51 protein-coding genes (2 of these 51 cut by a window edge) are annotated in these 57,671 nt (G+C 40.4%); 22 read left to right on the top strand and 29 right to left on the bottom strand.

Annotation, left to right across the window (positions count from 1 at the left end):
• The 5 genes from bioA to H5058_RS01665 form a co-directional block, all read left to right on the top strand.
• Positions 1 to 893 carry the 3' portion of an adenosylmethionine--8-amino-7-oxononanoate transaminase gene (gene bioA / locus H5058_RS01685; protein ID WP_182676654.1) on the top strand. 409 nt of this gene lie to the left of the window's left edge, so the window shows 893 of its 1,302 coding nt (coding positions 410–1,302); its start codon lies off the left edge, out of view; the stop codon is at positions 891 to 893.
• A 155-nt stretch (positions 894 to 1,048) separates the two neighbouring features.
• Entirely contained in the window at positions 1,049 to 1,861 is an 813-nt protein-coding gene (locus tag H5058_RS01680) for a hypothetical protein (RefSeq protein WP_182676653.1), read from the top strand.
• Positions 1,862 to 2,902 carry an extracellular solute-binding protein gene (locus tag H5058_RS01675; RefSeq protein ID WP_011328290.1) on the top strand — a complete coding sequence of 347 codons (1,041 nt, stop codon included), beginning with the start codon at positions 1,862 to 1,864 and terminating at the stop codon, positions 2,900 to 2,902.
• Positions 2,902 to 4,401, top strand: coding sequence for an iron ABC transporter permease (locus tag H5058_RS01670; RefSeq protein WP_179807024.1), 1,500 nt, complete (start codon positions 2,902 to 2,904; stop codon positions 4,399 to 4,401). The genes H5058_RS01675 and H5058_RS01670 overlap by 1 nt, the downstream gene beginning before the upstream one ends.
• A gap of 14 nt (positions 4,402 to 4,415) precedes the next feature.
• The gene (locus H5058_RS01665) at positions 4,416 to 5,435 is read left to right on the top strand and encodes an ABC transporter ATP-binding protein (protein ID WP_182676651.1); all 1,020 of its coding nucleotides are present in this window, start codon (positions 4,416 to 4,418) and stop codon (positions 5,433 to 5,435) included.
• A 55-nt stretch (positions 5,436 to 5,490) separates the two neighbouring features.
• Here H5058_RS01665 and H5058_RS01660 read toward each other — a convergent pair whose 3' ends face one another.
• On the bottom strand, positions 5,491 to 5,925 hold the full coding sequence (locus H5058_RS01660) for an ATP-binding protein (RefSeq protein ID WP_011328293.1): 435 nt from the start codon (positions 5,923 to 5,925) through the stop codon (positions 5,491 to 5,493).
• Between the two features lie 304 nt (positions 5,926 to 6,229).
• On the opposite strand from H5058_RS01660, the gene asnS reads away from it, so the two are divergent.
• Positions 6,230 to 7,627 (top strand): asparagine--tRNA ligase, encoded by a 1,398-nt coding sequence (gene asnS / locus H5058_RS01655; RefSeq protein ID WP_011328294.1) that lies wholly within the window; start codon positions 6,230 to 6,232, stop codon positions 7,625 to 7,627.
• A gap of 275 nt (positions 7,628 to 7,902) precedes the next feature.
• Here the strand turns inward: asnS and H5058_RS01650 are convergent, their stop codons facing one another.
• On the bottom strand, positions 7,903 to 8,829 hold the full coding sequence (locus tag H5058_RS01650) for an electron transfer flavoprotein subunit alpha/FixB family protein (RefSeq protein ID WP_182676649.1): 927 nt from the start codon (positions 8,827 to 8,829) through the stop codon (positions 7,903 to 7,905).
• Positions 8,830 to 9,579, bottom strand: coding sequence for an electron transfer flavoprotein subunit beta/FixA family protein (locus tag H5058_RS01645; protein WP_011328296.1), 750 nt, complete (start codon positions 9,577 to 9,579; stop codon positions 8,830 to 8,832).
• Positions 9,580 to 9,798: 219 nt separating this feature from the next.
• Between H5058_RS01645 and H5058_RS01640 the strand changes: the two genes are divergently transcribed.
• The 5 genes from H5058_RS01640 (at position 9,799) to H5058_RS01620 (ending at position 15,590) form a co-directional block, all read left to right on the top strand.
• Positions 9,799 to 11,445: an electron transfer flavoprotein-ubiquinone oxidoreductase gene (locus H5058_RS01640; RefSeq protein WP_182676647.1), complete on the top strand. Its 1,647-nt coding sequence runs from the start codon at positions 9,799 to 9,801 to the stop codon at positions 11,443 to 11,445.
• Between the two features lie 121 nt (positions 11,446 to 11,566).
• Positions 11,567 to 12,031, top strand: coding sequence for an acyl-CoA thioesterase (locus tag H5058_RS01635; RefSeq protein WP_011328298.1), 465 nt, complete (start codon positions 11,567 to 11,569; stop codon positions 12,029 to 12,031).
• A 261-nt stretch (positions 12,032 to 12,292) separates the two neighbouring features.
• The gene (locus tag H5058_RS01630) at positions 12,293 to 12,862 is read left to right on the top strand and encodes an outer membrane beta-barrel protein (RefSeq protein ID WP_011328299.1); all 570 of its coding nucleotides are present in this window, start codon (positions 12,293 to 12,295) and stop codon (positions 12,860 to 12,862) included.
• A gap of 204 nt (positions 12,863 to 13,066) precedes the next feature.
• Positions 13,067 to 13,771 (top strand): tRNA (N6-threonylcarbamoyladenosine(37)-N6)-methyltransferase TrmO, encoded by a 705-nt coding sequence (gene tsaA / locus H5058_RS01625; RefSeq protein WP_182676645.1) that lies wholly within the window; start codon positions 13,067 to 13,069, stop codon positions 13,769 to 13,771.
• A 94-nt stretch (positions 13,772 to 13,865) separates the two neighbouring features.
• Positions 13,866 to 15,590 (top strand): proline--tRNA ligase, encoded by a 1,725-nt coding sequence (locus tag H5058_RS01620; RefSeq protein WP_179807021.1) that lies wholly within the window; start codon positions 13,866 to 13,868, stop codon positions 15,588 to 15,590.
• A 120-nt stretch (positions 15,591 to 15,710) separates the two neighbouring features.
• Here H5058_RS01620 and H5058_RS01615 read toward each other — a convergent pair whose 3' ends face one another.
• The 4 genes from H5058_RS01615 to H5058_RS01600 form a co-directional block, all read right to left on the bottom strand.
• Positions 15,711 to 18,770: an ATP-binding protein gene (locus tag H5058_RS01615; protein ID WP_182676643.1), complete on the bottom strand. Its 3,060-nt coding sequence runs from the start codon at positions 18,768 to 18,770 to the stop codon at positions 15,711 to 15,713.
• A gap of 229 nt (positions 18,771 to 18,999) precedes the next feature.
• Positions 19,000 to 20,208, bottom strand: a complete 1,209-nt coding sequence (locus H5058_RS01610; protein ID WP_011328303.1) for an ABC transporter permease — start codon at positions 20,206 to 20,208, stop codon at positions 19,000 to 19,002.
• Positions 20,201 to 20,989, bottom strand: coding sequence for an ABC transporter ATP-binding protein (locus H5058_RS01605; protein ID WP_011328304.1), 789 nt, complete (start codon positions 20,987 to 20,989; stop codon positions 20,201 to 20,203). Before H5058_RS01605 ends, H5058_RS01610 begins: the two co-directional genes overlap by 8 nt.
• Complete coding sequence (locus tag H5058_RS01600; protein ID WP_011328305.1) at positions 20,986 to 21,798, bottom strand: DUF3025 domain-containing protein; 813 nt, start codon at positions 21,796 to 21,798, stop codon at positions 20,986 to 20,988. The genes H5058_RS01605 and H5058_RS01600 overlap by 4 nt, the downstream gene beginning before the upstream one ends.
• A 116-nt stretch (positions 21,799 to 21,914) precedes the next feature.
• Here H5058_RS01600 and H5058_RS01595 point away from each other — a divergent pair, with 116 nt between their 5' ends.
• Both H5058_RS01595 and H5058_RS01590 read left to right on the top strand, forming a co-directional pair.
• Positions 21,915 to 23,540: a M28 family metallopeptidase gene (locus H5058_RS01595; protein WP_089368342.1), complete on the top strand. Its 1,626-nt coding sequence runs from the start codon at positions 21,915 to 21,917 to the stop codon at positions 23,538 to 23,540.
• A 121-nt stretch (positions 23,541 to 23,661) separates the two neighbouring features.
• Complete coding sequence (locus H5058_RS01590; protein WP_182676641.1) at positions 23,662 to 24,834, top strand: putative manganese transporter; 1,173 nt, start codon at positions 23,662 to 23,664, stop codon at positions 24,832 to 24,834.
• 75 nt (positions 24,835 to 24,909) lie between these two features.
• Here H5058_RS01590 and H5058_RS01585 read toward each other — a convergent pair whose 3' ends face one another.
• The 6 genes from H5058_RS01585 to seqA form a co-directional block, all read right to left on the bottom strand.
• On the bottom strand, positions 24,910 to 26,484 hold the full coding sequence (locus H5058_RS01585; protein WP_011328308.1) for a dihydrolipoyllysine-residue acetyltransferase: 1,575 nt from the start codon (positions 26,482 to 26,484) through the stop codon (positions 24,910 to 24,912).
• Between the two features lie 8 nt (positions 26,485 to 26,492).
• The gene (locus H5058_RS01580; protein WP_011328309.1) at positions 26,493 to 27,470 is read right to left on the bottom strand and encodes an alpha-ketoacid dehydrogenase subunit beta; all 978 of its coding nucleotides are present in this window, start codon (positions 27,468 to 27,470) and stop codon (positions 26,493 to 26,495) included.
• Positions 27,470 to 28,684, bottom strand: a complete 1,215-nt coding sequence (locus H5058_RS01575; RefSeq protein WP_011328310.1) for a thiamine pyrophosphate-dependent dehydrogenase E1 component subunit alpha — start codon at positions 28,682 to 28,684, stop codon at positions 27,470 to 27,472. The genes H5058_RS01580 and H5058_RS01575 overlap by 1 nt, the downstream gene beginning before the upstream one ends.
• A 264-nt stretch (positions 28,685 to 28,948) precedes the next feature.
• Positions 28,949 to 30,004 (bottom strand): succinylglutamate desuccinylase, encoded by a 1,056-nt coding sequence (astE, locus tag H5058_RS01570; protein ID WP_179807017.1) that lies wholly within the window; start codon positions 30,002 to 30,004, stop codon positions 28,949 to 28,951.
• Positions 30,005 to 30,101: 97 nt separating this feature from the next.
• Positions 30,102 to 31,739 (bottom strand): phosphoglucomutase (alpha-D-glucose-1,6-bisphosphate-dependent), encoded by a 1,638-nt coding sequence (gene pgm / locus H5058_RS01565; protein ID WP_011328312.1) that lies wholly within the window; start codon positions 31,737 to 31,739, stop codon positions 30,102 to 30,104.
• A 9-nt stretch (positions 31,740 to 31,748) separates the two neighbouring features.
• Positions 31,749 to 32,342: a replication initiation negative regulator SeqA gene (seqA, locus tag H5058_RS01560; RefSeq protein WP_011328313.1), complete on the bottom strand. Its 594-nt coding sequence runs from the start codon at positions 32,340 to 32,342 to the stop codon at positions 31,749 to 31,751.
• Between the two features lie 263 nt (positions 32,343 to 32,605).
• Between seqA and H5058_RS01555 the strand changes: the two genes are divergently transcribed.
• From H5058_RS01555 to fur, 5 genes are all read left to right on the top strand, one after another.
• A complete protein-coding gene (locus tag H5058_RS01555) occupies positions 32,606 to 33,373 on the top strand; it encodes an alpha/beta fold hydrolase (RefSeq protein ID WP_011328314.1) in 768 nt (255 codons plus the stop codon).
• Between the two features lie 95 nt (positions 33,374 to 33,468).
• Positions 33,469 to 33,690: a DUF2788 domain-containing protein gene (locus H5058_RS01550; RefSeq protein WP_011328315.1), complete on the top strand. Its 222-nt coding sequence runs from the start codon at positions 33,469 to 33,471 to the stop codon at positions 33,688 to 33,690.
• Positions 33,691 to 33,692: 2 nt separating this feature from the next.
• Positions 33,693 to 33,971 carry a LexA regulated protein gene (gene ybfE / locus H5058_RS01545; RefSeq protein ID WP_011328316.1) on the top strand — a complete coding sequence of 93 codons (279 nt, stop codon included), beginning with the start codon at positions 33,693 to 33,695 and terminating at the stop codon, positions 33,969 to 33,971.
• Between the two features lie 12 nt (positions 33,972 to 33,983).
• Positions 33,984 to 34,511, top strand: coding sequence for a flavodoxin FldA (gene fldA, locus H5058_RS01540; protein WP_011328317.1), 528 nt, complete (start codon positions 33,984 to 33,986; stop codon positions 34,509 to 34,511).
• Between the two features lie 196 nt (positions 34,512 to 34,707).
• Positions 34,708 to 35,151 carry a ferric iron uptake transcriptional regulator gene (gene fur, locus H5058_RS01535; protein WP_011328319.1) on the top strand — a complete coding sequence of 148 codons (444 nt, stop codon included), beginning with the start codon at positions 34,708 to 34,710 and terminating at the stop codon, positions 35,149 to 35,151.
• A gap of 113 nt (positions 35,152 to 35,264) precedes the next feature.
• Here fur and glnS read toward each other — a convergent pair whose 3' ends face one another.
• Positions 35,265 to 36,923, bottom strand: coding sequence for a glutamine--tRNA ligase (glnS, locus tag H5058_RS01530; RefSeq protein WP_086994249.1), 1,659 nt, complete (start codon positions 36,921 to 36,923; stop codon positions 35,265 to 35,267).
• A gap of 216 nt (positions 36,924 to 37,139) precedes the next feature.
• Here glnS and H5058_RS01525 point away from each other — a divergent pair, with 216 nt between their 5' ends.
• Positions 37,140 to 38,210, top strand: a complete 1,071-nt coding sequence (locus tag H5058_RS01525) for a DUF3083 family protein (RefSeq protein ID WP_011328321.1) — start codon at positions 37,140 to 37,142, stop codon at positions 38,208 to 38,210.
• A 68-nt stretch (positions 38,211 to 38,278) separates the two neighbouring features.
• Here H5058_RS01525 and sucD read toward each other — a convergent pair whose 3' ends face one another.
• From sucD to sdhC, 8 genes are all read right to left on the bottom strand, one after another.
• Positions 38,279 to 39,151, bottom strand: coding sequence for a succinate--CoA ligase subunit alpha (gene sucD / locus H5058_RS01520; protein ID WP_011328322.1), 873 nt, complete (start codon positions 39,149 to 39,151; stop codon positions 38,279 to 38,281).
• The gene (sucC, locus tag H5058_RS01515) at positions 39,151 to 40,317 is read right to left on the bottom strand and encodes an ADP-forming succinate--CoA ligase subunit beta (protein ID WP_011328323.1); all 1,167 of its coding nucleotides are present in this window, start codon (positions 40,315 to 40,317) and stop codon (positions 39,151 to 39,153) included. Before sucC ends, sucD begins: the two co-directional genes overlap by 1 nt.
• A 177-nt stretch (positions 40,318 to 40,494) precedes the next feature.
• Positions 40,495 to 42,033: a 2-oxoglutarate dehydrogenase complex dihydrolipoyllysine-residue succinyltransferase gene (gene odhB / locus H5058_RS01510; RefSeq protein WP_011328324.1), complete on the bottom strand. Its 1,539-nt coding sequence runs from the start codon at positions 42,031 to 42,033 to the stop codon at positions 40,495 to 40,497.
• Between the two features lie 3 nt (positions 42,034 to 42,036).
• Positions 42,037 to 44,856, bottom strand: coding sequence for a 2-oxoglutarate dehydrogenase E1 component (gene sucA, locus H5058_RS01505; RefSeq protein ID WP_182676639.1), 2,820 nt, complete (start codon positions 44,854 to 44,856; stop codon positions 42,037 to 42,039).
• Positions 44,857 to 44,944: 88 nt separating this feature from the next.
• On the bottom strand, positions 44,945 to 45,661 hold the full coding sequence (locus tag H5058_RS01500; protein WP_011328326.1) for a succinate dehydrogenase iron-sulfur subunit: 717 nt from the start codon (positions 45,659 to 45,661) through the stop codon (positions 44,945 to 44,947).
• Between the two features lie 10 nt (positions 45,662 to 45,671).
• The gene (sdhA, locus tag H5058_RS01495; protein ID WP_011328327.1) at positions 45,672 to 47,444 is read right to left on the bottom strand and encodes a succinate dehydrogenase flavoprotein subunit; all 1,773 of its coding nucleotides are present in this window, start codon (positions 47,442 to 47,444) and stop codon (positions 45,672 to 45,674) included.
• Complete coding sequence (sdhD, locus tag H5058_RS01490) at positions 47,445 to 47,792, bottom strand: succinate dehydrogenase, hydrophobic membrane anchor protein (RefSeq protein WP_182676637.1); 348 nt, start codon at positions 47,790 to 47,792, stop codon at positions 47,445 to 47,447.
• Positions 47,783 to 48,160, bottom strand: coding sequence for a succinate dehydrogenase, cytochrome b556 subunit (sdhC, locus tag H5058_RS01485; protein WP_011328329.1), 378 nt, complete (start codon positions 48,158 to 48,160; stop codon positions 47,783 to 47,785). The genes sdhD and sdhC overlap by 10 nt, the downstream gene beginning before the upstream one ends.
• Before the next feature lie 406 nt (positions 48,161 to 48,566).
• On the opposite strand from sdhC, the gene H5058_RS01480 reads away from it, so the two are divergent.
• The 3 genes from H5058_RS01480 (at position 48,567) to H5058_RS01470 (ending at position 51,636) form a co-directional block, all read left to right on the top strand.
• A complete protein-coding gene (locus H5058_RS01480) occupies positions 48,567 to 49,853 on the top strand; it encodes a citrate synthase (protein ID WP_011328331.1) in 1,287 nt (428 codons plus the stop codon).
• Positions 49,854 to 49,978: 125 nt separating this feature from the next.
• On the top strand, positions 49,979 to 51,205 hold the full coding sequence (locus H5058_RS01475) for an aminotransferase class V-fold PLP-dependent enzyme (protein WP_182676635.1): 1,227 nt from the start codon (positions 49,979 to 49,981) through the stop codon (positions 51,203 to 51,205).
• A gap of 14 nt (positions 51,206 to 51,219) precedes the next feature.
• Positions 51,220 to 51,636: a SufE family protein gene (locus H5058_RS01470; protein ID WP_182676632.1), complete on the top strand. Its 417-nt coding sequence runs from the start codon at positions 51,220 to 51,222 to the stop codon at positions 51,634 to 51,636.
• A gap of 34 nt (positions 51,637 to 51,670) precedes the next feature.
• On the opposite strand, the gene tcdA is transcribed toward H5058_RS01470, so the two are convergent.
• The 7 genes in view from tcdA to H5058_RS01435 are tightly spaced (at most 60 nt apart) and all read right to left on the bottom strand, a layout consistent with a single transcriptional unit that may run on beyond the window.
• Positions 51,671 to 52,477, bottom strand: coding sequence for a tRNA cyclic N6-threonylcarbamoyladenosine(37) synthase TcdA (tcdA, locus tag H5058_RS01465; protein WP_089368348.1), 807 nt, complete (start codon positions 52,475 to 52,477; stop codon positions 51,671 to 51,673).
• Positions 52,478 to 53,158, bottom strand: a complete 681-nt coding sequence (locus H5058_RS01460) for a TIGR01621 family pseudouridine synthase (protein WP_011328335.1) — start codon at positions 53,156 to 53,158, stop codon at positions 52,478 to 52,480.
• Positions 53,155 to 53,916 carry a 3-deoxy-manno-octulosonate cytidylyltransferase gene (gene kdsB / locus H5058_RS01455; RefSeq protein WP_011328336.1) on the bottom strand — a complete coding sequence of 254 codons (762 nt, stop codon included), beginning with the start codon at positions 53,914 to 53,916 and terminating at the stop codon, positions 53,155 to 53,157. Before kdsB ends, H5058_RS01460 begins: the two co-directional genes overlap by 4 nt.
• Positions 53,904 to 54,101, bottom strand: coding sequence for a Trm112 family protein (locus H5058_RS01450; RefSeq protein ID WP_011328337.1), 198 nt, complete (start codon positions 54,099 to 54,101; stop codon positions 53,904 to 53,906). Before H5058_RS01450 ends, kdsB begins: the two co-directional genes overlap by 13 nt.
• On the bottom strand, positions 54,091 to 55,071 hold the full coding sequence (lpxK, locus tag H5058_RS01445; protein ID WP_011328338.1) for a tetraacyldisaccharide 4'-kinase: 981 nt from the start codon (positions 55,069 to 55,071) through the stop codon (positions 54,091 to 54,093). The genes H5058_RS01450 and lpxK overlap by 11 nt, the downstream gene beginning before the upstream one ends.
• Positions 55,068 to 56,813, bottom strand: a complete 1,746-nt coding sequence (gene msbA / locus H5058_RS01440; protein ID WP_182676630.1) for a lipid A export permease/ATP-binding protein MsbA — start codon at positions 56,811 to 56,813, stop codon at positions 55,068 to 55,070. Before msbA ends, lpxK begins: the two co-directional genes overlap by 4 nt.
• A 60-nt stretch (positions 56,814 to 56,873) precedes the next feature.
• A protein-coding gene (locus H5058_RS01435; protein ID WP_182676628.1) for a DNA internalization-related competence protein ComEC/Rec2 crosses the window boundary here: on the bottom strand, positions 56,874 to 57,671 show its final stretch. Its footprint extends 1,470 nt past the window's final position; the window shows 798 of its 2,268 coding nt (coding positions 1,471–2,268); its start codon lies beyond the right edge, outside the window — the gene reads right to left on this strand; the stop codon is at positions 56,874 to 56,876.

Raw genomic sequence — 57,671 nt, 5'->3', positions numbered from 1 at the left:
ACAAACAAAAATTAATGACTCCCTACAAGGGCTATCATGGCGATACCTTTGCGGCTATGAGTGTATGCGATCCAGTTAATTCAATGCACAGTTTGTACAGCGGCTTTTTACCCGAGCATATTTTTGTACCAGCCCCGGTAAGCCAATTTAATAGTGAATTTAACCAAGCTGAGGCAACCGAGCTTGAAGCGTATTTTAAAGCGCACCACCAGAGCGTTGCGGCATTTATTATTGAGCCAATTGTACAAAATGCTGGTGGCATGAACTTTTATCACCCTGAGTACTTAGCCTGCGTACGCAAGTTATGCACGCAATATAAGGTGTTACTTATATGCGACGAAATAGCCACAGGCTTTGGCCGTACCGGTAAATTATTTGCCGTAGAGCATGCTAATATTCAGCCCGATATAATGTGTATAGGCAAAGCACTCACTGGCGGCGCTATGACCCTATCGGCCACTCTTACCAGTGACAAAATAGCCACAGGTATAAGCGAAGGCGAAGCCGGTGTATTAATGCACGGCCCTACTTTTATGGGCAACCCGCTTGCCTGCGCTGTGGCCTGTGCCAGTATAGATTTACTGCTTGAGCAAAACTGGCAGCAGCGCATAACCAACCTAAACAGCCAACTACAACAACTCAATAAGTGCAAAGAGCTTGATGACGTAGCCGATGTACGCACTTTAGGCGCTATTGGGGTGGTAGAGCTAACAGCGGAAGCAGGCAATGTTGATGTGGCTAAAATTCAGGCTTATTTTGTAGCACAAGGTGTGTGGATACGCCCCTTTGGTAAACTTATTTATTTAATGCCGCCATATATTTCAGACCATAGCAGCATAAAAACCTTGTGTGATGCCATTTATAACGCCATTAAAGGCAAGCATTACGCTTAAACTTACCGCTAAATTAAAGTTTTAGGGTTAAAAGTTGTACACACTTTGCCCTAATAAACAAATAGCCCCTTAACTCACCTTTAGAGTATTGATCTCAGTGATCTTTACCTATATGATAATACCTATCATTTACAGTTACCTTTTCGGACTCTTTTATGAACTTATTATTTAAACCAGCTAAAGCGTTAGGCGTAAGCCTGTTATTAGCCTCTGCTTTTATAACGCAACCGGTACTTGCAAACGGCCCTATTGGCGAGCATGTTAATCATCTTCAGGCTAATCTTAAAAGTTACGGCGAAGAAGTAGAGTGGATGGTTGGCAAAGTCGATACCATGGTAAGCGACTACGATACTAAAGGTGCTAAAGCGGTAAAAACAGATGACCTTATTGAATATTGGGAGTCGGTTAAATTTCACAGCGCCATAGAAACCAATTTTGTACCTGTTTACGCTTCTATTTGGCAAGGTATTTACGGCGTAAAAATGGCTATCGAAAACAAACAGCCTGCAGCTGAAGTTCGTAAACAACAACAAGCCATGAACAATGCCCTATGGCAAGGCCTTGGCGCTGTTAAATTAGCGGCAAAATTTCAGCAACAGGGTTTATTAGCAAATGTAACAACAACAGCAACCAAAGAAATGACCCAAAGTGCCACTATCGACGAAATTAAGCACCGACTCGATCGTGTTGTTGCAAAGTTTGCTGAGCGTTTAAACGACGAAGCCACCGAAATTGTACACGACACTTACCTACACTTATTTGAAGGCGTAGAAGGCACACTGATAGCGCAAGACGCTAACTTAGTTGAAGTGTTAGAGAAAGACTTTAACGTAACACTGCCACTTGCTATTTCTAACAACAAAAGCGTAGACGAAGTACGTAATGTAATAAGCGACATGCAAACAAAATTAGATCGCGCTAAAACGCTGATCGAAAAAGCCGAAAAAACACGTAAGGATGTATTTTAAGTGAAGCGTAGGACCTTTATACAAGGCCTGGTTGCGCTTGGGGCTGTGGGTGCATTACCACTGCCTCTTGCTCGCGCACTAGCGGCCAATATAGCAAACCCTGTGTCTGTAGATAGCTTACCTAAACTAGAGGGTGAGCTTACGCTTTATTTAGGGCGTGGTGAAGGTGGCTTATACGAAAACGTATTACAAGCTATCGAGAAAAAAAATCCAAACCTTAAACTCGGTATACGCCGAGGCCCAACTGCTGCATTAGCAAATACCATAGTAGCTGAAGCAAAAGCAGGCGTTCGCCGTGCTGACTTATTTTGGGCGGTTGACTCAGGCGCGATTGGTTTAGTTACCGATGCTGGCCTTGCACAGCCAATACCAAGTGATTTATCGGCTCAGTTACAACCGCAATTTAGATATAAAGAATGGACGCCGGTAACCGGCCGTATTCGTACCTTGCCATACAACACGTCGCGTTTAACTAAAGAGCAAATTCCCACCAGCATTATGGAAATTGCCGACAGCGATTTAAGTATTGGTTGGGCCCCTGCTTATGCGTCGTTCCAGTCGTTTGTAACTGCAATGCGAATTTTAGAAGGTGATGACAAAACCGCTAAGTGGCTTAAAAAAATTAAAAAGCGCTCTAAAACCTATGCCGGTGAATTAGGTGTAGTTATGGGCGTTGAGCGCGGTGAAGTTGATATTGGCTTTGCCAATCACTATTACACACTTAGGTTAAAGTCGGGCAAGCCCGATGCTAAGCTAGATTTAGCTTTTACCCAAAACGATGCAGGCTGTTTGGTCAATGCCTCAGGGGTGTTAGCTTTAAGTGACGATCCGTTAGCAACTAATTTTATGCGTTATTTACTAAGCACCGAAGTGCAAAGCTATTTAGCCAGTGAAGCTTACGAAATCCCACTTGTTAATGGCATTAGTGTGCCACAGGGCATACCGTCTTTATCGAGTATTTCGCCGCCTAAAATTGATTTAACTCAGCTCGCCGATTTACGCCCCACTATCGATTTAATGCGCAGTAGCGGCGTACTGTAATGCGACTACCTGCATCCTATCCAATGGCGCTGCTTGCAGCGCTCATTACGCTTACCCCTATTTATGTGTTAATTACCCTTGCCAGCGACACAAGCTCAGTATTTGACAGCCATAACCTCGACATTTTAGCTAATACCTTATCGTTAATGGCGTTAACTGTATTGGGTTCTATTTTAATTGGCGTGCCACTGGCGTTTATTAGCGCTTATGTACATTTGCCATTTAAAAAATTATGGCTGGTTATATTTGCAGCTCCCTTAGCTATACCTAGTTATATAGGGGCGTTTACACTTTATGCAGCTTTTGGCCCTGGGGGGGAAATAAATAATCTACTTAGTATTCCTACCCCCTCAATGGACGGCCTTAGCGGCGCAGCCATAGTAATGACCTTGTACACATTTCCGTTTGTAATGATGACCACCCGCTCGTCCTTACTCAGCCTTGATGCCAGTATGGTAAACGCTGCACGTACACTGGGTATGTCGATGACACAAAGTGTATTTAAAGTAATATTACCCCGCGTAGTTAATGGTATTGCCGCGGGCTCTTTGCTTGTTGCACTTTATACTTTATCTGACTTTGGTACACCGGCAATGATGCGCTTAGATACCTTTACTCGAGTTATTTATGTGGAGTACAACGCCTTTGCTTTGGGCCGTGCGGCTATGCTCTCGTTGCAATTAATGGTTATTGTTGGCTTTTTATTAATGATTGAATCACAAATAAAAACCGCCACTGAACGCCAAGGCAGACCACTTATTTTATTCCCTAAAAAGTGGCAGTTAAGCGCTATGTTTATAACTTTTGCGCCTATTTTGCTATTAGCCATTGGCTTACCTTTAGCTATATTTTCGTTGTGGCTGGCACGGGATGGTTTTAGCGGCTTTGATTTTAGTATTGCTTGGAACTCAACATATGCCTCAGCAATTGCTGCTGTAGTAGCTGTAATTGTGGCCATTCCGGTTGCTCATGCGGCTCTTAGCGGTAAAGCAGGTAAAGTAATGGAGCGCGTAACTTACTTTGGCTTTGGTATTCCGGGCATAGTAATGGGCACAGCGCTTGTTTATGGCGGCTTGCAACTGCCCTTTTTGTATCAAACATTAGGGTTGCTTATTATTGCTTATACGCTGCGCTTTTTACCCCTTGCTGTAGGCTCAGTACGTACCAGCACCGAACACTTAGATCCAAGCTTGGTAAAATCGGCCCGGGTACTTGGTGCCAGCCCACGCGAAGCATTTATGCGTATAACACTGCCCTTAACTATGCGCGGTATTATTGCCGGTGCAGCATTAGTGTTTTTAGAGTCGATGCGTGAACTAGAGGCCACCTTATTACTTGGCCCTACGGGGTTTGAAACCCTCTCTACTTATTTGTGGCGTGTATACGAAGCCGGCTATTTTGGCCGCGCTGCTATTCCGGGGTTATTATTAGTTGTGATTTCTGCGTGCGCGTTAGCTATTATGCTCACTGGCGAAAAACGCAACCAGCTCGAACATTAAGGATTTAATAACAAATGCTATCTGTAAGTCAGTTGTCTATAGATTATGGCAGTAACCGTGTAGTAAGCGATTTAAACCTATCATTAGGCAATAACGAAATTCTTATGCTTGTAGGCCCTACTGGCTGCGGTAAAAGTACTATTTTGCAGGCATTAGCCGGCCTTATACCTATAAGCGAAGGCGAAATAAACAGTGGTAAATGGCGGGCAACGCCTAAAATTACTGTGCCTGCGGAAAAACGCAGTGTAGGTATGGTGTTTCAAGATTTTGCTTTATTTCCGCATTTAACCGTGCAGCAAAATATTTTTTTTAGGTTAAAAGACACCAGCCCAGGCGAGCATTGGATAAAGTTACTTGGCCTTGATGAGTTTAGAAATAAAAAACCAGCAACGCTTTCAGGCGGACAAAAGCAACGCGTAGCACTTGCGCGCACCCTTGCCCACCAGCCCGACTTTGTATTATTAGATGAGCCGCTTTCTAACTTAGACGCCGCACTAAAAGACATGCTGCGCTGGGATATTCGCAACGCGCTTAAAGCGGCGGGCGTACCTGCAATTTGGGTAACGCACGACCAAGAAGAAGCATTGTCGGTAGGCGATCGTGTGGGTGTACTGCAAGGCGGTAAAATTCAGCAAATTGATACACCAGAGCGCTGTTTTAGTATGCCTAACAATCGATTTGTGGCACGCTTTTTAGGGGAAGCCAGCTTTATAAGCGGCCAATTTAGCCAAGGCCAAGCAACCACAAGTATTGGTAATGCCCCTGCCCATGGTGTTGATTGCGATAGTGGCGATGTAGATGTGCTGCTGCGCCCCGATGATGTATTACTAGTGCAAAGTAGTGTGGGTAATAATGGCGAAGTTATTTGGGTGCGCTTTGAAGGTGGCAGCCGCTTATGTGCTATAAAGCTTGCCTGCGCTACTGTAGTAACCAGCCGCGTTAGCCATGAAATAGTGGTAAACCCCGGCGATGCTGTACATGTATCTTTAAGTACCTCACACCCGTTAGCGGTTTATAAACAACTCGCGCAATAATAAAGTATGCAACACTAAAAAGCCCATTAACATGGGCTTTTTTAATCTGTATAAATTACCATTCAAACATATAGGCCATTTTACTAATAGTTTTAAGTGGAATGTTATGGCTGTTACGCTTGGCATATAAATGCTGCATAGATTTGTCTTTTACTTCGCCCACAATCACTTCTTTTACTTGATAACCCAAAGCAACTGCCGCTTGCGCATAGGCAATAAATTCCCATTTTTTAATATTGGTGTTATCTACAATCACCAACGGGATATTTTGTGCTAAAGCGTTAATAAAGCGCGCTAAATTTAAATTATGGTATTGCGGCAATTTAAACTTATCAAATTGGTATTCACCTTGATCATTAATAAAATAATCATCGGTTGAGCAAATAACATATTGGCTTTCGTCTGCACCGGCGAGTTCATCGGCAAGATTTTGCGCATAATAAGACTTACCGCTTCCTGGTAGTCCTCGTAAAATAAAAACTTGTTTCATAGCATCCATTTTTTAGTATGTAATGGTAAAACGATTAATATAAAAATATCTGAATGTTCATAATGCCACAAAATGGGTAAACATAAGAGCAACAAATAACAATACTCACATTTAGGCCTTAAAACTGTATAAAAATAAAGCGCATTTATAAAAATTTTTAAAGAGTTGCCCACAATAGTTTTTTTATCTTACTTTACTAGGTAAGATACAGGGTTCAAGTGCAGCGCCGTTTAAGAGCAATTTTGCCAGCGTGTGGTGCGTAGTTAAATTATATAGTTAGGCAACTTATATCATTGGAGTGAAGATGAGCCATTTAGCGATTTCAGAGCTATTAAAAGGCAAGGTATCGGTAGACAGCCAAGTTACAGTAAAAGGCTGGATCCGTACTCGCCGCGATTCAAAAGCAGGAATTTCATTTTTAGCCGTTCATGACGGTTCGTGTTTTGATCCTATTCAAGCGGTAGTTCCTAATTCACTTAATAATTATGATGAAGTCACTAGCCTAACAGCCGGTTGTTCTGTGTCGGTTACCGGTGTTTTAGTGCAATCTGCTGGCCAAGGTCAGTCTTATGAGATTCAAGCTAACTCGGTTACTGTATTAGGTTGGGTAGAAAACCCAGATTCGTACCCTATGGCTGCAAAGCGTCATAGTATTGAGTACTTACGTGAGCACGCTCACCTTCGCCCTCGTACTAACATGATTGGTGCCGTAACCCGTGTACGTAACTGTTTAGCTCAAGCTATTCATCGCTTTTACCATGAGCAAGGTTTTTTATGGATAAGCACCCCTATTATCACAGCAAGTGACTGTGAAGGCGCAGGTGAAATGTTCCGCGTATCAACGCTTGATATGCAAAACTTACCGCTTACCGATAAAGGCGAAGTAGATTACAGCGAAGATTTTTTTGGTAAAGAAGCATTTCTTACTGTATCTGGCCAGTTAAATGGTGAAACTTACGCGTCGGCAATGTCAAAAATTTATACGTTTGGCCCAACCTTCCGCGCAGAAAACTCAAATACTTCGCGCCACCTTGCCGAGTTTTGGATGGTAGAACCTGAATTAGCATTTGCTGATTTAGAAGATATTGCAAAACTAGCAGAGCAGATGTTGAAGTATGTGTTTAAAGCCGTACTAGAAGAGCGCCGCGATGACATGGAATTTTTTGCACAACGTGTAGAAAAAACAGCCATTACTCGCCTTGAAGAATTTGTAGAAAAAGACTTTGCACAAGTTGATTACACCGAAGCGGTAGAAATATTAAAAGCCTGTGGTAAAAAGTTTGAGTACGCTGTTGAATGGGGCGTAGATTTACAGTCTGAACACGAGCGTTACTTAGCAGAAGAACACTTTAAAGCACCGGTTGTTATTAAAAACTACCCACGCGATATTAAAGCGTTTTACATGCGCCAAAACGAAGACGGTAAAACCGTTGCCGCAATGGACATAGTAGCGCCAGGTATTGGTGAGATCATTGGTGGCTCACAACGTGAAGAGCGCCTAGATATTCTCGATGCTCGTTTAGACGAAATGGGCTTAAACAAAGACGACTACAGCTGGTACCGCGATTTACGTAAATACGGTACTGTGCCGCACTCAGGCTTTGGCTTAGGTTTTGAGCGTTTAGTTGCTTATGTTACTGGTATGGGCAACGTACGTGACGTTATTGCCTTCCCTCGCACTAAAGGCAGCGCAACGTACTAATACGTTAACGCTTACTGTGTACCATAGTAAAAACCAGCCGATGGCTGGTTTTTTTATGCCTAAGTAACCTGAGATCCGGATAATAAACTTATCTCAAGCAGCTATTTTTCAGCGCTAACTGCGTTGAATTTTCTTGCAATAGGCCAGTCAGGTTAAGTGAATAAGTACCTTAGGTTTATTAGGCACAATCAAAAGCCGCAGCATCATAAAATGATACTGCGGCTTTTAATTTATCACTATAACTATAAATACAAATATAATTTTTAGTTATTAACTTATAGAGCTTGCTCTAGCTGTGGTAAAACATCAAACAGATCGGCAACTAAACCGTAGTCTGCAACCTGAAAAATAGGTGCGTCTGGGTCTTTATTAATTGCGACAATTACTTTTGAGTCTTTCATACCGGCTAGATGCTGAATTGCACCACTAATACCCACTGCAATGTACAAGTTTGGCGCTACAATTTTACCTGTTTGCCCTACTTGCATGTCATTTGGTACAAAGCCTGCATCAACTGCTGCGCGCGAAGCACCAATAGCAGCGCCTAACTTGTCGGCTATTCCGTGTAATAAACTAAAGTTTTCGCCATTTTGCATACCACGACCACCTGAGATAACCACAGTAGCTGCGGTTAATTCTGGGCGCTCTGATTTAGTTTGCTCATCGCTTACAAAGCTGCTTAGCGCAGAATCGGATACCGTATTAACTGCCGTTATTGGCGCGCTTGCTTGCTCTGTTTGTAAGTCGAAGCTACTAGCACGTACAATGATAACTTTTTTGCTATCGAGTGACTTAACCGTGGCAATTGCGTTGCCCGCATAAATAGGACGCTTAAATGTTTCTGCGTCAACAACGTCAATAATTTCTGAAATTTGTGCAACATCAAGCAAGGCTGCAACGCGTGGCATAAAGTTTTTACCTGTAGTGGTAGCACTTACCACTATGTGGCTATAAGAATCAGCAAGCGATAGCACTAAATCTGCCATACTTTCAGCTAATTGATGTGCATATACTGCGTTATCTGCTACCAGTACACTGGCTACGCCATTAATAAGCGCAACTTCTTCGCTTAATACACCTAGGTTTTCGCCCGCAATAAGCACATCAATAGGAAAACCAAGTTTTGCTGCTGCGTTAATTGTTTTTGAGGTTTCTGGTTTTAATACACCGTTATCGTGCTCTGCTATTACAAGTGTTTTCATTTAGATTACCTTCGCCTCTGTTTTTAGTTTTTCTACAAGTTGCGCCACGTCCTCAACTATAATACCGGCAGTACGTTTAGCTGGCTCTTCAACGCTAATTAATTGCACACGGGCCGTTAAATCAACACCCAAAGTATCGGCTGCAATAACCTCAAGCGGTTTACGTTTTGCTTTCATTATATTTGGCAGCGACGCATAACGTGGCTCGTTTAAACGTAAATCGGTAGTTACAATAGCCGGTAAATTAAGCGCTACTGTTTGTAAGCCGCCGTCAACTTCACGGGTAACATTAACTTTTCCATCAACCACTTCAACTTTTGAAGCAAACGTACCTTGGCCACGTTTAGTCAATGCAGCTAGCATTTGGCCGGTTTGGTTATTGTCTGAATCAATTGATTGCTTACCTAAAATAACTAATTCTGGTGCTTCTTGTTCTACAATTTTTGCAAGTAATTTAGCAATGTGCAGCGACTCTAACTTTTCATCGGTTTCGATGTGAATGGCTTTGTCGGCGCCTAGGGCTAATGCCGTACGTAACTGTTCTTGCGAGGCTTTTGGGCCAATTGTTACGGCAATAACTTCGCTTGCTGTGCCCGCTTCTTTTAAGCGAATCGCTTCTTCAATTGCAATTTCGCAAAATGGGTTCATCGCCATTTTTACGTTGGTTAAATCAACGTCTGTTTTGTCTGACTTAACTCGCGCTTTTACGTTGTAATCTATAACTCTTTTTATTGGTACGAGAACTTTCATATGGACTCCATCGTTATTTAAACCTACAAGCTGACGTGCACGTCAACCTATTTATTTTATGAAATCAGACTACTGTCTATTGACGTAAACATCAACCTAAAATAACCTTTAAACATTCACAACCCATAACTTTTTATTAGCATCTATCAAATGGGTTATGTATTTCATTAACGTGTAGTTAAATATAGGGTACGTTAACCATTCGAATAAGAGGTATTTATGATCACCCGGGAAACCATGGAATTTGATGTAGTTGTTGTAGGTGCAGGCCCAGCGGGTCTTGCATGTGCAATAAAACTGGCACAACAAGCGCAAAATAAACAACAAGAATGCATGATCTGTGTCGTTGAAAAAGGTTCAGAAGTGGGTGCTCATATACTCTCTGGTGCCGTGTTTGAAACCAAAGCGCTGGATGAATTACTGCCAAATTGGCAAGAGCTCAACGCCCCTGTAACCACCAAAGTAGCAAAGGATGAAATTTACTGGTTTAACAACGAACAAAAAGCCACCGCTATTCCGCACTTTGCCACACCAAAAACCTTTCATAATGATGGCAATTATATTGTCTCTATGGGGAATGTTTGTCGCTGGTTAGCTGAGCAAGCAGAAGCACTGGGAGTCGAGATTTTTCCTGGGTTTAGTGCGCATTCGCTTATTATTGAAGACGACACAGTAAAAGGCATTATTACTGGCGATATGGGCCTTGATAAAGACGGCAACGAAAAAGATGGTTACATGCCTGGCATGGAGCTACGCGCTAAATACACCGTATTTGCCGAAGGTTGTCGTGGTCATTTGGGCAAACAACTCATTAATGAATTTGCCCTCGATGATGAGTCATCACCGCAGCACTATGGCTTAGGCTTAAAAGAAATTTGGCAAATTGATGAAAGTAAGCATCAATTAGGCACAGTAGTACACGGTACAGGCTGGCCATTACAAGGCGATACTAACGGCGGCGCATTTATGTACCACTGTGAAAACAACCAAGTTGTGGTAGGACTGATTGTTGATCTTAATTATTCAAACCCGCATTTAAGCCCGTTTGATGAGTTTCAGCGCATGAAACATCATCCGGTGTTTAAAAATGTATTAGCAGGCGGCGAGCGTGTTGCTTATGGTGCTCGTGCTATTGCTAAAGGCGGTTTGCACTCATTACCAAAAATGCATTTTCCTGGTGGGTTATTGGTAGGCTGCGATGCAGGTACGCTTAACTTTGCAAAAATTAAAGGTAATCATACTGCAATGAAATCGGGTATGGTGGCAGCTGAAGTTATTTTTAAAGCATTAGAAAATGAGCAAGCAAATACCGACTTAAGCGAGTTTAAAGACGCGTTTGAGCAATCTTGGGCTTATAAAGAATTGCAGCAATCACGTAACTTTGGCCCTGTTATGCACAAGTTAGGTAAGTTTGTTGGTGGCGCATATAACACCCTAGATCAAAATATTTTTAATGGTTGCTTGCCATTTACCTTTAAAGACAACACCCCAGATCACGATACCTTAGTTGATGCGGCGGATGCCGATAAAATAGTGTATCCAAAACCCGATGGTAAACTCAGTTTTGATAAGTTGTCGTCGGTATTTTTATCAAATACTAACCACGAAGAGTCACAGCCGTGTCATTTGCAATTAAAAGATCCGAGTATTCCAATTGCTGTAAACTTAGTTAAATTTGATGAGCCAGCGCAGCGCTATTGCCCTGCTGGGGTTTATGAAATTCAAGAAATTGCTGGCACTAAAGAGTTTGTGATTAACTCGCAAAACTGCGTGCATTGTAAAACCTGCGATATTAAAGATCCGAGCCAAAATATTACTTGGGTAACTCCGGAGGGGACTGGCGGGCCAAATTATCCTAATATGTAGTTATTATTGTTAATAAAAAGTAGGTTTTTACATATAAATTATAAACCTACACTAATTTGCAGGGGCTTGTGCCCCTGTTTTGCGCTATGCTTACCCTAGTTTTTATAAAAGAGAATTAGTTATGCCGTCGTCAAAAGTTGTTTTTCGTTTTTTAGCAGAGCCTACTGATGTAAATTTTGGTGGTAAAGTGCATGGTGGAGCCGTCATGAAGTGGATTGACCAAGCTGGCTATGCATGTGCTGCAGGCTGGAGTGGCCATTACTGTGTTACCGTATCTGTTGCTGGGGTTAAGTTTAGACGCCCTATTTTAGTAGGCCAAATTGTTGAAGTGGAAGCTAAAATAGCCCATACCGGTAAAACCAGTATGCAAATATTTATTCAAGTGCGTTGTGGCGACCCTAAAACACAAAATATGGTTGAAACCAACCACTGTGTAATTAGCTTTATTGCTATGGATGAAACCGGTTACCCAGTAGCTGTGCCTTCTTTTAAAGCGATTACCGAAGAAGATTTAAAATTAGAAAACTACGCTATAAAAATGAAAGAAATTGCAATAGAGACGGAAAACTTACTGCATAAGGTATAAGTAACTAAAGTGTGCCTGTAAAAACCTCACACTTTTTGTAAAACATGCAATTGAGCTTAGAAAGTAACAACTAATAAAAGTTCACTGCTGTACACGTATCATACAAACGGCCATAAAAACCAATACTAAAGTAGGTTTTTATGGCCGTTTTTTTATGTTTTTAATAATTGGCATGCTCACTGCTCCTACCTTGATGACGTTTGATTTAATTACATCTTATTTTTTCAAGCATTTGATTTTTATTATTAAAGGAGCTAATTCATGATTAAAACACTTTCTCTTTCTACACTTGCTTTAGTAACACTGGGTTTTAATACTGCAGCTAAGGCTGATATTGCTGATTTCGATTCTCCACGTATCTACACGGGTGTTGGTTACGGTCAATATTCTTTTGAATTTGAAGACAGTGACAAAGACACTGACTTTGACGACGATGCACAAATGCTAAAAGGTTACGTTGGCGCACAATTTAACGAGTATTTAAGCTTAGAGCTTGCTTATCAAAACTTTGATGAAGTAAGTGATGTGGACAGCAAAGCTGAAATTGATGGCGTATCGCTTGCCGCACGCTTGGGCTACCCTATAACAGAGAGTTTTTCTGTGTATGCAAAAGGCGGTTGGCTTGAGTGGGATGCAGAATACACACAAGATTTACCAGTAGGTTCTGTTTCAGCTTCTACAGATGGTGGTGATGCGTTTTACGGTGCAGGTATTGAATATGCACTTACAACAAACGTTCAATTTCGTTTAGAGTATGAACGCTATAAACTTGATGACGATATTGACCCAGATATGGATGTAGCGTCTGTATCAGTGCAGTACATGTTTTAATTAAACCCTAAAACGTGTGTAAAAGGTAAGCTTAGGCTTACCTTTTTTGTTTTGAGTGGTTTAAACGCACATGCATATAAACCACTTAGTCTAATCAATACCTTTTAGACTAGGCTTCTATAAGTAATAAACTCACTTACAAGTAATGCCATAAACGCTAAATATGGGTAGAATAGCGCTCTATTTCATTTGCACCCGAGTACTATGAGCGATTATACCATTTCGGCTATTGGCCACATTCAATCTCCTTATAAACAAAAGTTTGCTATACCTAGGCAACCTCGTTTAGTGCCAGAAGCTAAAGCAAAGCTTATTTTTTCGCCTGACTTTAATCGTGAAGAATTTGTACGCGGGCTCGATGAGTTTAGCCATATTTGGCTGCTATTTCGTTTTCATGAAACAGCCGACAAAGGCTATTCGGCTATGGTGCGCCCGCCTCGTTTAGGTGGTAATGCCCGCAAAGGCGTGTTTGCCACGCGAGCCACTTTTAGGCCTAACGCCATTGGTATGAGCGCGGTAAAACTAGAAGGTATAGAGTATAAAAATGGCCAACTGAGCTTATTACTCGCCGGAATAGATTTACTCGATGGCACACCAATAATCGATATAAAGCCTTACTTACCCTATTCTGACTCTATGCCAGAGGCCAGTGCGGGGTTTGCCGACACCCGCCCAGAAACCCACATGAGCGTTGAATTTACCCCTGAAGTCCTTAATTTTATTGCGCAGCAAACGCAATATCCAGATTTACAGGCGTTTATAAGTAATGTGCTAAAGCAAGATCCTCGCCCTGCTTATAAAAAGCAAAAAGACGGACAGCAAAGCTACGGTATGACTTTGTATAACTATAATATTTGCTGGCAAGTTAATGAGTCGCATAATTTAGTTACTAGTATAGAAAATACCTAAATAATTTATCACTTAGCGCTTTAGTGTAAATGCAACCGCTGGTAGACTGAAGCCCTTACAATATGTACATAATTACTCTAATTTCGGAAACAACATGCGTACCAGTCAATATATACTCGCCACACTTAAAGAAACGCCTTCGGATGCTGAAATTGTATCGCATCAATTAATGCTTAGAGCCGGTATGATCCGTCGTGTCGCTTCGGGTTTATACACTTGGTTACCCACTGGGTTACGGGTACTTAGAAAAGTAGAAAATATCGTACGTGAAGAAATGAATAAAGCCAATGCGATTGAAATGCTGATGCCAGTAATTCAACCAGCAGATTTATGGGAAGAATCAGGTCGTTGGGATGAGTTTGGTCCTGAACTTATGCGTTTTACCGATCGTCATAATCGTACCTTTGCGCTTGGCCCAACTCACGAAGAAGTGATCACTGATTTTGTTCGTAAAGAAATTAGCAGCTATAAACAGCTACCAATTTCTTTATACCAAATACAAACTAAAGTGCGCGACGAACGTCGTCCGCGTTTTGGTGTAATGCGCGCCCGCGAATTTACAATGAAAGATGCCTATTCATTTCACTTAAGTGATGAGTGTTTAGATGCAACGTACCAAGTAATGCACAAAGCGTATTGTAATATTTTTGAGCGTTTAAACTTAGACTACCGCCCTGTTATTGCCGACACGGGTTCTATTGGTGGTAGCGTATCGCATGAGTTTCATGTACTTGCAGAATCTGGTGAAGACGCTATTGCATTTAGTGATGGCAGCGACTACGCAGCAAATATTGAAAAAGCAGAAGCACTTGCACCAAGCGAGCCACGCCCAACTGCAACAAAAGAGCTTAAAGCGTTTCCAACGCCTGACGCTAAAACAATTAACGAGCTTAAAAAGCACTACGGTGTTAAACCACATCGCGGTGTTAAAACATTAATCGTTTACGCTGCGCCTGATGAAAACGGGGTACGTGGTTTAGTTGCGCTAGTTTTACGCGGCGATCACGACCTTAACGAACTAAAAGCTGAAAAACACCCGTTAGTAGATTCTCCGCTTGAAATGGCAACAGAGGCAGACATTGTTGCTGCTATTGGTGCAAAACCTGGCTCATTAGGCCCGGTTGGCCTGTCTATGCCAATTATTGTTGATAGAAGCGCTAACATACTAGCTGACTTTGTTGCCGGCGCTAATAAAGACGACGAGCATTACAGCGGCATTAACTGGGATCGTGATGTAACTGATTATGAAGTTGCTGATATACGTAATATTGTAGAAGGCGATGCAAGCCCATGTGGCCAAGGCACTTTACAAATTAAACGTGGTATTGAAGTTGGCCATATTTTCCAACTTGGCACTAAATACTCACAAGCAATGAAGGCTGGCGTATTAAACGAATCAGGTAAAAACCAAATAATGACTATGGGTTGTTATGGTATTGGTGTGTCGCGTATTGTTGCTGCAGCAATCGAGCAAAACAACGACCAATACGGTATTATTTGGCCACAACCAATTGCACCGTTTGATTTAGCTATTGTGCCTATGAATATGCATAAGTCGCATCGCATTCCAGATATTGCTAACAACCTTTACCAAGGCTTAAAAGATGCTGGCCTTGATGTGTTATTTGATGACCGTAAAGAGCGCCCTGGCGTTATGTTTAACGACATGGAATTAATTGGCGTACCATTTACATTAGTTATTGGCGAGCGCAACCTTGATGAAAACAAAGTTGAACTTAAAAACCGCCGCACTGGTGAAAAGCTAATGATTGATATTGATACAGCAATCGATGCAATTAAAGCAGCTGTTAAAGGTTAAGCATAAAATACACTTAACTATAAATAAAAAAACCGCTTTAAAGCGGTTTTTTTATATCTAAAATATAATCACTTCAGCTAAAAAGGTGACTTATTAAAAGCCGCCTATTTCGCTTTAGTGTTAACTCAACCACGTAATAAGCTTGTCTTTTAACGTTTGCGGCTTAATTGGTTTAGTAATGTAGTCGTTCATACCGGCCGTTAAACAACGCTCTCTGTCGCCTTCCATTGCACTTGCTGTCATCGCAATGATAGGCACATGAATATATTCTATTCCGGCTTTGGCGTTTCTAATTTCGCTGGTGGTATCGTAGCCGTTTAAATTAGGCATTTGGCAATCCATTAAAATAACGTTAAAAGGTTGCTGTTTATTGCTCTTTAACGCCTCTAAAGCTTCAAGACCGTCAGATGCACAGGTGATTTTAACTTTAGTGTGCTTTAAAATCGCTTTAGCCACTTCTATGTTGATCATATTATCGTCAACTAAAAGCACATGATAAGCTGATAAGTCTGCATCTACAGGCTCTTCAATTAAGCTCTTTGGTGGGGTAATAACAAACTCGCTACTGGCACCAAATAAACTCGCTAATTTGTAACTAAACTCATCTTGGGTAAGCGGTTTATTTAAAATATGTAGATGATCAGGAAATACTTTTTTCGATTGTTTGTTCATCACCATATCACGCAAAATTAGTACATATTTTTTATCGTACTGTTTGCAAAAGCTAATCAGGGCATTAACTTGTGGATGGTCGTCGTCAATAATTAATAAGTCCGCTTCAAACTCATCATGCTCACTAAAGTAATCTAACCTAACAATATTACTTTTATCTACTTTGCATGTTTGCAGTAATAAATCACACACATTGTTATACACATTATCGCGAGCAATTAATGCAGCAACATCAATACTGGTAGCAAGCTCAATGCCGGTATTTAGCTTTTTCTGGGGTGCTACATGCAGCTCAACGGTTGCAGTAAAAGTGCTCCCTACCCCTTTTTCGCTTGTTAGCGATATATTACCACCCATTAATTGCGCTAGCTTTTTACAAATTGATAAACCCAAGCCGGTACCGCCAAAATGGCGTGTGGTGCTTGAATCTTCTTGGGTAAACACTTCAAATAGTTTATCTATATTTTCAGCTGCTATGCCAATTCCAGTGTCTTTAACCGCAAAACTCATCTGTAATTTAGTATCGGTAATGTATTTAGAGCCTATGGTTAAGCTAACTTCACCTTTGTGAGTAAACTTAAAAGCATTATTAACCAAATTAATTAAAATTTGCTTAAGGCGATGGCTGTCACCTACTACCATACGATCAACAATATTGTGGGTGTGTAAAAATACTTCAAGTCCTTTGCGTTGCCCTTGTAGCGCTAATGAGTTAATCATATCGCTGCACACGGTAACAACATCAAAGCTGTGATTATCAATATCGAGCTTACCCGCTTCTATTTTTGAAAAATCTAAAATATCATTAATTAAATTCATTAAAGAATTAGCACTGCTATTTGCAAGTTTTAAATAATGATGCTGTTGCTCTGATAAGCCATCTTCTTTAAGCATTTCTAGCATGCCTAATACCCCGTTCATAGGGGTGCGTATTTCGTGAGAAATATTAGCTACAAAGTCACTTTTAGCTTGGCTTGCTGCTAATGCTTCATCTATTGCGCGCTCAAGCTCTCGGGTTCTTTGCGAAACTTTAAGCTCTAAAGTGGTATTAACTCCCTCAAGTTCAGCTTGAATATTTTTAAGCGAGCTTATGTCTCTTAAAATAGCCGCAACTTGATAACGCTCATTAAACACATCATAAATACTGCTGAGGGTTATTGAGTAGTAGTATTTATTGCCCGAACTGTCGGTGTGCATGGCTTCAAAGGGCATTTTAGAGCCATTTTTAATGGTTTCTCTTATGCATTGCTCATCTTCTTTATTTAAAGTAAATAAAGAAATAAAATTTACGTTATCACTCTCTAGTATATCGCCAAACACTTGCTTAGCTGTGTTATTAAATTGCACTACTTTACCCGACTCTGAAATGCTAAAAATAGCATCTAAGGAGTTTTCTATTACTGTGTTATTTTGCTCTTTTAACGAATGAATAAGTAACTTTCGGTTTATAAAGCGCTGATACAGCATGGTCATAACTAAAAACACACCAAAAAATACAGCTAATGTAGTAATAAAGCTTTGGCGTCTCTCGCTCACTTTTGCTAATAATGTTTGCGTATCTACACTCACAGCAAGCTCGAGTGGCAGCATGGCAATATCATTACCAAAATAAATACGCTTTTGAAGTGTGTATTGTTGTGGGTAGTTATTTAACGGCAGCGTTTTGTCTGCAGCCATATTTTGCGCGCCAACAGACTCTTGCTCCCAGGTTCTGCTTTTATTAAACTCAAACCCAAAGCGCAGCTCTGGGTTTGGATGATATAAAAACTCACCTTGGTTACTCATTAAATAAATTGCAGTGCCTTGCGGAGACTCAAAAGTGAGGCTTTTAAATAGTTGCTCTGCATAATAATTCGTAACTAAAACCGCAGAAACCTGTTTGTTTTTGTCAAATACAGGTTTTGCTACCCGAAAGGTACTGATATAAGGCTGCTGAATTTTACCATTTTCACGGTTGTAATTTATTGGCGAAATATAAACAGTGTGCTCATCAAGCATACTGGTTTTAATAACGTAATCTCGTTGGCCTTTTTGTTGTAATTGCTCGCCTTCGAGTATGGTAATTTTGCCTTGCTCGGTCCGATCAACCCTTACGACTTCTTGCCCGCCTTCTGCTAGCATTATATAACGCGCTTGTAATATGCTTTCGTCGGTGCGCATAAAGCCAGAAAATATACTCGCTAAGCGATTTTTCCAAATGGCCATAGGCGTTGCAGATGCTGGATCTGACAATTGATTTTCACTAGCGCGTGATATTGCTTTTATAGGTGGGGTTGCATCTAAAAATCGAATGGCGTTAACGCTGTCGGTAAAGTGTTTTTTTAACGATAATGTTTTAGTTTCGAGTTCGCGTTTTAGCTCTATTTGCGCCGTGTGATAAATTTCACTTCTTACTTTTTGCTCAAATATATACATTGAAGGCAACGCAATGATCATAAAAATCATTACGGCAAAAAGTATTAGCTTATTACTTTTTGCAACTCTAGATAAAAAATTTCGTTTTAACATTTACTATTACCTACACTATAGTACTTACATAAGTAGTCTAGATTGAGAAACAATAAACCTCAAAATTAATTACTTACCTCTTTTATTTGCAATAAAGAGTGCCAAATTATGAAGTGTATTCTACCACTACCATTGCTCTTAATGAAATAAACTAAACGCTATTTATATTTGTTTATAAATGAAAAAGGCAGCGAGTGCTGCCTTCAAAACTTAAAGCTTTGTCTATTAACTATCTAAATAACACATCTTCGCGGTTAAACCATTTAACGCAAAAAGCTAATAAAATACCGGCAATAATAGCTGTAGCTAAAAATATTAGCCCTATTAGCGTGTAATCTACTGTGCCTTTAACTATTTCTTTTATTGCTAACGCTACATTAGTGACAGGAATAAACGCTGTTTTAACAGTGAGTTCCACATTTGGCATTAAGGCAATTATTACCGGAAAAATAACGCCCAGAGATAACGGTGTCATGTAGTTTTGCGCTTCTTTAAAGGTACGTGCGTAAATTGAAATAGCTAACGCTAGCGCAGAAAATATAGCCGCCAGTGGTAACAGTAATACAAAAATCATTAATAAATCAGAAACGGCTAAGCTACTAAATGCAACTTTAATAAATTCAAGATCCGCAAAAGTAATCGCCAAGGCTATCCACACTCCCATACTCAGCACAGTAATGGTTGTAGAGGCAATCGAAGTAGTTAAAAGGGTAATAAATTTACCTAAAACAAGTTGTGTACGAGTGATAGGTGTTAACAATAATGTCTCTAGGGTGCCACGTTCTTTTTCGCCTGCTCCTAAGTCAATGGCAGGATAAGTTGCTCCCATTAATACTAAAGGTACTAATAAGTACGGTAAAAACCCACCTATTTTTTCACCTAGGTTTTCACGTTTGTCGGCGGTATCTACTTTTACAACTTCAATTGGTTCAAGTATTGCTTTTTGCGTTGCTTCGTCAATGCCAAAACTAAGCAGCTTTTGTACTTGTAACGCATCGCTGTATTCTTGCGCTAGCTCTTTCACCCGCTGAAACAAAAAGTTAATAGACTTAGCGTCGTTAAACACTACCTGCCATTTGCTTTGCTGTGCATTATTTAACGTTTGCTGTGCATTGCTTGGTAAATAAATGCCCATATCAATATCGCCAGCAATCACTGCGGCTTTAAGCTGTGCAACACTATTAAAGGTTTTAGTGCCTTTATACTGCTCAAAACTTTTATGGTAAAACACTTTGTCGGTAAACTCTGGCGCATAGTCGCCGTTTACAATAGCGTAGGTATTTACTTTTTGCTCTGCATCCATAGCTGCTTGTGCGCTAATAAAGGCAACAACGGCAAAAATAAGTGGGAACACTGCAACTGGCACAGCCACTACAAATATGAGCGTTTTTTTATCGCGTAGTAACTCTCTTAATTCCTTTTTAAATACTTCAAACATCACGTTTCTCCGTTAATATGTTCATAAACGCTTGGTTAAGTTCTTCACTGTTACCTGTTTGTTTAAACTCTTCTACAGTGCCATCAAAACAGCTTACGCCTTCGTTAATCACTGCTACGCGGTCGCACAGTAAAGCAACTTCATCTAGGTGGTGCGTTGAAAAAACAACCGGTGTGCCTTGCGCTTTTAAACCTTTTATAAAGTTAATTACCGTTTGTGTGGTCATAATATCTAACCCGGTCGTTGGCTCATCTAAAACCACTACAGCAGGATAATGCACTACTGCGCGGGCAATATTGGCTTTTTGTTTCATTCCGGTTGAGAGGTTTTCTGCACGCTTATCTATAAATTTATGCATATCGAGCAAGGTAAATAGCTCTTCGCAGCGTGTTGCAATATCTTTTTTACTCATGCCATGGAGTTTTGCAAAATATTCGATGTTTTCTTTTACGGTTAAACGCCCGTATAAGCCGGTTGAACCCGATAGAAACCCAATCGATTTACGCCCCAGCAATGGCTTTTTTATTATGTCGTTACCGGCAATGGTAATACTGCCGGCATCGGGTTTTAAGGCAGTAGAAATCATTCTTAACGTGGTGGTTTTACCTGCGCCATTTGGTCCTAGCAGTCCAAGTACTTCGCCTTTTGCACAACGAAAGCTAACATCTCTAACTGAATGAAAATAATCTTTATCTTCGCGCGGGTCTATTTCATCTACTTTGTTTTTTTTATGATCTTTAGTTAGCTTAAATTTCTTTTTAAGGCCAATAACTTCTATCATGTTCGTATCCTTCGTTTTTCTCTAAAGTAATCCGTATTATTATAAAATGTGTCGTCGGTGTTGTCCTCATGCCACCCCGGAACACCTAGTAGTGGTAAAGGTGAAAGGAGTTTATTGTCGGCTAAACACTGATCGGTTTTTATCATCTCATAAAGTCTTTGATCTAGGTACTGGTATTGGGTAACTAAATCTTTACAAAATATTTCATCGGGTACAGTTACAAACAACGCTTTACCCGTTAAACCAATATAGGGTTTAGTTAGCATTTCGTAATTAGCATGGCCAAACATAAATGGTTTGATGGTTTTTCCCCACTGCGCTCTATGCTCAACAAACGCTGTTTTCCATTGATGATCGCGCAACCACTGTTGCCATTGGGTATTGCTAATAGCCAGTACAACACCGCATTCGTCAAATAAGGTTAGGGCATTGCGATGTTTGGTACGCTGCTTTGTGCCATGTACTGCAATATCTGCTACGTGGCGTTGATTAATGAGCGCTTTGGTTTTAGGAAATAAACACCAAATAAAGCCACCAAATAAGTCGTGCCAATTTTCAGTACGCGTAGGCACCTGCCCTGTTTCAAAAATAACTTGCTCGTAATAACGCTCAGCAAAATCTATTTTTGCATCATCGACAAAGCTAATAGCCAAGTTATTGGCATTAATTGCGTTTAAGTGTGGGCTAAACCAGCTAGGCAGAGGCCAATTTTTTTGCTCATGTATATTAAACAACGTACGCAAATGCTCAAAAGCGCCGCTTTGTAAGCAGCTTGGCTGAAATTCTTCTGGGGGAGTAAAACGCTTCATTATTATTTGTACTTACTAGTTTATACCTTAAATTTTGTAACAGTTTACCGCAAAAACTGGTTCTAATTAATAGAACTTCATATACTGGGTTATCTTAAAACAAAAATAGAGCCAATATGAAACGTTATTTCTCTCTTACCCTTATCACTGCTGCCGTATTAGCGGGCTGCGCTACAACAAGTATTACCTCCGATGATGTAACTAAGGGCTACAACAGTATTCAAGCTGATGAAATTGCTAAGCATGTAAAAGTGTTAGCATCGGATGAATTTGGTGGCCGTGCCCCTTCATCGCCAGGCGAAAAGCTAACGCTTGATTACCTAACAGCGCAATTTAAAGCCTTGGGTTTAAAGCCCGGTAATGGCAATAGCTTTTTACAAGAAGTTCCGCTGGTTTCGCTTGAAGCAGACTCAGACATGGTATTAAAAATTGGTGGTAAAAACTACCAATACAAAACAGACATGGTAATGGGCAGTAGTCGCATTAGCGAAAACCAAGCAATTGAAAACTCTGAGCTAGTATTTGTTGGTTACGGCGTTAATGCACCAGAGTATAACTGGAACGATTACGAAGGCTTAGATGTTAAAGGCAAAACGGTAGTAATGCTGGTAAACGATCCGGGCTTTGCAACTAAAAACCCTGATTTATTCACTGGCGATGCCATGACCTATTATGGCCGTTGGACTTATAAATACGAAGAAGCGAGTCGTCAAGGTGCAGCGGGCGCAATTATTATTCACGAAACAGCACCAGCTTCATACCCTTGGTCTGTAGTAGAAAACTCGTGGAGTGGTGAGCAGTTTGGTTTTCAAAAAGAAAACAACAATATGGACCGTGTAGCCGTTGAAGGCTGGGTAACAACAGACGTAGCCAAAGAGCTGTTTAATAAAGCAGGGCTTGATTTTGATACACTAAAAGCCAATGCTGCAAAAGGCGCTTACCACGTTGATATGGGCGATTTGACTGCCTCTATAAAGATAAAAAACACCATTAAAAAGTCTATCTCGTATAACTTTATTGCCACTTTACCGGGCAGTGAAAAACCAGATGAACATGTTATTTATTCTGCACATTGGGATCACTTAGGCACTGATAAAAACCGCAAAGGGGATCAAATTTTTAATGGCGCGCACGATAATGCTACCGGTACGGCTGGTTTAATTGAAGTGGCTGAAGCCTTTACTAAATTACCTAAGCACCCTAGCCGTTCAATGACCTTTTTAGCGGTAACCGCTGAAGAGCAAGGCTTATTAGGATCAAAATATTATGCAGCTAACCCTGTTATTGCTGCCAATAAAACCGTTGCTAACATTAATATGGACAGCTTAAATTTATTAGGCAAAGTAAAAGATATTAGCGTGGTAGGTATTGGTAAATCACAAATGGATGATTTATTAACAACGGTTGCGCTTGAGCAAGGCAGAACAATATCTGGCGATCCTAATCCTTCTTCGGGTGGTTACTATCGCTCTGATCACTTTGCTTTTGCAAACATGGGCATTCCAGCCATGTACGCAGGTGGTGGCACGCAAGCCTTTGACGAAGAAACTGCAAACTACCGTAAGCGTATGAGCTTAGTACTGCGCGGTTGTTATCATCAACCATGCGATCGCTACCGTGATGAATGGGATTTATCGGGCGCGGTGCAAGACCTACAATTATTTTATAAAGTAGGTTTTAATATTTCTGAGCAAGAGCAATGGCCAACGTGGAACACTAACTCTGAGTTCCAACGTAAGTAATTTAATCTTATCTAATCGAAAAACTCAAATAGAGTAATCGATATAATTGCACTCAAATGATATTGATTATCATTTGAGTGCAATGTAAAGTGTAGCTTAGTTACTTACTAGGCCACACTTTATGCAATTACTCTCACATAGTGGATTTATAACAGCCAATTCAAAACGCTTTATGGGTCAAAACAAACGCTTATTATTACCACTCTTTATATTAGTGTGTTTAGCCCTACCTAATTTACGCGCTATTACTATTACTGCACTCAGTGACGCATTTTTTCAGGTCAGTGTTTTTGTAGCAGCTACCTTACTAATTTACTACTATGCCATAGCACGTTTACCACAATTAGAGCTTAGTTATTTAAGCGCTAAGTCGCCTATTTTAGAAGTTGCTTTTGCATCTATACTAGGTGCATTACCAGGCTGTGGTGGTGCAATTATTGTTGTTACCCAATTTACAAAAGGCCAAGCCAGTTTTGGCGCTATTGTCGCGGTTTTAGCTGCAACAATGGGTGATGCGGCATTTTTACTACTTGCTACTCGCCCTACCGAAGGAGTAATTATTATGGGTATTGGCTTGGTTGTAGGAACTTTAAGCGGATTGATAGTAAATGCTATTCATAAAAAAGACTTTTTGCGACCACTCCCACAACAGCATAAACAACAGGTTATACAGCTACCAACAGCTATTATTAAAATATCTAAGCCGGTATGGATGGTTGCTATTGTTCCAAGCTTAATTATTGCTTTGTTAATTGCGTTTAATGTTGATTTTAACAAGTGGGGTACTAATATACCTAACATTATTAGCTTTTTTGGCGCTGCAATGGCACTGTTTATTGTCAGTATTTGGGCGTATTCGTCTAAAGGAGAGAGCTATAAAGAAGTCACCGCAGAAGACGATGCATGTAAGCGTAATCCTCCCTCTAATATTACCAAGGTATTACAAGACACTCACTTTGTAACTGCGTGGGTCGTTGCGTCATTTATGTTATTTGAAATATTAGTAAATGTGGCAGGACTTGATTTAAAAGCATGGTTTTTACACTATGCGTATTTAGCACCACTTATAGCGGTATTAATCGGTTTTTTACCCGGTTGCGGGCCACAAATAATTGTTACCACTTTGTACATTCAAGGTATTATTCCATTTAGTGCTTTAACTGCAAATGCTATTTCTAACGATGGCGATGCGCTGTTTCCTGCCATAGCAATGGCACCAAAAGCCGCGCTCATAGCAACTTTTTATACTGCAATACCGGCTTTAGGCGTGGGTTATGGTTTATATTTTTGGTGAGTAAGTAATACTTTTAAATACAGTAAACAAAAAACCAGCCGAAGCTGGTTTTTTAATAACAATAAGCGCGTATGTTTAGCTCATCGCCATCATCATTACCGATGGATTTTCTAAGTACGATTTCCAAAGGTTATTAAAACGGGCAATAGTGCCACCATCAATCACGCGATGATCGCCAGACCAGCTCACCTGCATTATAGCTTTGCTTACCACTTGGCCGTTTTCATCAAAACGCGGTAAGTGCTGTAATTTACCCAAAGCAACAATAGCCACCTCTGGTTTATTAATAATAGGCGTCGCAATAGTGCCGCCAATTGCACCAATATTTGAAATACTAATAGTACCGCCTTTCAAATCATCTGGCGCAACACGACCTTCTCGCGCTGAGTCGGTTAAACGGGTTAAATCGTTTGCAACTTCTACAATACTTTTGCTCTGACACGATTTAATATTAGGCACTAATAAACCTATTTTTGAGTCAACTGCAATTCCAATATTATGATCGTTATAATAGGTAAGCTCGCTGCACTCATCATTTACTTTAGAGTTAAGTACTGGGTACTCTTTCATTGCAAGCGATAATGCTTTAACAAAAAACGGCATCATGGTTAGTTTAATACCTTGCGCTTTATACTGCTCTTTTAAACTAGAGCGAAGCGCAATTAGCTTAGTTAAGTCTACTTCATCACTAAAGGTAAAGTGTGGAATGGTCGAAACCGACGCCACCATTTGTTTAGCCATTGCCGCTTTTATGCCTTTAATTGGCTCTACACGTGTACCACCTGAGTGTGTAGCTGATGTTCTTTGCTCATTGCCACTGTGCAATGGTGAGGTATCGATAGTGTTAGGAACTTCGCCTTTTACAAACTCTTCTATGTCTTGTTTATAAATACGGCCATTTTTACCACTGCCCGGTACACAGGTTAAATCAACATCAAGCTCGCGTGCTTTACGACGAACCGCTGGCGATGCAACTGCTTTTTTATTCACAATTTTAGTTGTTTGCTCAGCTTTAATAGCCGCTGGTTTATCTGCTGCATTAGTTTGTGCTTTTACCACTGCTTGATTTATATCTGCATCGGCTTTAGCTGTACGCCCTGCTACCGTCATTTGAAATAACGGGCTGTGCACTTTGGCTATTTCACCTTTTTGATAATACAGCTTATTTACAACACCAGTATATTTTGCCGGTATTTGTACCAAGGCTTTGTCTGTCATTACATCACAAACCGCTTGATCCTCAACTATTTCTTCACCTTCGGCAACTAACCAGTCAACAATTTCACACTCAACAATACCTTCGCCTATATCTGGCAAAATAAAATCTTCTAAGTGCTCGCTGCTATTATTACTGACAACCGTTTGAGCTGCTTTTTCAGGTGCTGCATCAGCTTCTTCGCTAACTGCTTCACCACTTACATTCATAGCAAATAATGGCCCATGAACCTTGGCAATTTCACCTTTTTGATAATAAAGCTTGGTAATAACCCCATCATGTACAGCGGGTATTTGCACTAATGCCTTGTCTGTCATTACATCACAAATAGGCTGATCTTCAGCCACAGTGTCACCTTCTGCTACAAGCCATTCAACAACTTCGCATTCAACTATGCCTTCACCAATATCGGGTAATATAAAATCTTTAGCCATGGTATCCCCTAAAAATCCATTGATTGTTTAATTGCGGCCAATACTTTTAATGCATCCGGTACATATTCTTTTTCAAGCGCTAACGGATACGGCGTATCTAAGCCACACACGCGCATAATTGGCGATTCTAAATGTAGGAAACATTCTTGACCAATGGTTGCCGCTATTTCTGCACCAAAGCCATTAGTAATTGGCGCTTCGTGGCTAACAATCAAGCGTCCAGTTTTAGTCACCGACTGTGCAATTGCCTCTACATCCCATGGTAAAATACTGCGTAAATCAATTACTTCGCAGCTAATGCCTTGTTCACTTGCTTGTTTGGCGGCGTCTTCTATTATTTCCATTTGCGCGCCCCACGCAAGTAAGGTCACGTCTGTACCTTGCTGTACTACCTCGGCTTTTCCAAGCTCAATGGTGTAATCTTCTTCTGGCACTTCGCCGATTGATGCGCGGTATAAGCGTTTTGGTTCAAAAAACAATACCGGGTTGTCATCTTTGATTGCCGCGCGTAATAAGCCTTTTGCTTGGTACGGGTTACGTGGCACAATCACTTTTAAGCCTGGTGTATGTGCAAAGTAAGCCTCGGGTGATTGTGAATGATACAAGCCCCCTGCAATTCCGCCGCCGTAAGGTGTACGAATAGTTAAATTACCCACATTAAACTCATTACCACTGCGGTAGCGAAATTTAGCTGATTCATTGACTATTTGGTCAAAGGCTGGAAATATATAATCTGCAAACTGTATTTCTGCCAGCGCTGGAGCGCCAAAAGCCGCTAAACCATTCGCAAAACCTAAAATACCTTGCTCTGTAAGCGGGGTATTAAATACACGGTGTTTACCGTACTTTTCTTGTAAGCCTGAAGTTGCTCTAAATACACCACCAAAGTAACCCACATCTTCGCCAAAAATACAGGCTTGTGGATGCTCTGCCATAGTAATGTCAAGTGCAGAGTTAATTGCGTGTAGCATGTTCATTTTAGCCATTACTTAATTCTCCCTGCTGTAACTGGGTAGGCATCTGGATGCAGTTTTATATGCGCTTTTAGTTGCTCATATTGGCGTTGCAATGATGGAATTGGGGTATCGTAAACATCTGATATTAATTCTTCTAAAGCTGGCTTTGCCACTACTTCGGCACGTTTTAGCGCAGCTAAAATTTCTTCACGAATTGATTCTTTAGCTTTTACATCGTCGGCTTCGTTTAGCCAGTCTTGCTTAATTAGCCATTTTCTAAACTTGTCGATTGGGCATACTTGATGATTAGCTTCTTCATCTTTAGAGCGATAACCACTTGGATCGTCTGAGGTCGAATGCGCACCTAAGCGATAAGCAATTGATTCAATTAAAATTGGCTCGCCTGTGCTCACTGCAATTTCACGGGCTTTTTTAGTTGCCGCATACACTGCAAGGGCATCTGTGCCATCAACACGAATTGTTTTAATACCGTAACCAACGCCACGAGAAGCAATGCCGTCACCTTTAAACTGCTCATCTGCAGGGGTCGAAATAGCATAACCATTATTACGGGCAAAAAATATTACCGGCGCTTGATGCACTGCGGCCATATTTACACCGGCATGAAAGTCCCCTTCAGACGCTGCGCCTTCACCAAAATAACAAATAGTGATGTTATCTATAGTGCTGGCAAGCTCACCTGTTTTAGCATCTATATGTTTAATTTTTTGACCATAAGCGTAGCCAGTCGCTTGTGGAATTTGTGTTCCTAATGGCGATGATATGGTCATATAGTTTAATGCTTTAGAACCATAATGAATCGGCATTTGGCGGCCTTTGCCTAAATCCAGTTCATTAGAAAACATTTGGTTCATAAACTGATCAAGCGTAAAACCACGATAGTGAAGCGCCGCTTGTTCACGGTACTGAGCCATAATCATATCATTTTGATCAAGCGCAGCTGCAGAGGCTGTTACTGCAGCTTCTTCACCTAAACATTGCATATAAAAGCTAATGCGGCCTTGGCGCTGTGCACCTTGCATGCGTTCATCTAACAAACGTATAAAGCGCATGGTTTCGTATAATTTAATTGCGGTATGTTTTGAAATGTCGGGTGCGGTTGCACCTGGATGAATCTCGCCGTCCTCAGTTAAAATACTAAGGGTTGGAATAGTTAACGCATTGCCATCGATAAACTCAAGCTTATGGTTAATATTCAGCGATACGTTATTTGGATTACTCATAACCTACCTTCTTTTGTTGTCGATAAAACAGTGCCCATTAAATTATTATTGTGGGTTGATTGCTGCGAATAAACTTTGCAACATCTGCACTGTCTTTAATTAAAGCTGCCGACACTTTACGTTAACGTAAAGTGTTATTCAACAAATCTGTGACGAAACAAAACTAAATAGTGAGTATAAAAATGGCAAGTTAACTATACAGATATTTTACTATTTATTAATCATATAGTTAACTTATTACAACAAGTGGTCTGATCAGCTATTTTAAATAAAATTACTGTCTATCGCCATTGGCACAACGGTTAACAGCGCTCGCTGCCCAATAGCTACGTTTGCATTGGGGAAAATAATCGCTTCTCCTTGCACATCGGCGTAGTAAGGTGTATCGCCATCAGTAGCTAACAACTCACCCTTGGCAAAACCTGTGAAGTTTTCGGCCTGATCTGAAAATGGAAAACTAAATTCATTCTGCGTTCTATTTATGGTGCGGTGCACAGTAAACAACTCGAATTCATCTGCATTAAATTCTGGATATTCAACCTTATCTTGGCTAATTAATGCAGTGAGTGTTTGTTTGGTTTTTGCAAAGCGGCTCATGTCATTCTCACCAAAGGACTTAACTTGGCCAAGCTCGACCGTAAACGAATCGGCACCATGCACAAATGATGAATAATAACTAAAGGTGGTTGCTGGGGATTTCATCATTAATACGGTATTTACCCCACAACTTAATAAAAACTGTAATTGCGACTTTTTCCACGGTTTACCATGTAAATAAGGGTACACTGCAAACTTTTCGTTTTTAGAGCCACGAATTGCAGTATGTAAATCGTAATGGCAGCGGCTGCTACCTTGCTCACCTCGGCTAAAAAAGTCACTTACGTACTGCTCTAATTTGGCTGCACGGGTACGTTCGTTATTCATTGGTACGCCGTCTACGCTATGGTGGCCATTAAACAACCTGTTAAGGTTTTCTTCTACAAAACGCAAACCAATATTAATTGATTGCGGATTACCAAAAATAAATAAAACGCGCTGCTTTAGGAGCAGCTCACCGGCGATTATTTGTTTAATTAATTCGTCGCATATTTCGATTGGTGCGGTTTCGTTTCCGTGCACTGCACTTGAGTACACTACGTCTTTGCTTGAAACATTGGCCGGTTGAAACTCTATAACACCGGTATCATGAATAGTAACTACTGTGCCATTATTAAGGGTGAACTCCCCTGCGGCTAAGTGCCATTCGTTATTGCGGCTTAGCGTTAAAAAGTCGCCAGTTTGTTTTAATTCTTCGATGTAATCTGGAGTAGTGGCTGACATATGGATAAAAGCCCTTTGTAAAATTGAAATTATTATTATGCAATTAAAAACAAAAACGGCTGATTAAATCAGCCGTTTTTAAGTAATATAAGCGATATTAGCTAATAACTGAGTCTACTAGCTTTTTAGCTTCTTTTTCAAGTAGTGCTAAATGCGCTTCACCTTTAAACGACTCAAGGTAAATTTTGTATATATCTTCAGTACCCGATGGACGCGCTGCAAACCAACCACTTTCGGTAACTACTTTTAAACCACCAATTGGCGCATTATTACCTGGCGCATGGGTTAGCTTTTGTAAAATAGGTTCACCTGCGAGTGTATCGGCTTTAACGTCGTCGGCACTGAGGGCTTTTAAACGCGATTTTTGCGTGCTTGTAGCCGGTGCGTCTATACGTTTATAAAGCGGCGAGCCAAATTCTTGCTCTAACTCTTTATAAAGAGCAGACGGTGTTTTACCGGTAACAGCAAGTATTTCGGCCGCTAATAAGCCCATAATAAAGCCATCTTTGTCGGTACACCAAACACTGCCATCAAAACGTAAAAATGCGGCGCCAGCACTTTCTTCGCCGCCAAAGGCTAACTTGCCTTTATTTAACCCTTCAACAAACCATTTAAAGCCAACCGGTACTTCTTTTACTTTACGGCCATTACGCTCAGTAACTTTGTCGATCATGGAGCTGGAAACTAACGTTTTGCCAATTTGCACATTTGCGTTCCAGTCTCGATTTTTAAGCAAATAATCAATCGCAACCGCTAAAAAGTGATTAGGGTTCATTAAACCATCTGGCGTTACTATGCCATGGCGGTCGTAATCTGGATCGTTACCAATGGCAATATCAAAATCATCTTTAAGCGCAATAAGGTTGGCCATTGAATAAGGTGATGAGCAATCCATACGAATTTTGCCATCTTTATCAAGTGGCATAAATGCAAAACGAGGATCAACAACATCATTTACAACGCTAATGTCTAAATTATATTTTTTAGCGATAACCGGCCAAAAATTAATGCCTGAGCCGCCCAGCGGATCAACGCCAATTTTGATACCCGCTTCGCTAATCGCTTTTAAATTAACAATATTTTCTAGATCATTAATATACGGGGTCATTAAGTCTTGGTATTTAATAAACCCTGAGCGCGAGGCTTTAGCAAACGGAAATAATTCCACTTCAACTAAGTCCTCTAGTAATAACTGATTAGCTCTGTCTTCTATCCATTTAGTTACGTCGGTATCGGCAGGCCCGCCATCGGGTGGGTTGTATTTAAACCCGCCATCCTCTGGTGGGTTATGCGAAGGCGTAACTACAATGCCGTCGGCTAATTCATTTGGGTGCAGCTTGTTGTAACTTACAATAGCGTGGCTAATTACCGGTGTTGGAGTAAAGTCACCATCGTCTTGGGTGATCACTTGCACTTCGTTGGCTACTAATACTTCTATTGCCGAATTAAAGGCCGCTTCACTTAAAGCGTGGGTGTCTTTTCCTAAAAATAACGGGCCAAAAATATCGTTTTGTTTTCTGTAGTCACAAATAGCTTGAGTAATAGAGAGTATGTGCGACTCGTTAAATTTAACATCGTAGGAGCAACCACGATGCCCTGATGTACCAAATGCAACACAATGCTCTGGATTCTGCTCAAGGTCTGGCTCATTTAAATAATACGCAGATACTAATTTAGGTACATTTATTAATACCGATTGTGGAGCTGGTTTGCCCGCACCTGGATGAATAGCCATAGTATTTCCTTACAGGTAGTCGCGAATTTTTTCAGCTTGTTCTGTGCTATAACCTAAACACAAAGCAACTTCATGAAGCATCATTTTTTTACGTGTAGTGTTAGAGTTTGTCATTACCCAGTACTCACTGTCGGTGATGTTTTTAGGGTTCATACTGCTACCACTATTAACTAAGTCTTCTTTGCTAGTAGCAAAGTAAACGCGATCACGGCCTTTGATATCTAATACGGCGCGAAAGTCAGTTTTATGGGTACGGTAAAATGCACTTAAAATAAATAAAAAACGACCCACAACGCCTTTTTGCATTGCCAACTCTTCTTTATTTAATACATTAAATACATTCGCATTTTTTTGCTGCACAGACTTCTCAGCTACTGCACTTGGCTTAGCAGCAAGCGCAGGTGTTTGCTCTGCTACAGGGGGAACTTTAGGCAAGGTAGTTGTTGTTTGATTATTTTGATTAAGCTCTACGTTTGCGGTCTGAATTTTTTCGCCGCTCAGATTTAATAAACGACGTAAAATAGTGGATGCGCTCTCACCAATACTTTGCGTATTGCTGGCAATATACTGATATAACTCGTCGTCTATGTCGATTTGTTTCATGTTCTTCCTGTCATTACGGCCACATTTTTCTTTCCGTGTGATTATACCCAAACCAGTTAGAAATGCGAGTTACAACAAACCCCGCTGTAAACATATATTTTAAATTACTTATGTGCGCTATTTAAATTACTATTTAGCACGATTAAATAGCTAAATATTGTTGATAAAACAGGCTACAGCCCAATATTATATTTTGTGACTGTATTTTTTGCTTTTTAAGCAAATGCTCGTCACACTATGGCGAATTTTACACTGAGGCTAATATGCAGTTAAATTATAAGCAACAAGGGCAAGGCCCACATGTTATTTTAATTCATGGGCTTTTTGGATCATTAGAGAACTTAAACGTGATCGCAAAACCCCTTAGTGAATTTTATACCGTAACCAATGTCGATTTACGTAACCATGGCAAATCGCCCCATAGCGATACAATGACTTATGCGGCAATGGCCCAAGATATTATTGAATTATTAACGCATTTGAACATAGATAAAGCGCACATTATAGGCCACTCTATGGGCGGAAAAGTAGCAATGGAATTGGCATTAACCCATCCAGAGCACGTTAATAAATTAATTGTGCTTGATATAGCACCTGTTAGTTACCCTGCTCGCCACACTAAAATTATTCAAGCGCTTAAAGCGGTTGCAAACGAATCTATTACAGATAGAAAGCATGCCGATGCAATTATGCAGCCTTTTATAGACGAGATGGGTGTGCGTCAGTTTTTATTAAAAAGTTTAGCTAAAAACGATGAAGGCAATTTTGCATGGCGGTTTAATTTATTGAGTCTTGATAAAAATTATTCGATAATTACCGACAATGTTAATGAAAACAATTCTTGTTTGTGCGACACTCTATTTATTAAAGGTAATGATTCTGACTATATATTAGCTGAGCATAGAGCGGCTATTAAGGCGCGCTTTAGTAATGCCAGTGCCAAAATAATTCACGGTGCTGGCCACTGGTTGCATGCGCAAAAGCCATTAGCAGTGAATAAAGCAATAAATGACTTTTTAACTGCGATTTAAACTCATTTTAATCGCCTGTTTTTGATTTTGCGTACTAAAAAGTCGTATATTTATATGCTATAGTATGCGCCGTTTAATTTAAAGGTTACACGTTGATGGTCAGTCAGTTAATTAACGAATTTGATACCTTAGGGTTGTATTTTGGCTTAGCCGGTATTTTTATATTTATCGGTATGGCAATTAAAGACGTACTAAAAAGCGGCAATGTACCCAAGTTTGGTCGTTACATTGTTTGGGCTGTACTCTTTTTAGGGTGTTCTGGCTTTATTGCTAAAGGACTTATTCAAGTATTTTGGCAAGGCGCAGGTGTAGGTTAAGCATGGCCAAGTCAGAAACAGATAGAACAACGCTCGATTTATTTGAATACGAAAAACGCCCAGGCAGACCTAAAACCAATCCCCTTCCACGGGATATGCAGTTAAAGGTTAATAAACGTAATCAAATAAAAAGAGATAAAGCACGTGGTTTAAAGCGTGTTGAATTTAAAGTTTCTTCACAGTTATATCAGGCACTTAGTGATATGGCAGATGCACAAAATATTAGCCGCAGTGTGTTGATTGAAACAATTTTACAAGAAAGATTGGCTATTGATAGATAAAAGGTTTAATCCATGGCAAGTGTAGGCATTTTTTTCGGAAGTGACACAGGTAATACAGAACACGTAGCAAAAATGATCCAAAAAGAATTGGGTAAAAAGCTCGTAGCTGTACATGATATTGCAAAAAGCTCTAAAGAAGAGATTGCGGAATTTGATTTAATCTTATTTGGTATTCCTACTTGGTATTATGGCGAAGCGCAATGTGATTGGGATGATTTTTTTCCTGAGCTTGAAGAAGTAGACTTTGAAGGTAAGCTGGTTGCTATTTTTGGTTGTGGTGACCAAGAAGACTACGCAGAGTACTTTTTAGATGCAATGGGCATGATTAACGATATAGTTACTGAACGTGGTGCTATTGTGGTTGGTCATTGGCCAAGTGAAAGTTATAACTTTGAAGCATCTAAAGGTATTGCTGATGACAAACATTTTGTTGGTTTAGGTATCGATGAAGACCGTCAACCAGAACTCACTGAGCAGCGTGTTAAAGCCTGGTCTGCCCAAGTTTATGAAGAAATGTGTTTAAGCGAACTTGCTGATTAACTTTATTTTTTCTTGGTTTTTGCTTAAATTAGTAGCAATATATTAGTAAATGCGCTTTTATCGGTATTTATTAGCTTTGACCTTTGCACTTAGTAGCTAGGCACGTTACCCTTACCGGTTGATGTGTCGTGTACATCTATTCGTGTACATCCTTGCAAGGTGTCTAGTATAACCAAACAAAATTGAGACAGATTTAATGACTGATCATAATTTGGAATTAAAAAAAGCCGGTTTAAAGGTTACTTTACCGCGAATTAAGATTTTAGAGATTTTACAATCACCTGATAACCAGCATATTAGTGCTGAGGATGTTTATAAAATTCTTCTAGATTTGGGTGAAGAAATCGGTCTTGCAACTGTATATCGCGTACTTAATCAATTTGATGACGCTGGTATTGTTACTCGCCATCACTTTGAAGGTGGTAAATCAGTATTTGAACTTGCAACCAGCACTCACCATGACCACTTAGTATGTCTAAAATGTGGTAAAGTGGTTGAGTTTGAAGATGATGTTATTGAACGTCGCCAACTTGAAGTTGCTGAAAGAAATGGTATTAAATTAACCAATCATTCTTTATATTTGTATGGTGAATGCGAAGACAAAGAAGCGTGCAAAAATTTTGCTAATAATATAAGTTAAGCTTGTATTATAAACAAAAAAAACCTGCTTAATGCAGGTTTTTTTGTCAGTAAAATTCCCAGTACTCATTACTAACACTTCCTAGGTAATAATGAGTACTGAGGCGTTAACCTTTACTGAGTTTTTGACCATGAGTCACGCAGACCCACTGTTTGATTAAATACTATGTTTTTCGCTTTTGAATCTCGCGAAAAATAGCCAGTACGTTCAAACTGAAAACCTTGCTCGGCTGCTGAATTAGCCAACGATGGCTCTAACTTAGCATTCGTTAAAATAACTAATGAGTCAGGGTTTAAGGTGCTTTCAAACTCATCGGCTGCTGCTGGGTTTGGTACGCTAAATAAACGGTCATACAAACGTACTTCTGCTGTAATCGCTTCACTTGCCGATACCCAATGAATAACCCCTTTAACTTTACGACCATCACTTGGGTTTTTACCTAGCGTTTCTGGGTCAAAAGTACAGTAAATAGTGGTAATTTCACCATTTTCGTCTTTTTCAACACGCTGTGCTTTAATTACATAAGCGCCGCGTAAGCGTACTTCTTTATCAAGTACTAAACGTTTGAACTTGTTATTAGCTTCTTCTTTAAAGTCTTCACGTTCAATATAAATTTCACGTGTGAATGGCACATCACGGCGACCCATTTCTTCTTTATTTGGGTGATTAGCCACAGATAAGGTTTCAACTTTATCAGCATCATAGTTTTCAATAACGATTTTAACGGGATCAAGTACCGCCATTGCACGTGGTGCATTTTCGTTAAGATCTTCACGGATACAGGCTTCAAGCATGCCCATTTCAACCATGTTTTCTTGTTTGGTTACACCAATACGTAAGCAGAACTCACGAATGGAGGCTGGGGTATAACCACGACGACGTAAGCCTGCAATCGTAGGCATACGTGGATCATCCCACCCTTCTACATGATTATTCACTACTAAGTCGCTGAGCTTGCGCTTAGACATAATAGTGTACTCTAGGTTTAAGCGTGAAAACTCAATTTGTTGTGGATGACACTCTAAACTGATGTTATCAAGTACCCAGTCATATAAACGACGGTTATCTTGAAACTCCAGTGTACACAATGAATGAGTAATACCTTCTAGCGCATCAGAAATACAGTGAGTAAAGTCGTACATTGGGTAAATGCACCACTTATCTGCAGTTTGATGATGATGAGCAAAGCGTACACGATAAATAATAGGATCGCGAAGCACCATAAATGAGCTTGCCATATCAATTTTAGCGCGCAGTACACACTCGCCTTCTTTAAACTCGCCATTACGCATTTTTTCAAATAACGCGAGGTTCTCATCACTTGCTGTATCGCGGTATGGGCTGTTTTTACCCGGCTCTTTTAATGTGCCACGGTATTCACGGGCTTGATCTGCCGTTAAAAAGCACACATACGCTAAGCCTTTATTTATTAGCTCAACTGCATAATCGTATAATATATCGAAGTAATTAGACGAGTATTTAATTTCGCCATCCCAATTAAAGCCTAACCACTGCACGTCTTCTTTAATAGAATTAACGTAGTTAATATCTTCTTTTTCTGGGTTTGTATCGTCAAAGCGTAAGTTACATAAACCGTTATAGTCTTTTGCGATGCCAAAATTTAAACAAATTGATTTTGCATGGCCAATGTGTAAAAAACCATTTGGTTCGGGTGGAAAACGAGTATGCGTAGACGCATGCTTTCCACTTGCTAAATCTTGGTCAATGCGGGTTCTAATAAAATTACTTGGGCGATTCTCGATTTCCGCCATAGGAGTATGATCCTCAAAATAGTGCGTGATAACAAAACTAATGCATTATTACAAAAACATACACTAACATACAGCAATAGATTAAGGTTTATTTTAGATCTTGGTTAACTTTAATTCAGTAACGAGTCAGTTAATGAATAAACTTTGTTTTAGCGCAATAATAACGTCATCAAAGGCCATTATAGTAAGCAAATAACCTGACTTAAAGGAACCATGATGGCTATACAAAATCAACACCGTGTTTATATTCCAACCAATGCCCGTACCAATCACTACCTTTTAGCTGAAATAACCCCTACCACTGATTTTTATAAAAGCTTTAGTAATATTAACTGTTGTTATGAGCGTATAGCACGTGAGCTTTTTTCTTGCTGTGATGAGCTTGGCTTACACAATGTGCATTTATTAGCGAACGACAAACTACCTGTAGTACGCTTTAACGATGAGTCGTATCAGCTTGAAACGAATAAACAAATGTTGTTTTTTTATAACCCTCGCTACCACGAAGCACATAAAGCGTACTACACTGAAAATATAGCCAGTAAAAAAATCAGGCTGTTATTTTTAGCAACCGGTGACGATCTGCGTGCAAATTCAGCATTGTTTCATAGCAAAGTACAAAAGGTATTAAATAATTTACAACAGCAGTTATTTTTAGAACAACCACTGTTTAAACTGCGCGATCATCAACATTTAACCTATGACTTATTTGCTAAAGATAAAGGCAATAAACAAACCTACGGTTATAAACTGCGTAGCCTCTACCCTCGCTACCAGTCAAGGCAGTGTAATATTCCCAGTGATCATGCCCAAATGAGCTATGCAACCTTCGCTATTCCAGTGTCACGAGCAATCAAAACGCAATTTCAAACACAAATAAATAATCGTGATTTTAAGCAATTTTATACATACTTTACCGATTTATTTACCCAAATTTGTAATACCAATAAGTTAACCCACGGGGCTATGGTTGCTAATGGCGCTATACCAATTATTCGTAATAGCAGCATTGATAAAAATGACGGTAATCAAGAATTACAAAAGTTAAGCTTTGACATAGAGACTGATCAAGTGCAAATTAAAGCGCTATTTAATGAAGATAAATTAGTAGAAACACTGCATTTTGTAGTGGTAGCTGCGCAGCATAATAATAATGAAATGGGCTATGGGCGGTTTATGAATCAAGTAGAGAAAACGATTCATACTTTGTGCGATGAGTTAGCTATAAATAAACAACGCCAAGATTTATCAGTGCGGTTTTATCAGCATATAAGCTACCTATACTAAGTGTAAAAGTAAAAGTGCAGATAACAAAAAGGCTCGCATTAGCGAGCCTTTTTAGAGCAAAAAAGCGATTACCAGCCTGTTTTCTCTTTAAGTGCTTTACCGATATCAGCAAGTGAACGTACAGTTTTTACGCCCGCAGCTTCTAGTGCAGCAAATTTCTCATCAGCAGTACCTTTACCACCGGCAATGATTGCGCCAGCGTGACCCATACGCTTACCTTCTGGTGCAGTAACACCAGCAATGTAAGATACTACAGGTTTAGTAACGTGTGCTTTGATGTACTCTGCAGCTTCTTCTTCTGCAGTACCACCAATTTCACCGATCATTACGATCGCTTCAGTTTGTGGATCTTTTTCGAACATTTCTAAAACGTCGATAAAGTTAGTACCTGGAATTGGGTCGCCACCAATACCAACACATGTAGACTGACCAAAACCAGCATCAGTAGTTTGCTTAACTGCTTCGTACGTTAATGTACCAGAGCGAGAAACAATACCTACTTTACCAGGTTTGTGGATATGACCAGGCATGATACCAATCTTAGTTTCACCAGGAGTAATAACACCTGGGCAGTTAGGACCGATCATACGTGTACCTGTTTGATCTAGTTTGATTTTAACATCAACCATATCAAGTGTAGGAATACCTTCAGTGATACAAACAATCAGCTCGATGCCTGCATCGATTGCTTCTAAGATTGCATCTTTACAAAAAGGTGCTGGTACATAGATAACAGACGCAGTTGCGCCAGTTTCTTGTACTGCTTCACGCACTGTATTGAATACAGGAAGACCAAGGTGCGTTTGACCGCCTTTACCTGGGCTTACGCCACCAACCATTTGTGTACCGTACTCAAGCGCTTGCTCTGAGTGGAAAGTACCTTGGCCACCGGTGAAACCTTGACAGATAACTTTTGTATCTTTATTGATTAATACAGACATTATTTGCCCTCCGCAGCAGCAACTACTTTTTCAGCAGCGTCTGTTAGTGATTCAGCAGCGATGATGTCTAGACCAGAGTTTTTAAGAACTTCACGGCCTAGTTCAGCGTTAGTACCTTCTAAACGTACAACTACTGGTACGTTTACGCCTACTTCTTTAACTGCGCCAATGATGCCTTCAGCAATCATGTCACAACGTACGATGCCGCCAAAGATGTTAACTAAAACAGCTTTAACATTATCATCAGAAAGAATGATTTTGAATGCTTCAGAAACACGTTCTTTAGTCGCGCCGCCGCCAACATCTAGGAAGTTAGCCGGTTTGCCACCGTGTAGATTTACGATGTCCATAGTACCCATTGCTAGGCCTGCACCGTTAACCATACAACCAACGTTGCCATCTAGCGCTACGTAGTTAAGCTCAAAGCTTGCTGCATGTGCTTCACGTGAATCTTCTTGTGAAGGATCGTGGAATTCACGGATTTTAGGTTGACGGTAAAGTGCATTACCATCGATACCGATTTTGCCGTCAAGACAGTGAAGGTTACCTTCGTCTGTGATCACAAGCGGGTTGATTTCAAGTAATGCGAAATCAAAATCAGTGAACATTTTACCAAGACCCATAAAGATCTTAACAAACTGTTTCATTTGTACTGGGTTAAGACCCAATTTGAAACCTAGTTCACGTGCTTGATAAGCTTGAGGACCTACTAATGGGTCGATCTCAGCTTTATGGATAAGCTCAGGTGTTTCCTCAGCAACAGTTTCAATTTCAACGCCGCCTTCAGTAGACGCCATGAAAACAACTTTGCGAGATGCACGGTCAACAACTGCACCTAGGTACAATTCGTTGGCGATGTCAGTACAGCTTTCTACTAAAATTTTAGCAACTGGCTGGCCTTTCTCGTCTGTTTGGTAAGTAACTAGGTTTTTACCTAACCAGTTAGCTGCAAACGCTTTAACTTCGTCGATAGTTTTTACTAGCTTTACACCGCCAGCTTTACCACGTCCACCTGCGTGAACCTGAGTTTTAACAACCCACATATCGCCGCCAATTTTTTCAGCAGCAGCTGCAGCTTCTTCAGGTGTATCGCAAGCGTAACCTGTAGAAACTGGTAAACCATATTCGGCAAAAAGTTGTTTTGCCTGATACTCATGCAAATTCATGATGCTTTATCCAAATTTTTATACTAAAAGAGCCGAATATTTTTTCAAATAAACAACTATCCCAAATTGCGACCATAGTATAGATCCCAAGGCTTAACATGAAAACCCCAGTATGACCAAAGGCGCAAAAAAAAAGCTGTGAATGTTCATTCACAGCTTACATTTCATACAACTAAATTAAACATCCAGTAATAAGCGTGTTGGATCTTCAAGTAACTCTTTAATTGTTACTAAGAAGCCAACAGATTCTTTGCCATCAATGATGCGGTGGTCATAAGAAAGTGCTAAATACATCATAGGAAGTATTTCTACTTTACCGTTTACAGCCATTGGACGATCTTGGATTTTATGCATACCCAAAATTGAAGACTGCGGTAAATTAATGATAGGAGTAGATAGTAAAGAACCAAATACACCGCCATTTGTAATAGTGAAGTTACCACCCGTCATATCATCAAGTGTTAGCTTACCATCACGACCTTTTAGTGCTAGCTCACGAATACCTTTTTCGATTTCTGCAACTGATAACTTGTCACAATCTTTAAGTACTGGCGTTACTAGACCACGAGGTGTAGATACAGCGATGCTGATGTCGAAGTAGTTGTGATAAACAATATCGTCACCATCAATTGATGCATTTACATCTGGGAAGCGCTTAAGTGCTTCAGTAACCGCTTTCACGTAGAAAGACATGAAACCTAAACGAATACCGTGGCGCTTTTCAAACACTTCTTGATACTGCTTACGAAGGCTCATGATAGGTTCCATGTTCACTTCGTTGAATGTTGTTAACATTGCAGTTGAGTTTTTCGCTTCAAGTAAGCGCTTAGCAATTGTTTTACGTAAACGCGTCATAGGAACACGTTTTTGTGTACGATCGCCCATTGCTGCTGCAGGTGCCGCCGCTGGTGCTGCTTTTGCCGCTGGTGCAGGTGCTTTTAAGAAAGTATCTACGTCTTCTTTAGTTACACGACCGTTTTTACCCGTGCCTTTAATTTTTGCAGCGTCTAGGCCTTTTTCAGCAATTAAACGACGTACTGAAGGTGTTAACACATCAGAGCTGTCGTTTGACTCACTTGCTGCTGGTGCAGCTGCGTCTGCTTTTTTAGCTGGTGCTGCTGGAGCGCCGCCCGCTTTAACCGAACCAATTACTTGCTCGCCTAATACAGTGTCGCCTTCGCCGTGGATTATTTCACCCATGATACCGTCTTCTTGAGCAACAACCTCAAGTACCACTTTATCAGTTTCAATATCTACTAAGTTTTGATCGCGAGTTACTGCGTCGCCTGCTTGTACATGCCATGTAGCAATTGTTGCGTCTGCAACTGATTCTGGAAGTACAGGAACTTTAATATCCACTTCTTTACCTTCTGATGCTGGTGCTGATTGCGCCGCTGGCGCGTCTTCTGATTTAGTTGCTGCAGATTCTTCAGTTGAAGAGTCTTCTTTTGGTGCATCTTCACTTGCTGGTGCTGCATCAGCATCGCCAAGTAAACCGATAACTTGATCGCCAAGTACCGTAGCGCCTTCTTCTTGTGTAATTTCAGTAATCACACCGTCATGTTGCGCAACAACTTCTAAAACCACTTTATCTGTTTCAATGTCTACTAAGTTTTGGTCGCGAGTTACTTTGTCGCCAACACTTACATGCCATGTAGCAACGGTAGCATCTGCAACCGACTCAGGAAGAACAGGAACTTTAATTTCTGTGCTCATTGCTTATCCTTTATTTTCGATAGTAAGCGCGTCGGCAACGAGCGCTTGTTGTTCTTTAGTATGTACTGACATATAACCACATGCTGGTGATGCTGAAGCCTTACGACCCGCATACGTTAGTTTAGCGTTTTGTGGAATAGCATCTTTGAAGTGATGTTGCGAGCAATACCATGCACCTTGGTTTTGCGGCTCTTCTTGACACCATACAAAATCAGTTACGTGCTGGTAACGCTCTATAATAGTTTTCATTTCGTCGTGTGGGAACGGGTAAAGCTGCTCTACACGTACGATTGCAATATTATCTTGTTCAAGCTTGCGGCGCTCTTGTAATAGTTCATAGTAAACTTTACCACTACAAAAAATAACGCGCTCTACTTTCTCAGGGTTAATATCATCAATTTCGTCAATCACATTATGAAAAACACCTGCAGAGAGTTCTTCTAGCGAAGACACTGCTAACGGATGGCGTAGTAATGACTTAGGCGTCATAACAATCAGTGGACGACGCAATGGTCTAACTGATTGACGACGAAGCATTGCATATACTTGCGCTGGCGTTGAAGGTACACATACTTGCATATTGTGATCAGCACAAAGTTGTAAAAAGCGCTCTAAGCGTGCAGAGCTGTGCTCTGGACCTTGGCCTTCGTAACCATGTGGTAATAAAATAGTAAGGCCGCATAAACGCCCCCACTTTTGCTCACCCGAGCTTAAAAACTGATCAAATACAACTTGTGCGCCGTTTGCAAAGTCACCAAACTGTGCTTCCCAAATAATTAATGACGTTGGCTCTGCCGTTGCGTAACCATATTCAAAAGCAACAACCGCTTCTTCAGAAAGAACTGAATCGAATACTTGGAAAGTACCTTGATCTTTACCAACATGCTCAAGTGGAGTGTAAGTCGCACCATCGGCTTGACTATGTACTACCGCATGGCGATGGAAGAAAGTACCACGACCAGAATCTTGTCCAGTAAAACGAATATCTGTGCCTTCTGCTGCAATAGTTGCATAAGCGAGTGTTTCTGCCATGCCCCAATCAAGCGGCTTTTCGCCAGATGCCATTAGCTTACGATCGTCGTAAATTTTCTTCACGCGCGATTGCGCTTTATGACTCTCTGGGTAGCTAGACACTATGTTGCCAAGCTCTTTTAGTTTTTCAACCGAGACACTTGCATCGTAATCAACACTCCATTCATGGCCAACATACTTTGCCCAATCTGATGAATGTGATGTTTCTGGCTGTATTTCATCAACCACACAATTACCTTCGTCTAAACCATTACGGTAATCATCAACAAGTGCTTTAACCTCATCTTCAGTGAATGAGCCTTCGGCAATTAATTGATCAGCGTAAATTAAACGTGGAACTGGATGCTTTTTAATTTTTTGATACATAACAGGCTGAGTAGCATTAGGCTCATCAGCTTCGTTATGGCCATGGCGACGGTAACAAACAAGGTCAATTACAACGTCACGCTTAAATTGGTTTCTGAAATCAAGTGCCAGTTGAGTAACAAATGCCACTGCTTCTGGATCGTCAGAATTAACATGAAATATTGGCGACTGCACCATTTTAGCAATGTCAGTACAGTATGGAGTAGAACGTACATCGTCTTGTTTAGACGTTGTAAAACCAACTTGGTTATTTACTACTATACGAATACTACCGCCACAGCTAAAGGCGTTTGTTTGTGACATGTTAAATGTTTCTTGTACAACACCTTGACCAGCAATTGCTGAGTCGCCATGAATAGTAATTGGCAGTGCTTTAATACCTGAGCTGTCACCTAAGCGGTCTAAACGAGCACGTACTGAGCCCATAACCACTGGATTTACAATTTCAAGATGCGATGGGTTAAACGCAAGTGCCATGTGCACATTGCCACCTTTAGTAGCAAAGTCAGATGAGTAACCCATGTGGTATTTAACATCACCCGAGCTTAACGTGTCTTTGTGTTTACCGGCAAACTCATCAAATAACTCTGATGGATTTTTACCAAGTACGTTCACAAGTACGTTTAAACGGCCGCGGTGAGCCATACCAATAACAGCTTCTTTTTGGCCACTTTCACCAGCGCGGTGAATCAGCTCTTTAAGCATAGGTACTAACGCATCGCCACCTTCAAGTGAGAAGCGCTTAGCACCTGGGAACTTAGCCCCTAAATATTTTTCAAGACCATCGGCTGCGGTTAATCCTTTAAGGATACGTAGCTTTTCGTCTTTATTGAATTTTGGCCTAGACTGAACAGACTCTAAACGCTGTTGTAACCAACGTTTTTCTTCTGTTGATGTGATGTGCATATACTCGGCGCCAATAGAACCACAATACGTGGTTTTTAGTGCTTGGTATAACTCACCTAGAGGCATAGTATCGCGCCCTACAGCAAACGATCCTACATTAAATTCGCGGTCAAAGTCAGCATTGGATAGGTCGTGGTAATCTAGCTCTAAATCTCGTACGCGCTCTCGCTGCAAAATACCTAACGGATCTAAGTTAGCATTTTGGTGTCCACGAAAACGGAAAGCATTAATAAGTTGCAATACTTTAACCTGTTTAAGGTCACCGCCACTGCCCTCTGCTACCACTACTTCTCTATGCTTGTTTTTAGCAAGCGCCGCAAACTGTGCTCGAACTTCTGAATGTTTTACTTCAACATCCACACCATCAACTTTAGGTAATTGTTCAAACACTTCTCGCCATTCTTCTGGCACCGAAGTCGCATCGTCTAAATACGCTTCATAAAGCTCTTCAATATAAGCAACGTTACCGCCGTTTAAATGTGAAGATTCTAGCCATGCCTTCATCACACCTTCGTGCATTTATAAGCCCTTTTCTTTAGCGCAGAAATTAATAGTTATGATAACAGGATGACTAATTAGTATTAGCCATCCTACATTTACTAAGTAATTAAACCGCTCGGTTTAATAACATAGATTTTATTTGTCCAATTGCTTTGGTCGGATTAAGACCTTTAGGACAAACGCTAACACAGTTCATTATACTGTGGCAACGGAACACACTGAAAGCATCGTCTAAGTCAGCTAAACGCTCTTCTGTTGCTGTATCTCGGCTATCAGCCAAGAAACGGTAAGCATGAAGAAGGCCTGCTGGACCAATGAACTTGTCTGGATTCCACCAGAACGAAGGACACGATGTTGAACAACATGCACATAAAATACACTCATAAAGCCCATCTAACTTATCACGTTCTTCGATTGTTTGAAGACGCTCGCCAGCTGCTGGCGTGTCATTAATTAGATACGGTTTAACTTTTTCGTATTGAGTGTAGAACTGACTCATGTCAATAACAAGGTCACGAACCACAGGTAAGCCTGGTAATGGACGCACTACTATTTTACCTTTGCCACCTTTTTGCAGCGTAGATAAAGGAGTGATACATGCCAAACCATTTTTACCATTCATGTTAACACCATCAGATCCACACACACCTTCACGGCATGAACGACGGAAAGATAATGTTGGATCTTGTTCTTTTAAAAGAATAAGTGCATCCAAAACCATCATGTCGTGACCTTCCTCTGTTTGCAAGGTGTATTCTTGCATACGAGGTGCGTTGTCAACATCGGGATTATAACGATAAACTGAAAATTGTACTTGTGCCATCGTCTATCTCCTAGTACACACGTGCTTTAGGTGGGAAAGCTTCACGCGACTTAGGCGCGTAGTTTACGTCACGCTTGCTCATTTCATCCGTTAACGGATTAAATACTGAGTGACATAACCAGTTTTCGTCATCACGATCTGGGAAGTCAAAGCGAGAATGTGCACCACGGCTTTCGGTGCGGAAGTTTGCAGCTACTGCAGTTGAGTAAGCTGTTTCCATTAAGTTATCTAGTTCAAGACATTCAATACGCTGCGTGTTGAAGTCTGATGATTTATCATCAAGACGTGCATGTTGCAGACGTTCACGAATTTCTTTAAGTTCTTGCAGACCAGCAGCCATTGAGTCACCTTCACGAAATACCGAGAAGTTAAGTTGCATACATTGCTGTAAGTCTTTTTTGATTTGAACTGGATCTTCACCTTGGCCAGCCGTTGAATTTTCCCAACGATTGTAACGTGCAAGTGATGTTTCTAAATCAGACTCTGATGCCGCTTTAGAAATTTCAACATCATTTAGGTATTTACCTAAGAAGTTACCGGCCGCACGACCAAATACCACTAAATCAAGTAATGAGTTACCACCTAAGCGGTTAGCACCGTGTACTGATACACAGGCAATCTCACCTACCGCAAACAAACCTTCAACGATTGTTTCTTTGCCGTTTGCGTCGATTTGTAGCGCTTGACCATTTACGTTGGTTGGCACGCCACCCATCATGTAATGACATGTAGGAATTACTGGAATTGGTTCTTTTGCAGGGTCAACGTGAGCAAATGTTTTAGCAAGGTCACATACACCAGGAAGACGCAGATTTAGTGTTTCTGCACCTAAGTGATCTAGTTTTAGCTTAAGGTGAGGACCCCAAGGACCATCACAACCACGACCTTCACGGATCTCAGTCATCATTGAACGTGCAACCACATCGCGAGACGCTAAGTCTTTTGCGTTTGGTGCATAACGTTCCATGAAGCGCTCGCCATCTTTATTTAAAAGATAACCACCTTCGCCACGACAACCTTCAGTTACTAGCGTACCCGCGCCAGCAATACCCGTTGGGTGGAACTGCCACATTTCCATATCTTGCATAGAAATACCAGCACGTGTTGCCATACCAACGCCGTCGCCGGTGTTGATGTGCGCATTAGTAGTTGATGCAAAAATACGACCCGCACCACCTGTTGCTAATACTACTGCTTTAGATTTGAAATAAGTGATTTCACCTGTTTCAATTTCAATTGCAGTACAACCTACTACATCACCATTATCGTTTTTAACTAAATCAAGTGCATACCATTCTGAGAATACATTTGTTTTGTTTTTAACATTTTGTTGATAAAGAAGGTGTAATAGTGCGTGACCAGTACGATCGGCAGCTGCCGCAGTACGTGCAGCTTGTTCACCACCAAAGTTTTTCGATTGACCACCGAAAGGACGTTGGTAAACACGGCCATTTTCAAAGCGAGAAAATGGGAGACCCATGTTTTCTAATTCAGTAATAGCTTCTGGGCCTGTTTGACACATATATTCAATAGCGTCTTGGTCACCGATAAAATCGGAGCCCTTAACGGTATCGTACATGTGCCATTCCCAGTTATCTTCGTGCGAGTTACCAAGCGCTACTGTAATACCACCCTGTGCTGATACAGTGTGTGAGCGAGTTGGAAATACTTTAGAGATTAAAGCACACGTTTTGCCAGACTCAGTAATAGCTAAAGCAGCGCGCATACCTGCACCACCGGCACCGATTACTACGGCGTCAAATTCACGAACAGAATATTTCACTTATACACCCCATAATACGATTAGACCAATAGCTACGTAAGCAAAGGCCATTAGGTTTAGTACAAAGCCTAAAACAGCACGAAGCTTAGCGCACTTAACATAGTCTGTTAGAACTTGCCAAAGGCCAATGCGGGTATGAACCATAATGCAAACCAGGGCAATTAAAGTAAACCCTTTTATTGCTAGGTTAGAGAAGAGGCCTGTCCAGGCTTCGAAAGTGACTTCTGGCGTTGCTAAAAAATAGCCGATAATAAAAATCGCATACGCGCTTATTATTAATGCCGTGGTACGTAAAGATACGAAATCTTGTACACCATCACGTTTAAGAGTTGCTTGATTTAAAACCATATCCACACCCCTGCCAATACGGCAAACACAACGCCAAGAGCCATTGCAATTTTAGCGCTGAGGTTACCTGATTCAAGTTCTTCCCAATGTCCCATATCCATAATCATATGGCGAATACCACCAATAAGGTGATAACCCAATACAGACACGGTGCCCCAAGCAATAAATTTGGCAATGAATCCGTTAAACAGACCCTTGACGAATTCAAAACCTTCAGCAGAAGAAAGAGACTCTGACCAAGCCCAAATGACAAACGTTAAAGCAAAAAATAATGCAACACCGGTGACGCGGTGGAAAATTGACGCTTTAGCCGTTGCCGGCATAGATATAGTTGTTAGATCTAGATTTACAGGTCTTTGCTTTTTCACAGTTACTTGCCCATCTTGCCCACAGTGGGGCTCATCTACTTGTTTTTCTAAAACCCACCAAATATTTCTGATGGAACTATCAAAATAAACGTCTCTTTACAAATAAAGTTCACTATAATGCAAAAATTATAATGTAAAAATATGTTTACCTAAATACAATACGGTTAAAAACCTTCGACAGTATATATAGCCGCAGGCCTTTTTACAATTCTTGTTTAGTTAGAGCCATTTGCAAATTAGCCAATGGTATAATATTCAAACCATACCGAATATTTATTATACGTATACGCATAATGCTTATAAAAATTGACTTTATACCCCTCTTTCACGTTAAAATGAGAAGATGTGCTTAAAACAGATTTTAGAGTATAAAATCAGAATAGTTATCTTAATAGGAGATACATAGATGGCGGATAAGAAAGCCACAGTCCATATTGATGGTCTAGATCCAATCGAACTTCCAATTTATCAAGGTACTGCTGGCCAGGATGTAATTGACGTACGTACATTAGGTTCACATGGTCACTTTACTTACGATCCAGGTTTTATGTCGACTGGCTCTTGTGAATCTACAATTACTTATATTGATGGCGGCAAAGGTGTTCTACTTCATCGTGGTTACCCAATTGAGCAGCTTGCTGAAGACTCTAACTATGTAGAGCTATGTTACTTACTATTAAACGGTGAGTTACCTTCAAAAGAGCAGTATGAAGAATTTGCACAACAAATCACTCGCAGTACTATGCTAGATGAAAAAATTGCAACTTTCTTCCAAGGTTTCCGTTTTGATGCACATCCTATGGCAATGCTATGTGGCGTGGTTGGTGCTTTATCATCTTTTTATCATGAAGATCTTGATATTACAGACGCAAGCCAACGCAAAACAAGTGCAATTAAATTAGTAGCTAAGTTACCTACTATTGCAGCTATGGCTTATAAAACAAACATTGGCCAACCATTTGTATACCCACGTAACGATTTAAGCTACGCCGAAAACTTCTTACATATGATGTTCTCTGTACCTGCTGAAGAGTATAAAGTTAACCCTGTAACGGCTAAAGCTATGGATAAAATATTCATGCTTCATGCTGATCATGAACAAAACGCATCAACGTCTACTGTACGTCTTGCAGGTTCATCTGGTGCTAACCCATATGCTTGTATTGCTGCTGGTATCGCATCTCTTTGGGGCCCTGCACACGGCGGCGCTAACGAAGCATGTTTAAACATGTTAGAAGAAATTGGTTCTGTTGATCGCATTGACGAATACGTAGCTAAAGCAAAAGATAAGTCAGACCCGTTCCGTCTTATGGGCTTTGGTCACCGTGTTTACAAAAACTTTGATCCACGTGCAACGGTAATGCGTCAAACGTGTCACGAAGTACTTGCTGAGCTAAATATTCAAGATCCATTGCTTGATATTGCAATGAAGCTTGAGCAAATTGCGCTTGAAGACCCGTACTTTGTTGAGAAGAAACTCTACCCTAACGTAGATTTTTACTCAGGTATTATCTTAAAAGCGATCGGTATTCCAACAAGCATGTTCACTGTAATTTTTGCAATGGCACGTACTGTTGGTTGGATCACTCACTGGGATGAGATGCTATCTCAACCTGGTCATAAGATCAGCCGCCCACGTCAGCTTTACACGGGTTACACACAACGTGACTACAAAGCAACTGACAAGCGTTAATTCGCTGTAATATTGCTTAAGTATTTTAAAAGGTCGCTATTGCGGCCTTTTTTGTTACTCAGCACTTGAGAATTATCTTAAACAGATTACAATTCTCGCCCTAAATTGACTAATTAAATGAGCTTATGTCTGTTTCCACGTTTGATATCACTAAAATACGTAATGATTTCCCTATCCTAAATCAAACGATTAATAGCCAAACTTTAACTTATTTAGACTCTGGGGCAACCACACAAAAGCCACAATGCGTTATTGATACCACGGCACAGTTTTATGCAGCGCAAAACGCGAACGTACATCGTGGACGCCATACCCTCAGTGAGCAGGCTACTTATCGTTATGAGCAAGTACGCGATAAAGCTGCAGAATTTTTTGGTGTTAATAGTAATGAAATTGTATGGACTAAAGGGGCAACTGAAGCTATAAACTTAGTTGCTAATGGCTTAAAAAATCAAATAAAAGCCAGCGATACCATCATTATTACGCCTATTGAGCATCATGCTAATATTGTACCTTGGCAGGTTTTGTCTCAGCAAACTGGTGCTAAGCTTGCTATTTTACCGCTTAACGACGATGCCACCTTTGATATACCTGCATGCTGTGAATTTATAAAGCAGCATAAACCTAAGTTATTGGCCATTAGCCAAGCCTCTAATGCGCTTGGTAATATCACTAATTTAGCGCCGTTAATTGCCAGTGCGAAAGCGGTAGGCGCATTAGTACTGGTTGATGGCGCACAAGGAGCAATGCATTTAAAAGCTAATTTAAGCACACTTAATTGTGATTTTTACGTTTTTTCTGCCCATAAAATGCTGGGGCCAACCGGTTTAGGCGGCTTATATGGCCGCTACGAGCAATTAAATGCCCTCACCCCATACCAAACTGGGGGAGAAATGATCCAAACCGTAACCTTAACGCACAGCACTTATCGCGATGCTCCGGCAAAGTTTGAATCGGGCACGCCAAATATTGCCGGCGTATTAGGCTTTGGTGCGGCACTTGAGTACATAAATGCATTAAATCACCCTGCTTTAGTTGAATATGAACAAACGCTATTTAATTATGCAACCAATAAACTACAGCAAATTGATGGCATCACCCTATTTAGTGACCTTAAGCATAATATTGGCACTTTATGTTTTAACTATAAAGATGAGCATCCATACGATTTGGCAACTTTACTTGACGGATATGGGGTTGCACTGCGCAGTGGCCATCATTGCACTCAGCCTTTAATGGCGCATTTAGGGGTCAATGGCACCCTTAGAGCAAGCTTAGCTTTCTATAATAACCATACAGATGTAGATAATTTTATTGATGCACTACAAAAATGCATTGCTCTATTAGACTAATGTTGGATAAGAATATGACAAATACTTATAATAAAGCAGCCCAAGGGATAAAAAATGCACCTGCATGGCAGCAAAAATACCGAGAAATAATGTTACTTGGTAAAACATTACCAGTACTTGCTGACGTTTTGAAAATAGACAGCGCATTAGTTCCTGGCTGCGAAAGTAAAGTGTGGCTATTTGTGGAGTTTGATTTAACCGAAAATACACTCGTGGTGATAGGTGATTCTGATACCCGTATTGTAAAGGGCTTACTTGCCTTAATATTAGCGCTATACAATGGCCTTACCCCAGAGCAAGTACTGGAGATAAACGCCTATCAAGAGTTTGAAAAACTAGGGTTAATTAGCCACTTAAGTCCATCTAGAGGGAATGGTATTAAAGCCATGGTAGAGACGATTCAAACCATGGCTAAACAAAAAATAAGTTAAATCAACCCAAGATCAGGTTAAGTTATAAGCAGCGTTATGCTTGGGAGCTAAGTAAACGCTGTTTTTTATCTAAATATTTACGAACGGCTTTTGCAGCTACAAAAAAGCCAAAGCTGCCAGTGATCATAGTCACTGAGCCAAAGCCATTATTACAATCCATATTCATACTACCATCGGCATTTTGCTTAGCATGGCAAACACTGCCATCACTGCCTGGGTATACCAGCTGCTCTGTTGAATATACACAATCAATATTAAACTTACGCTTAGGGTTATTACTAAAATTATATTGCTTGCGTAAAATATAACGCACTTTAGCTAAGAGTGGATCTTGGGTAGTTTTAGCCACATCGCCAAACGTAATTTGCCCCGGATCAGTTTGCCCACCTGCGCCGCCGGTAGTAATTACAGCTAGTTTATTGCGTTTACAATGCGCAATTAATGCCGCTTTTTCTTTCACTGCGTCAATACAATCAATAACATAATCAAAGCCCTGAATATGCTCATGAATGTTATCTAAAGTAATAAAGTCATCAATCACCTGCACTTCACATTGTGGGTTAATTAACTCACAACGCGCTTTCATCGCCTCCACTTTAGCTTGGCCAATGGTGCCGGTAAGTGCGTGTATTTGTCTATTTACATTAGTGGCACAAATATCATCTAAATCTATTAGGGTTAATTTGCCAACCCCAGTGCGCGCCAATGCTTCTGCGGCCCAACTACCAACACCACCAATGCCAACAACACAAAAATGTGCCTGCTGTAACCAGTCAAACTGTTGTTGTCCGTATAAACGTTTGATCCCGCCAAAACGTATGTCTGTTACTTTTTCAGTCATTTACCAATCCAGTTGCCATGGTGTTTTCCATGCTTGAAAATCTTGATGTTTAATTAATTGTGTAAACTCATCCCCATTATCGGGTAAAAGAGTAAATTGTATTTGCTGCTCATTCCATAAGAAATCAAGCGCAAATGCATGCAAGTAAGTACGTGCGCTATGCGCACCTGCATAAGAGGTATCACCTAATATCGGTGCGCCTATACTTTTTAGCGCTACTCTTAATTGGTGCGTTTTACCTGAGTAAGGTTTTAAAATATATCCCCTAAAACCGGGTTTATAACTTACAGAATAAAAACGACTAATAGCAGGATTAGCTGTTGTTGTAAGTAACTTAAAAGTACCACGGCGTGATTTTGCCATATCGCCTTTTATCCAACCCTGCTTTTTTTTAGGCTTGGCGTCGCTAATAGCCAAGTAAAACTTATTAATTGTGTGCTCAGTAAACATTTGCGTAAATTTAGCGGCGGCGAGTTTATTGCGCGCTAAAATAAGCAAGCCTGAGGTCACTTTATCGAGGCGGTGTACTGCAAAGAGTTTTTCATTTAATTGCTGCTCTGCTAATACCACAAAACCTGCGGCGTCTTCTGAATGAAAATTCAGCCCTGCAGGTTTTGCTAAAATATAAAAGTCGCTATGACTATGCACAACTTTTAAATAGGCTTTATTCGTAATGCTCACGCGTGTTTACTTTGCAAATAGCTAATTACTTTAGCTAAATCTTCTGGCGTATCGACACCCGCTTGTGGAGTAATATGCGCTTGCTCTATTTTAATATTGTAGCCATGGTAAAGCACACGTAATTGTTCTAGTGATTCTAGCTGCTCTAGCGGCGACACACTTAGCTCAATATATTGCTTAATAAAACCAGCTCGGTAGGCATAAATACCCACATGGCGTTGAAACGGCGTTAAATCCAGCGTGCTCTGCTCGCCCATCATGGCGCTACGATCAAACGGAATACTGGCACGCGAAAAATACAATGCATTTTTATTAATATCGCTAACGACTTTAACTGCATTAGGATTAAAAACGTCTTCTTGCTCTTCTATCGCTACACTTAAAGTGGCCATAGGTGCAGTTGATTCATTTAATAACGTGGCAACTTGAGATACATTTTCTGGTGCCAATAATGGCTCATCACCTTGCACATTAACTACAATAGTGTTGTTATCAAGCTTAAGTAAATCAACAACCTCTGCTAAACGTTCCGTGCCTGACTGATGATCTTCACGCGTCATTAATACATCACTTGTAAAGGTACTCACAGCATCAAATACTTTTTGATGATCGGTCGCAATAACAACTTTACTCGCACCCGATAAACAGGCTTTTTCGTAAACATGCTGGATCATTGGCTTACCACAAATATCGGCTAGTGGTTTGCCTGGTAAACGGCTAGAAGCGTAACGCGCAGGAATAACAACTACGAATTCCACTTTTGTACCTCATCAAGTGACAATTCACGCGCTTCATTTTCAAGCAATACTGGAATGTCATCGATAACCGGATACGCCAACTTAGCGGCTGTACTTATTAGTTCGCTGTTTTCTTTATCAAAACGTAATTTACCCTTACATACTGGGCAGGCGATAATTTCGAGTAATTTTGTATCAAAGGCCATTGAGGATCCCTTTATCTTTTAATAATGAATTTAATTTGTTTATAACGCTATCGGTAGGTTGAGCATCCACTGGTAAGTAATACCAATTTTGTTTTGCAAAAGCACTACACTTTACAGCATCTTTTTCGGTCATTAACACATTTTCATCACCAAACTGAGTAAAATCATCAGCAGTGTATGCATAATGGTCTCGATAATGATGGGTTGATACTAAGGTAATGCCTTGTGCTTGTAATGACTGCTCAAAACGCAGCGGATTACCAATAGCACTCACAGCGTGGGCTGTTAATATAGGCTCTGTTAGCGTACTATTATTGAGCACAGATTTTAAAGCTGCAGGCTGCAAATTATAACGTTGTGGGTTGTTGCCGCCATTTTCTATCACTAAATCAACGCTCTTTAAACGCTTTTTAGTTTCGCGAAGCGGGCCTGCTGGCATTAACAAACCGTTGCCAAATTGACGTGCACTATCAACAATACAGCATTCAATACTACGTGCCATTTTATAATGTTGCATGCCATCGTCAGATATAATTACATCAATAGCAGAGGTTTGTTCAAGTAATTCTATATTTTGTTGTCTGTTTGGGCCAACCGCTATGGGGCACTGCAAACGATGATATAAAAGTATCGGTTCATCGCCCGCCTCAAGCGTAGTACTGTTATGATCAACAAGCAATGGATATTGCTTAGCATGCCCGCCGTAGCCTCGGCTAATAATACCTACAGATAAACCTTGCTGAGTTAAATGAGCGTGTAGCCACAGTACAAATGGCGTTTTACCATTGCCGCCAACACTAATATTACCCACTACAATTACAGGTGTTTTGCTACTAAATTGCGTTAGTATACCGCATGTATAAAGCCATTTACGTAATGTTGATATTAGCCAAAACAGTGCAGCTAAAGGCAGTAATAATATAGTAATTAAACTGACAGGCTGATACCAGCTTTGTTCAATTTTGCTCACCCTTGCTCACCAAATTGCATTTTGCATAATGCTGAATAAGTGCCATTATTTGCCAGTAAACTTAAATGATCGCCACTTTCAATAACACTGCCATTATCTATAACATAAATTCGGTCGCTATTTTCAATCGTTGATAAGCGATGCGCAATTACAATCGAGGTTTTGTCTTTCATTAATGCCTCGAGTGCTTGCTGAATTAGTTTTTCTGATTCGGTATCGAGCGCAGATGTTGCTTCATCAAGGATTAAAATAGGCGCATCTTTTAATATTGCACGAGCAATAGCAATACGTTGGCGTTGACCACCAGAGAGCATTACCCCATTTTCGCCAACCATAGTATTTAGCTGCTCTGGTAAGTCTTTTACAAACTCCCATACATGCGCTTGCTTGGCTACTTTTTCCAGTTCTTGCTGCGATATTTCACGCTGTAAACCGTAACAAATATTATTGGTAATGGAGTCGTTAAATAACACCACTTGTTGCGACACTAGCGCAAACTGACGACGTAAATCGGTTAGCTTATAATCATGCAGTGCAATGCCATCGAGTAAAATTTCACTCGGCGCTTCTAAATCATAATAACGTGGCAATAGGTTAGAAATAGTAGATTTACCTGAGCCCGAACGCCCAACTAAAGCAATGCTTTCACCCGCTTTAATCGTTAACGATAAATTGTTTAATACCGGCTCATCTTTAGTTGGGTATTTAAAGGTGACATTTTTAACTTCAATCAAGCCTTTTACTTTATCTACGCTTACAGTACCTGTGTCTTTTTCTACTTCCTCGTCGAGTATTAAAAACACACTTTGCGCGGCTGAAACTCCTCGCTGCATATCACTGTTTACATTAGCTAGCTGTTTAAGCGGGCGAAGTAACATCATCATTGATGAAATTAATACTACAAAGTCGCCTGAGCTTATGGTGTCAATCATCGAAGGCATTGACACAACCCATAAAATAACCGCCATAGCGCTGGCAGCCAATACTTGAATGATTGATACACTCAAGGCTTTAGTTGCGTCCATTTTAATTCGTTGCTGACGATTATGATTATTTACTTTTGAAAACTGATCTATTTCTTGATTTTGGCCACCAAAACCATGGATCACTTTATGACCGCTTAGCATTTGCTCTGAGCTACGAGTAACTTGCCCCATAGCTGATTGAATACTTTTAGAAATGTGTCTAAAGCGCTTTGACACCACAGTGACTATGACAGCAACTAAAGGAATAATAACTAAAAATATCAGCGATAATTGCCAACTGGTATAAAACATAACTGCGAGTAAAAACACCACAAAAGCGCCTTCACGCACTACAATTAATAATGCCTTGGTAATAGCTTGTTGTACTTGTTCGGTATCAAAGGTTATTTTGGAAATAAGATCGCCGGTGGAATTTTTATCATGAAACGATACCGGTAAATGTAGAATATGTTCAAACAACTCTTGGCGCAGCGAGCGTACAACTTGTGAGCCTACATAACTCAAACAATAAGACGACATAAAGTTAAATACACCACGCCCTATTACCAAGGCAATAACTACAAATGGTGCATATTTTAGTACATCAGCATTGCGCTCATTAAGACCTTCGTCAATAAACGGCTTCATAAGCTGAATAAATAAAGCATCCATACCTGAATACCCTATCATGCCAATAATAGCGACGATGGCGACTGTTCTGTACGCACCAACGTAAGAAATAAGACGTTTATAAATTTGTGTAGTACTTTGATCCATAACACTCTCTTTATACAGTTACAGCCCCTATTGTATCCTCAGGGAGGCTAAAACAAAACGTCAATCTTTAATAAACCAATAACTTTCACGCTCTCTGGCCGTTTCAACATGCAGATTAGTACTATAAAATTTAATTCTAATTTGTCCTTGCTGCCCAGTAATATATTGCGCAGCGCCAATTTTGTTAAACCGCGCAACCACTTCATCATTAGGAAAATGCCATTGCCCTTTGTAAGCACTCGAATGCACCACAACTTTAGGGTTAACAGCCGCAATAAACTCACTACTTGATGAAGTGCCACTACCATGATGCGGGCTTATTAATACATTGCTTGCTAAATTATATCCTGCGGCAATTAGTGCGTGCTCTCGTTGCTTAGAAATATCACCAGTAAAAAGTACACTGTGTTGCGCGCTACTAATTTTAACTACGCAGGAGTCATCGTTGTTATTGTTAAAAGTAATTGAACTAAACGTTTGTATTTTAAGCCCATAAAAATCCATAGTCATGGTTTTACATAAACTCGGTATACCATTTGGATGAAAAGTACTGAGAGTCGATTCAAAGCCTGCCTCAATAAAATGTTTAACTCCTCCTGCATGGTCGTTATCTTGATGGCTTAAAATAGCGGTCGCAACATTCAGGTTATTAGCTTTTATATACGGCAGTAAAATACTACGTGTACGGCTAAAGCGGTTAAAATAACTAGGGCCAAAATCATAAATTAATGCATTGTTATCTTTTTCTAACAACACCATCAAACCATGGCCAACATCAAATATGTTTACTTGCCAATCACTTTTGGAAGTAAAGTAACTATCAACCAGCAATACACTTAACGGGATACAAGCAAGCCA

It is taken from the genome of Pseudoalteromonas sp. SR45-4, from assembly GCF_014163535.1.
Taxonomy (GTDB): Bacteria; Pseudomonadota; Gammaproteobacteria; order Enterobacterales; family Alteromonadaceae; genus Pseudoalteromonas; species Pseudoalteromonas nigrifaciens.
This window is presented reverse-complemented; position numbering and strand designations above follow the sequence as displayed.

Excerpts from the sequence above, each read along its gene's own strand:
- H5058_RS01680 (WP_182676653.1), top strand. The coding sequence starts at position 1,049 with ATGAACTTATTATTTAAACCAGCTAAAGCGTTAGGCGTAAGCCTGTTA.
- fldA (WP_011328317.1), top strand. The coding sequence starts at position 33,984 with ATGGCAAGTGTAGGCATTTTTTTCGGAAGTGACACAGGTAATACAGAA.
- astE (WP_179807017.1), bottom strand. The coding sequence starts at position 30,004 with ATGTCAGCCACTACTCCAGATTACATCGAAGAATTAAAACAAACTGGC.
- seqA (WP_011328313.1), bottom strand. The coding sequence starts at position 32,342 with ATGAAACAAATCGACATAGACGACGAGTTATATCAGTATATTGCCAGC.
- tcdA (WP_089368348.1), bottom strand. The coding sequence starts at position 52,477 with ATGACTGAAAAAGTAACAGACATACGTTTTGGCGGGATCAAACGTTTA.
- H5058_RS01605 (WP_011328304.1), bottom strand. The coding sequence starts at position 20,989 with ATGATAGAAGTTATTGGCCTTAAAAAGAAATTTAAGCTAACTAAAGAT.
- H5058_RS01600 (WP_011328305.1), bottom strand. The coding sequence starts at position 21,798 with ATGAAGCGTTTTACTCCCCCAGAAGAATTTCAGCCAAGCTGCTTACAA.
- H5058_RS01525 (WP_011328321.1), top strand. The coding sequence starts at position 37,140 with ATGGCTATACAAAATCAACACCGTGTTTATATTCCAACCAATGCCCGT.
- H5058_RS01590 (WP_182676641.1), top strand. The coding sequence starts at position 23,662 with ATGCAATTACTCTCACATAGTGGATTTATAACAGCCAATTCAAAACGC.
- glnS (WP_086994249.1), bottom strand. The coding sequence starts at position 36,923 with ATGGCGGAAATCGAGAATCGCCCAAGTAATTTTATTAGAACCCGCATT.
- H5058_RS01580 (WP_011328309.1), bottom strand. The coding sequence starts at position 27,470 with ATGGCTAAAATGAACATGCTACACGCAATTAACTCTGCACTTGACATT.
- fur (WP_011328319.1), top strand. The coding sequence starts at position 34,708 with ATGACTGATCATAATTTGGAATTAAAAAAAGCCGGTTTAAAGGTTACT.
- H5058_RS01635 (WP_011328298.1), top strand. The coding sequence starts at position 11,567 with ATGCCGTCGTCAAAAGTTGTTTTTCGTTTTTTAGCAGAGCCTACTGAT.
- tsaA (WP_182676645.1), top strand. The coding sequence starts at position 13,067 with ATGAGCGATTATACCATTTCGGCTATTGGCCACATTCAATCTCCTTAT.
- H5058_RS01475 (WP_182676635.1), top strand. The coding sequence starts at position 49,979 with ATGTCTGTTTCCACGTTTGATATCACTAAAATACGTAATGATTTCCCT.
- H5058_RS01650 (WP_182676649.1), bottom strand. The coding sequence starts at position 8,829 with ATGAAAACACTTGTAATAGCAGAGCACGATAACGGTGTATTAAAACCA.
- H5058_RS01550 (WP_011328315.1), top strand. The coding sequence starts at position 33,469 with ATGGTCAGTCAGTTAATTAACGAATTTGATACCTTAGGGTTGTATTTT.
- H5058_RS01500 (WP_011328326.1), bottom strand. The coding sequence starts at position 45,661 with ATGGCACAAGTACAATTTTCAGTTTATCGTTATAATCCCGATGTTGAC.
- H5058_RS01555 (WP_011328314.1), top strand. The coding sequence starts at position 32,606 with ATGCAGTTAAATTATAAGCAACAAGGGCAAGGCCCACATGTTATTTTA.
- H5058_RS01660 (WP_011328293.1), bottom strand. The coding sequence starts at position 5,925 with ATGAAACAAGTTTTTATTTTACGAGGACTACCAGGAAGCGGTAAGTCT.
- H5058_RS01480 (WP_011328331.1), top strand. The coding sequence starts at position 48,567 with ATGGCGGATAAGAAAGCCACAGTCCATATTGATGGTCTAGATCCAATC.
- H5058_RS01610 (WP_011328303.1), bottom strand. The coding sequence starts at position 20,208 with ATGTTTGAAGTATTTAAAAAGGAATTAAGAGAGTTACTACGCGATAAA.
- H5058_RS01665 (WP_182676651.1), top strand. The coding sequence starts at position 4,416 with ATGCTATCTGTAAGTCAGTTGTCTATAGATTATGGCAGTAACCGTGTA.
- H5058_RS01575 (WP_011328310.1), bottom strand. The coding sequence starts at position 28,684 with ATGAGTAATCCAAATAACGTATCGCTGAATATTAACCATAAGCTTGAG.
- msbA (WP_182676630.1), bottom strand. The coding sequence starts at position 56,813 with ATGGATCAAAGTACTACACAAATTTATAAACGTCTTATTTCTTACGTT.
- H5058_RS01620 (WP_179807021.1), top strand. The coding sequence starts at position 13,866 with ATGCGTACCAGTCAATATATACTCGCCACACTTAAAGAAACGCCTTCG.
- H5058_RS01630 (WP_011328299.1), top strand. The coding sequence starts at position 12,293 with ATGATTAAAACACTTTCTCTTTCTACACTTGCTTTAGTAACACTGGGT.
- ybfE (WP_011328316.1), top strand. The coding sequence starts at position 33,693 with ATGGCCAAGTCAGAAACAGATAGAACAACGCTCGATTTATTTGAATAC.
- H5058_RS01615 (WP_182676643.1), bottom strand. The coding sequence starts at position 18,770 with ATGTTAAAACGAAATTTTTTATCTAGAGTTGCAAAAAGTAATAAGCTA.
- sdhD (WP_182676637.1), bottom strand. The coding sequence starts at position 47,792 with ATGGTTTTAAATCAAGCAACTCTTAAACGTGATGGTGTACAAGATTTC.
- H5058_RS01645 (WP_011328296.1), bottom strand. The coding sequence starts at position 9,579 with ATGAAAGTTCTCGTACCAATAAAAAGAGTTATAGATTACAACGTAAAA.
- H5058_RS01670 (WP_179807024.1), top strand. The coding sequence starts at position 2,902 with ATGCGACTACCTGCATCCTATCCAATGGCGCTGCTTGCAGCGCTCATT.
- H5058_RS01470 (WP_182676632.1), top strand. The coding sequence starts at position 51,220 with ATGACAAATACTTATAATAAAGCAGCCCAAGGGATAAAAAATGCACCT.
- H5058_RS01640 (WP_182676647.1), top strand. The coding sequence starts at position 9,799 with ATGATCACCCGGGAAACCATGGAATTTGATGTAGTTGTTGTAGGTGCA.
- pgm (WP_011328312.1), bottom strand. The coding sequence starts at position 31,739 with ATGGCTATTCATCCAGGTGCGGGCAAACCAGCTCCACAATCGGTATTA.
- H5058_RS01585 (WP_011328308.1), bottom strand. The coding sequence starts at position 26,484 with ATGGCTAAAGATTTTATATTACCCGATATTGGTGAAGGCATAGTTGAA.
- H5058_RS01450 (WP_011328337.1), bottom strand. The coding sequence starts at position 54,101 with ATGGCCTTTGATACAAAATTACTCGAAATTATCGCCTGCCCAGTATGT.
- sucA (WP_182676639.1), bottom strand. The coding sequence starts at position 44,856 with ATGCACGAAGGTGTGATGAAGGCATGGCTAGAATCTTCACATTTAAAC.
- odhB (WP_011328324.1), bottom strand. The coding sequence starts at position 42,033 with ATGAGCACAGAAATTAAAGTTCCTGTTCTTCCTGAGTCGGTTGCAGAT.
- asnS (WP_011328294.1), top strand. The coding sequence starts at position 6,230 with ATGAGCCATTTAGCGATTTCAGAGCTATTAAAAGGCAAGGTATCGGTA.
- sucD (WP_011328322.1), bottom strand. The coding sequence starts at position 39,151 with ATGTCTGTATTAATCAATAAAGATACAAAAGTTATCTGTCAAGGTTTC.
- sucC (WP_011328323.1), bottom strand. The coding sequence starts at position 40,317 with ATGAATTTGCATGAGTATCAGGCAAAACAACTTTTTGCCGAATATGGT.
- H5058_RS01595 (WP_089368342.1), top strand. The coding sequence starts at position 21,915 with ATGAAACGTTATTTCTCTCTTACCCTTATCACTGCTGCCGTATTAGCG.